We start from the raw sequence: 57671 nt of genomic DNA, 5'->3' as shown, positions 1-57671 counted from the left end.
TTGAACGAAGGAGATTCTATGAAGTCGTCTTACAGAGATCATTTAAAAGCTAAATTCAAGCCCACTTTTTTCGGTATATTTGAAAAGCAGGACGCAGCGTTATTAAGTAACGTGTATGCTTATGTATATAATAAAGAAGTGAAGCATTCCGCTTTCATGAGCACCTGCCATGGACCTGTATCCGGATATAAATCTCACGTCACTTTAGATGCTGTAAAAAATGAATTTACACAATATAACCCTGAAGTACAAACTGCCGTGTTATCCAGAGTTAATCAGTATGTGAGTGATTTTGAAGCAGCAACAGTGTTTCACCCTACTCAGGAAGCCTATCAACGCTTATTGGAAGTTCGTGACACTTTTAAAGCACATATGGATAAATCCCCTACCCCGCAATAACCATATTTCTGGGTTTCGGACTTCTCTCGCTCGAACCGGCGAATGTATCCGGCGGCGTCAGGCACTCTTAAGCCCTGGCGCTCAGCTTTCACGCTGAAGGATTCCTTAGGCATAAAATGGACCAAGGTTTACATTGTCGCGCTGGATTTGAAACTCCAAACCTTTAAGGGCTAATTAAATAACAAATTACAATAGTTTGGCTCAATAATTAATCAATGAATAATAATCAAACCAACTCCCGTTTTTAATATTGACAGCAAGAATTTATTTGATTTTAATCGCGATTAGAACGCCCAGAAATTAACTGCTAAGGAAACTAATTTGACGATATTTATTGGTATTGCAGGATATTCTGCATCGGGAAAAACCAAAGCAAGTAAGTTAATTCAGGAATATTACGGAGATAACTGTGTCGTTATTTCTTTCGACAATTATTATTTCGGTGTAGACACTCTTCCTGCCGGAATAAGCTTTGATGATCCTCGAGCGATTGATTTTAAATTATTTGCTGAGCATCTTGAGCAGTTGCGAAAAGCTGAGCCCATCCAAATGCCTGTATATGATTTTTCAACGTCACTTCGCACTTCTCAAACCATTAAAGTTGAGCCTAAAAAAATTATTGTAATTGAAGGTATCTTAGCTTTACATGACCCTGCCCTGCGAGCTTTTTACAGCTATAGTTTTTTTATCGATTGTGATGAAAAAGAATGTTTTGACAGACGTTTGAAACGTGATCAAATAAAAAGGGGGCGTACAGAAGAAAGTATCAGAGATCAATGGCCAAGTGTTGCCTTATCTCATTCTCAGTTTGTTAAACCAACAAAAGAATTTGCTAACAAAGTTATCTCAAATACAAGCGATAAAATTAACTTTGAGCGTGCAGTACGCTGTGAGCTGGGTACTCTTTCAGAATGCCGCAAGTTAATGCCCGATAGTTTTTTTTATCGACGTTTTCCAGTTAAAGACCAGGAATCACCGTCCAATTCAGGAAGCTACAATCGATATTTGTAGACGCAATACTTCATAGGGATGCTATTCGTCTTAAGGATTGTTTTTTACACAAAATGTCTCATTTATGATAAAATGCCTTTTTTCCTCACGGTTAATTTTATGAGACAAGACCAAATTGATATGGCGGCCAGTGTTGGTATTCATTTTCCCAGTATAAAGCCCTTATTCTCCTGTCCACCAAATCCGGAAGTGTTGAAAGCATGGCAAGCCTATCAATGCCAATTTGAGCTGCCGGAGAGCGCATCAATTTCTCAAAAAATTATTGATAATGTCAATTATGTTTCCTTTGAAACGTTTATGACTCAATTACAAGCTACTATTGCTGCTTTTAATCAGGCCGGTGATGAGCCTTACATTTTGCTCATTACGCAGGATACCCTGGGTAAACTTGATGAGGGAGCCAGTGAGCAATGGGTTTCGGGCCTGGCTTTGGAAGAGTGTGGTTTACGATGGCCCACAGCAATCACCACAAGCTTGAGTCTGGACGTCTGCCTTGCCCGGCATCCTCAGGTGAGAAAGATATTAATTCTGGATGATGCAGCATATAGCGGTACGCATATGGCACGAGAGTTATCCAATTTAAGAAACCTGAGAAATGTGGATTCGAGCTCACAGTATACCTTTTATTTTGGTATACCCTTTATGAGTAAACAAAGCCGAAGGATTGTCGAAGCAGGTCCAGGCTCCTGCAAGTCAAACTTTGCAAGTGTGTGTTTACCCCATCAGACGATTCCTTTGATTGAAGATCTGCTCACGGAAGAAGAAAAAAAAGTGGCTGCAAGACTGGATAATCTTCAGTTAACGGTAGGTTTGACTTATTTTGATCATAAAATGCCTGATTATAAATCCGCTTCAACCCTTCTGGAACAAGGAATTTTCTTAAAGCCAACAATGGATTGTCTGATGGAAATTGAACACATAATTCCCGGAAACAGAGCTCCGAGACCCGGTAAAACTCGAATTGAGACTCCTGAGGAATGGAACAATCGTTATAATCAATTTGCAGCCAATCGATATATTCCCTGGATGCCGAAAGTGATTTGTCCTTATAAACTAAAAAATGACGAGGAACAGCAAGCCTTAAGAAAAGCAGTTGACTCGAAACGAGTTGGTAACCGAACCTCATACTCACTACCCGAACGATTCAAAGTTGCCAGGGAAATTTTAGGTGAAGAAACGATTCAGGAACAAGTCAGCGCGCCTTCTAGGGAATTTTCGCTACCCGAACAAGGGGCCGCTCCCTCCAGGGAATTTTCCCTAAATGACATTCGCCAAAGCTATTCAAAACATGCCTCCTGGTACAGTTTAAGAAAATACAGTTTATTTTTCTTTAATACCACTAAAGACGCAGTGATTGAAAACATGAAAACTCAGGCCAAATTAAAACCTCATGGTGCATCTGAAAAGACGCTAATTGAGTTTGGTCTTATTTAATGCAGGCGATTGTGCATTTAATTATTCTTATTTTTATGCCCTGAAAAGCATGTATAATTCATCTTTTCAGGAGAGGTTATGTTTTTAAGAAAAGCAATTCAATTATTTACAGGGCCCCAAAGACCCTCAACCATACATGCGGATGCTGAACCTATAAGCGTGGAAACAATACCATCCGATAGCGACTTTATTCGCGAAGGTAGCGGCACAACGACTGTTACAGGAAAAATTGAATACGTACATGTGACTGTTCGCGGCAGTTCCAGCCTGAGAATAGAAGGAGAAGTAGGTCGAGGCTGTACATTTTATAAAGATGGCAATGGAACACTCAGCTTTGCAGGCACTGTGGCCAATGATTTGAAATTAACCGTCTTCGGACAAGGAAACATCGTCTTTACCCAAGAACCACCTCAAGCTGTTATTAATTCAATTGAAAATCCAATAGGTAACGCCCAGATCACTTGTGCAGGAAGGATTTTACCTCAGTTGCAGCCCGGGTATCGTCGACACAATCTGGGGCATCCTGCCAGGCAAACGGTAACTGAGCCATTCAGGCAAACCAGTGTAACTTTGAGCCGCCTGTCTGCTGAAAGACCTCAACAAGCCTCTACCTCAGAAGATGGATTTAATTCAGGAACTAAAAAATATATAGAAGACTATAAAGATCGTGAACTAATAGCAGACCGGATCGAAAAACTTAATCTGACTCCGGAAGAAGAGCCTTTATTCAAACGCTTCGAGGATGCAATTTCTCATTGTTATTTTGATAGTATTCCCGTGAAATATCGAAGCAGTTACTATGGTATACCTAACCTATTAGCATGGTATGAAATAAATAAAACCGATCCTGTCACCAGAGACGCAGTTAAACTGGATGCCTATGAGTCTGCATTTCATTTGTATGGCGAGTTAGACGATGTGATTATCGAGCTCAATAAACTACGGACAGCAAAAAAAGAGGCAATCTCTGCAAAACAGTCTTCTCCCACGCCGCAAGATGCGAATGAGGAGCAATCTAGCGTGGGCCTTTCAATGTAACTTCAAGAGGCCTGACAATATCCGCGCCAGGGATTTTTTCGCTGACGCGGTGCAGTGCCTGCTGCATTGTAACAGAGTATTTACACAGTGCTTTGACTGCTACTTCCCGGTCTTTCTGCTCAGCGGTCGAGGTGATCACATTTCTGTTTTGAACCACTACCCGTAATAGTTTCTGCATTCCAGTATGTCGAACAGGTTCCACTTGGGGCTTTAATCCCTCCAAAGCGTGCAGAATATGCTGGCAACGCCATGCCGCCAAATCAAGTGAACCAGCCTGCTCAACTTGCTGTCTTAATATCGAGCGTATCTCATTCGAAGCGCTGCTCAAATGACTCAACCATTGCACAATGGCTTGCGACTCATTCAGGCGATTGCCTGATTCTCTGTCGTTAATCCAGGTCATGTCATCCAAAAGAAGATTCATGAATGCATTCATGGTCACATTGACCCATTCACGCAGAGGGCTCCCCAGCCTGTATTGGCTCTGCATTTTCATGGACATTTCATAAAACGCATCGAATGCACTGGAGCATCCTGGATTTCGCAGGGCCTCTTTATAAAGAACAAAAAGATCATCAACCATTGAATGATTTGCTGAGCCAATCTGCCTCTTTATTTCATCAATCACTGATTGCAACTGCTCGCTTCCCAGCAGTTTGTGCTGCCATTCACGTTGAACAAACTCTGTTAATTTTAAGTGCTCGCGTGTTTTTGTACTTAAGGATGAATCATTCTTATTATCAATACGCGTTTGCTCTAAAACAGCCGCTCGTTTATCTGGAGAAATAATCGATTTATAGCAGTTAGAGCATCGCAAAAGGAAAGCTTTTTCTATTTCATTCAGTCGATAGCGTTTTAATATTCTTCCCTCATTTTCTGATCTCGAAAAAACTTCTTTGAGGATTTCTTTCATGCTATCGGGTAACTCGGCAACAATGCCTGCCAGCGTGGATTGATTCAGTAGAAGGGTATACTGTTCCAGAGAATAATTGAGTGAAGCTTCCAGGGCCCATTGTCTATCGAGTGCATTATTCAACCAGATTTGTAGTTTGCGTAAAACTCGCTCTCTTGTCCGAAGTCTGGCCAATGCAGATCCTTGAAAACGATATTGAGCCAAGTCTGCCCTTCTGGCTTCGGGATAGCTGTTATAGTAGAAAACCAGAGCAAGCAATGCCTTATCCTGGGGATCTTTTAATTTATGATTTTTAATCACCGATCGAGTCACTTGCTCTGTGATTTGTGCAGTTTGGGGAGCTGTTAAACATTCATAGAGGGCATAAATTAAAACATTATCAATCTGCAAGGCATATTGATTAACTATTTGTCGCAAAGAAGGATTTGCCGCATTAATCGCTGGGTCAAATAATTGCTTCCATTCACCGGCGGTCAGGGGAAATGCGTCAGACAATATTTTTTTATATGATTCCTCCCGGAATACTCGACCGGATAATAAATCAGGGTGAATTTTTTTCACGTAAATTAATAAGAGATTAATCAATTCATCCTGAGATAATTCATGCCCATTTGCGGTAGCTATGAGCCGCAGCAGGTGGTCGCGGATAGCCATCATCGCTTGAACCCGCAGACCGGGCTCATTACCTGGTGCAGAGGAAATGGCAAGAGGATGATTGGATTTGGGTTGCCTTGTTACTGGAGCAAGCAAACTATTATAAATGGCCTTTGGTATTGAACTTAAGCTATCAACCACTCCTAAACCGATACCATAAATAAAGCCACCTGCACCGGACAAAATGGCATGGATTATTTTGTATTGCTCTTCAGTGCTATAAGCCTGATAGCCTGCAATATAAGCTTGAGCAAAAGGCTGGGTCAGCACGCTAAAAACGGTTTTATCACGATGAATTAAAGGCAATAAGGCGCCCACTGTTTTAATGCTCAAATCCAAACCGATCTCACGACCAGAAGGTGTAGCAATTTGATTACCATCCAGATCACGAAATCCTGAATGAAAATTGTCCTGGTGTCGTCGACGATAAAAATCGTCAGCGATTGCTGGAGAAGGAGCCTGATAGGCAAGCGCATTATGCATTAATCCCGGCGAAACTTTTCTTGAAATATTAGCCGCAGAATTGTGTTGAGTTAAATCGGCAAAATAATCTTTTATTTCCTGCAAAGCCAATAAAGGCTTAACATGTAATCGGGCTTGCTCTGCTATGGATTTTGCCGTTTCATCCGTGGGAGAAGGATAGTAAAATTGAGTTAATTCTTTAAGGGATCCTAATACAGCTTCACAGTATTTAGAAGCTCTGGTATTTTGAAAAGGTTTCAGCGTTGTCAGCTCACGAATCAAACGCTCACAAGTGGATCGGCTTTGAGGTTCAAATGCGTCTGCAGAGGTGGTTAGCTCCATAAAATAATAATGCAGGTCCACATCGTCTTTGGTGCAGGAATAAAGGCTGTAAATGAGCTCTTTGAACAATGAAAGAAAGGCTTTATGGCAATTATCGGCTGTTCGTTGCGGATGATGTAATGCCTCATCAAATGACTGCCATTTACGTTGGATTTCATCGTTATAGCAATGAGTTAATAGCGGCGTATTATTACTGGCTGGCGGTAAAAATCGGGTGGCGATAGCATTATAGTAAGCATGAAATGCAGGGCAATAAATCATTAAGCGTGAAGATTGCAGCATTCGCACAACAAACGATGCGCAAAGCTCTTCCTGCTGAAAATGTTTATCAAAATTTTTAGGTACTACACCGATAAAAGGGATAAAAATTTCATCGCTTTCTCGAATTACCTGCCCATAAAACGCATCGGGGATAAATTCATCAGGCCCAACAGGATTGTACACCAGATGCCCACGCGTACCAGTAGAGTTGCACTGGGCATACTGCAGTTGAAGCGGCCATAAGGGATTGGCAACGAAAAAAGATTGCAAGGAATCCCCTGAGCCAGTATCTCGTGGAAACGCTTCCACCAGCAAGGAGCCTGCCTGACGAAACATGGGAGTTTGTTTAAAATCGCCCTTCGCAGTTTTAAAATAGGTACCTTGCGGGTCTGGCTGATAAAAAGAATCGATTTGCTGTAAGCCGGCATCGCTATAAGAACTGACATAATGGCGGCGATATTTGACATAAGCGTTATTTTCAAAATACGGCGGCTCAGGAAAAAGATGAGCAACGAGATTGTCAACCAAGGCATTGTAAACTGTTTCAGAATACTCCGAGGGCTGCAAAGTGGTCATATAGTTAAAGCTTGAAAAAAGCGCGCCGAGTTCGTATTTAATCCCAATTGCTGCATTCATACGGGCTTCAGCAGGTCCCTGGCGATGCACGCTTAGATTCTTAAAATGGCTTGCCCATTCTGGATCATTTAAGCGAAATGTATCCATGCCTGCATCGTTGGAATCACTGACGACACCACCCCAGTTGGCCCCGATACCTAATGCCTGTCCTCGATTGAACTGAAATCGCTGTAAAAAACGAATAAGATATCGACTAATTACAGGCAAATGGGCAGAATCGATGCGAATATTGGCCTGCAAAAGCTGCTCTTGCAAAATGCCCACCAGCATTTCTTCATTTAAAGAATTTAATATGGTCTTGCCATCTAAAAAAGGGCTTACATAAGAATCATAAGAATCTTTTTTTAACTGGATAAACTGAATGCCAAGGCGCTGTAATACGGTTTGCATCCAGTCAAAAAACTCTTCATTGAGCGGTAAATCAATCAACTGCGATAATTGACGGCGGATCATCGCCTGCCATTGCTGCCAAGGTAAAAAGTCAGGCAATTTTTTGGCTAAGGCATCGGCATGCCCGCCTGGTTTTAGAGCAAAGCCATGTGTTGATAAATAGACACTGGCATCTGCAATACGTCCTGCCTTGCTAATCTGATAATCTGATGTGGCGGTAAAGGGTGAGATATCCGGGGTTGACTTATTGGGCGCTATAGCCGGATTAATTGGAATAACCGGATCTCTGGGCAATGGTGTCCCTGACTCCACTTCGGGTTTATTTTGATTGATGGCTGGGGCTAGCAGAGAAGGATAGGTCGACAACAGATTATCAATAGGAATGGCCGACCAGGCACTCATGGCCTTGAGTAATTGCCATAGGTTGTTAATATTGCAACCCATGTGATGTTTTTTTATCGCTCTTAAGACATTCTGATAGGCCTCATTCAAAGCTTGTGTATTCAGGCGTTGATCAAATCCGCTTTGATGATAGCTTTCAATAAGCCGGTTGAATCGATTAATTTTATGGTTGATAGCCCTACTGTGTACCGGATATTCACTCAAAAAATGAGGCAGGCGATATTTGAAAGGAGTTCTGTGATTGCAAGGACTTTCCTGTAGCCTCCCCACAAGGGTCAATGCCTCCTCGATGGGTGTATGAGTAGTTACAGGTTTATAGTGTTCCTGTAATTGCTGATGAAGTTGCCTGACGCAGGCCTCATCACTCAACATGGTTAATAAAAAATAAACCTGTGTCAGTGTTTGTGAATTTAAATGCTCACGCATGCTGTGCGGCAGTTTAGTTCTGAGCGCGTCCAATAAACTGACTGGTTCACTGTGGCGCTCGGGTATGGCCGTATAATGTTCTCGCATATAGTTTAATTCTGCAGTCTGGGGGCTTCTGTTTGATGTTCTTCTTCGGGTTGTGCGTGAACTAAGCCCAGATCGCTCTCAAATTCATCACGGCCAGGAACTATCTTTCTTGAGCTGTGCTCTGCAAGCTTAAGCATTTTCATTTGTTTATAATTTTGATAAAGCTCTTCGAATACATGCGTATATAATATCTGCGCTTTTGTAGTTCTTTGTGCCTGTGGCAGCTGCTCATGTAATGATTTAAACAAATTAAAATCGGTTTTAGCTTTATTTACAAATCGCCGCAATATTCCCTGTGCATCATCCTGATTGGCAAATCGATCCACGAAGCTTAAATCCGCTGCAGGTCGGTCACTGTATGCGCCAAATCTTGTATGGTAACTTGAGAGAGAAATCCCACCAAAATCAAGACGTTGGACTAAACTTTCGCAATTGGCAGCGGAGGCATTTGGTGCTAACAAACCAATAATGATCTTATAAAACTCTTTTAATCCTTTCCTTTCTCCCCGTTCTTCATCATCTTTTAAGACTGCAATATCTGCAATTTCACTATCTATAATTTTTTGCAATTTACGTTGTGCGTTTAAAGTCGATTGAGTTCCTGAACTTTGATCCAGTGTTTGAAAGGCGCCAAGAAGATTAATCAGAATTGCACAGGTTCCCGCGCTAGAGCCAGCACTGGGTTCATCTACGGTATTGATCAATAGACCATTGGGATTGGAAGAATCAGTGGATTCTAATTTCAGCGCAATATGAGAATCACGATGCAGACTAACAATTTCTAATAGCTTTATGAGCCTTAGCATAGTATCCAAACCAATTAAACCGCCTTGTGCCAGCACTTTCATGACATTAGTGATTGTTCCCGCCACCAGGTCGGTACTAAAACCAGTTGCCTGAGACGATTGGCAATCCCCTCTACTGCAATTCTCGCTTTCGTGGGTCTGTGCAGGATGCAAATGTCCATCAGTAGTATGAACTTTTTGATGTGTCCAATTGACGGATCCATGCATGCTCATAGGTGCTGCAGAGGCTGCACCGCTTGCAAGCAATGATCCCTCGGCAAGACTGGCTGTAGTATAAGCAAGAGAATGTAATACACTTTGTTGAAGAGTATGCATTGCCAGATTATGTTGAACAGTATCCAGGTTATCTTTCAATGCCTTGTTTAAATCGGTTGCAATTCGTATCAGAGCTAAACCTGTATGTGATAAGGTGAGGCGTAGAGCAGTTATTGCATGTGTAGCGCTGTACTCCTGTTCCGAGTGGCTATCCCAACTGATTTGCTGAGATGCCTGATTAGAGTGCTTTCTACTTTGCACTTCACTCGCTTTTTCTGAAGCCGCATGGAGACGGTTTTGATCGATTAATGTCAGAGAGCGACAGGCAGTAAGCATCTCATCGATTAGTAAAACCATGGCAGAGGCAGCCCAATACGCCGCAGCAGTACTACTTCCCACTGTATCATGTGTTGATAACAGAGAACCGTTTCTGGATTTGGAAGGAGCGATATCTTTTTCAATTTCGGCCATGAAATTGCGGGTAAATGCCTGGATGTTATTCAGCGTTACCGTAATACTCGGAAGCGTTGACAGTAAGGCTTCATTTTGTTGTGCCTCATTGGTCTTAACTGCTTTTCTGGAGGCATTTGCCGAGACTGTCACTGAATTGAATAGGCTATGCGTGGTCACAAGTGAGGCGACAGTACCATGAGCACTCACATCCAACTGGCTGGCCATATCCTGATTAAGGTTAGGAATAATATGCTGCCCATTAGCCTCTTCAATCCCATCAAGTACACCCTTGATTGCTTTTTCAAATTGCGCCAGGACTTCAGGATTGGCTAAATCAACCGAACTATCAATTGTTCCTGAATCATAGCCTCCTGCAGAGTTTTGCTGAGGCTTAGCCAGTCCTCGTAAGGCTTGGGCCAATTCACTAATATGGCTGAGCAGCACACTCATCGAACGACCAGCGATAGTTTCACTGAGTTGTGCCGCTGTTTTGACAGCCGATGAGCCTCCCAGGTTTTCTGCGCAAAGACGCATGATGTTAGACAATGAGAAAAGATTGGAATGCAAACTGTTAATACGATCGACACCCCCAGAAGGGCCTTGTTCGGTCGCTTGCGCGAGCGCTTTTTGTACCCGTCCCTCTGTCGCAGCAATGGCAGTCTTGTTAACGAGGCGTGACGCCACGCTAAACAGGGATAATGCTGCCACGCGGAAAAGAGCGGTCGCCAAGGGAGTACTAACACTTTGATTGGATGATAAATCAGCCGCGGCCTGCATGTGGGATAAGGCTTTCTCAAGAATTTTTAATTGCCGTTGCGATGCCTGGCTATCAGAATCCTGAGTAGCTTTCTTTACGCCACTACTTGCATGGTAGACATTTTTATCATCCGCTTCGCTCGCTGATTCCTGTCCCAGAAAATGACTGACGGCACTTCCCTCTCTGAAAAGCTGACCAACCATATTGGTAAGCAAAGCAGCAGCGGAAGGTATGAATGCGGTTGCAGTGACGCTGCCGCCAGCCCCTGTCGAGGCAGCTGTTCTGGCGTGAGTTCCGGCATGGGAGTTCTCAGCAATATTGATTGCGTTATAGACATTATCCATCACCTGACCACCCTGGTCCTTGACCAGGCCAGCCACGCTATCAATACTGGCTGAAGGCTTTTGATCCTGCGGATTAAAAATAAATGCTTTCGTGCTCGCATTTTTCATTTCATCGCTGGGAATGTCTAACCTGGATAAACCTTCAGCAGTTTTCTGTGTAACAGTGACCCCATCACTGGGAATTTGTGCCAGGTGACTCACTCCGCTAACCATCGCGAGAGAAATGTATCGGGTAATAAATGCGAGGGAGTCATTGGTTGCAATTAATCCTCCGCGAAGTTCTTTCATATAGCTGTCTAAAACACTATGATCGATGTCGGCCGGATCTTCAAATAAAACATTCAAGGCGTGGAGTAATGAATCACGTCGGCCACTCTTGTCGGACAAAACCGTAGCAGCATTCTGTGAAGCCGTTACAGCCTGAGAGAGTCCAAATCCTGGTCCGGAGGCGCTGGCAGTAGGTATCCCAGCAGCTGCAGCAGTCGTTACAGTAAAACTATCAAAAAACTTCACCATTCTAACATCCCTGATTTTATTATTCGGAATGGCTGTTAATGTATAGAATCCTTTCTCATTGTCAATATTATTATTTCTATTGGTAGATAGTTAGCATCACCTATTGTCACAGCCAGGCTCACTGTCGTTAACCAAGCATTGAGCATAAAAATCCTTGAAAAAAACTGTCCTCCCCGCGAAGGCGGGGAACCATCCCTGAGCTAGCTATAATGCCAATTGAGGAATGGATTCCCGCTTTCGCGGGAAGGACTCCTTAAGTTAATGGTAGTAACTACCCGCAGCAATCTTCGAGATGAAACGTCCTCAGAGGATACTACTCTATTTACTTAACCATTCTACTTACTTGACCAGTCTACGCATCATGTCGCCTGGATTAACAGGTGGAGTAATGGCCATAGCGATTGGTTGACCTTGAGGGTTTTGATATTCACAGGCCCAGAGATAGCCATCAGGCGTGGGGCCGCCACTGCTTTTAATCGATTTAACCAGGCGGTTTGCCTTCTTGATTGCAACTTCTTTGCCTTTCACTTGACCAACATAAATACCGAAAGTCCATTTGTCCTGGGTATCGTAATAATTACTCCAGTTAAGTCCTACCCATCCCAGATCAATATCTATTGCATCACTGATACCAATTGCCTGCAGTGACTCAACACTTGGACATTTTTCCGGGCTATCACTGAAGGCAAATGCTGAAGATGAAACCAGTAACGCCAGAGAAAAAGATTGCAGCACACGTTTCATAACCCACTCCTTGTTAAAAAAACAGAAAATCCTGGTCATGATACCTATCATTTTCTCAGGGTTCAACAAAAAAACAATGATCATTTAGTTCAAATGATGTACAATAAAGCCCTTTAGAGAATTTCGCCATATAAAACGTGAACTTTAGGCAGGGGCGTGTAAAATAATTCCTTTATTTTCATAACACTCTGTATAAATATTTCCATTATTTGAATTTATATGAGAAAATGTGGCGGTGAGTTGATAGAATGGATGTTGATCGATTTGCAATTATTTGTAACAAATGGAACCTTTATTGACTTGATTTATGGTAAATACACGTGCAAGCAATTGAAGATAATCTGAAAATTTTTACCCGCTTTATTGCTGCCGATTGCGATCTGGAAGACGTAGAAACGCATTTTAAAAAATATGACAATAATTTTCTGTCATTCGAGCGTGATTTCTATGTCACTCCCATTGATTCAACTGATGAATGTGTGGATGCCGCCATTGAGTTATTACAAAGCCTGCATATTGATTTCAAATTGTGGCCAAGCTATTTCGCCCAGAATCTCTCTACCTATGAATTTTTAAAGAAAATAGTTCGTGACCATGAGTTATCCATCCAGCTCAATAATCTGATCGATGCTATCGAAAAGCGCAAACGTTACAATAATATTCTGTTTGCACTCAAAATTTTAGTGCCGATCTGTCTTGTTCTTATTATTATGGCGGGTATTTTTCATTCCCAGCTTGAAGAGATCATTCGTTTTTTACTTTTTTCCGCCGGCCTGCTTCCCGTTTTTGGTATTATCGTCTCTATCTTTTCCATTATTTTTCAAGTGATCTTCAGTCATTTAAATGACCGCCGCCCTATTGAAAAGATTTATCGAGATGATGCCTTTATTGTTTTAAATAATACTTTAAATATTGTTGCTAAAACCATATTGATGGCTGCCAAGTATACTTTTGTTCCATTAGCTGCTTTTTTCTTTATTGCAGCCGCCGTGATTGAAGTATTAAAGGAATTGTTTTATTTACTTGAACTTCATCACACTCAAACGCTGGAGCTTTCACCCGAAGAAAAACATAATTTCGCTTCATTGACACTGTACCATCAGCAAGGTGCTCGCTTAAATTATGATTTTATCAAACAGCGAAATGCCTTCATCATTAATATAGTTGCCGCCCTTACCCTGGCAATTTCAGTCACTGCCTGTGCTTTTTTACCTGCCGGATTTGTTCTCACCTTGGCTACCTGTTCGGTGGTTTCAATTGTTTTTTGTATTAAGAAACTAGCTTTATACATCAATGACATCATGGTATCGAATACCTTGCAGCAGGAATTGAAATCAATTGCCGATACCTATGCAACCGACGAGAAATCAGAGGCCAAGATTGATGAGCTTAAAGAAAGTATTTACGAGATCACCAACCCGGATGTTTTGGAAAAGATTCAGCATCTCGACGATGGAAGCCATGCGGTACGCGTCAAGCCTCAACCTACTCATCCCAGCGTTTTTGGTCTTTTCAGAAGAGAATCACGGCAGCAATTAAATCCGGGTGGATATAAACCTGTAGCAGCAACAGAGGAGCCGGGCGCAGCACAAGCTCCCAAACGACGACATCTTTTTTTCAAATCTGAACAGAAACTCAGTCTGGATAAATTAAGTACAAAAAAACCCAACTCAGAGCAATCCGATGTGTTGCCTGGAAGTTTAGATGAAGTCAAACCCGGTTCGTATTGACAAGACTCGCCATCGCTTTCAAAATGCCCACTTTGACTTAAAAAAGGCACTCGATGTTTACATCGGAAATGCAGGGTTTGTATAAGCAAGATAATCCAGAGCTGGTTAAACTGATAGTTGCTCAGAAAAAAGATCTTGATAAAGAGGAATGGAACCCTTTAAGCCGTCCTCAGTCCATTCCCTCCGGCACTCTGTTATATATTGCCTGCATGGAAAACCGGGTCGCTATTGTGGAAGCGCTTCTAAAAGCGGGAGCAAATCCTGACCAGCCAATTAGCCTGGATCAAATGTCGCCTTTATTAATTGCCTGCAAAATGGGACATGAACAAGTTGTCAGTTTATTACTAAAATATGGAGCCAGTGTTCAACAGACCAATCAACTGGGCGAAACACCGCTTTACCTTGCCTGTGCATCTAATCATCAAAGGATAATAGAACATCTGCTCATTGCGAAAGCCAGTCCCCAGCAAACCAATAATAAGGGAGAAACAGCGCTGTTTATCGCTTGTGCTGAAGGTCTTCCCCTGGCAGTTAAGAATTTGATTGGAGCTGGAGCAGATATTGAACACAGCTCTGAAGAGGGAAAAACAATTTTTCATGCATTATTCAACCGGATTGAAAAAGAAAGAGTCAATCAGCCCCGCTATACGAAGTATTTAAAGGTACTGAAGCTTCTTCTTGATATCGGGGTAAATATTGACAAGACTTTGGAGGGTCTGGAGACTCCCTTTATACAAACCCTGGGACGAAAAGCCAGAGATCAGAACAAGATGATTCTCGATCAGATTGTTTCCTCCAGGATTTATCCCTTTCCAACAGACAAGCGCAGCCAATTCAATGATACTTACATGGAGCAACTTTCAATATGCCGTGAAATTACTGATGGTCTTGCTGCTGCGCTTGAGTTTAGCCTTCAATTTACCCCCCAACGAGCCAGGCTGCTTTTGAAACGGGGAGCTTCATTGGTAAATGATACCCAGTGGAATCAACTCTTGCTCGCCTGTATCGAAGAAAATATAGCCAAAGCAAGCGAAATTCTTTCAGAAACGATAAAACTCAATGAAAAAGATATTCAATGCATGCCAATGGATTTAGCCTGTTTCACCGGAAATACCGAACTGGTTCGCTTGCTGGAAACCAATGAGTTAACGAGAACATGCTCAGAAGGATACACACCGCTGATGCGGGCTTGCCAGTATGGGCACTCGGATTTGGTTAAGGAACGACTGGAACAGGACAAAATCAATCATGAGGCTGGGAAGGTCAATGCGTTATCACTGGCCTGCAGTTATGGCCATAGACAGGTTATTGAAATTTTAATGAGCCATCCTGAAATTGAAGTCAGGATTAATAGTATATATGCAGCAGCTTATGCCAATAATGTCACATTAGTTAACGAGCTGTATGCATCACCCGCTTGCAAAGCCTTGCCAGATCCAGAGCGAATGCTTTGGGTTAGCTGCCACGGCAATCATAAGGAGATCATTCTCAATCATTTGGATAAATATCCGGCTCTCCTCAATCAAATCGACAAGAAGGGTAAAACAGCACTTTACCATGCCTGCGCTAATAATAATTTAGCTCTGGTAATGGCTTTATTGAAAAGAGGAGCCCAGTTACCCCTGTCAAATGATTTAAATTCGGAAGTAGAAAGCCCTAACCCTTTATTTATTGCCAGCATCAAAGGCCATCTTGCTATCCTTAAGGCAATGGTTGAACATTATAAACCGGACAACAGGCTGCTGCAGAAGTGTCTGCTGAAAGCCTGTGCTTACGGGCATCTTCGTATTGTTCAATTTTTGCTTTCTAAAGGGGCAAGCCCCATTCATCAGGGAGATTCCTGGATTACCCCTCTGCATGAGGCAACAAGGAATGGACATGTAGATGTTGTCAGGGAATTATTAGTCCTCGGAGCCTCACCCTTCACTAAGAATTCAATGGGACGTTCGCCGAATGATATAGCGCATAGTCATAATGATGAGAATTTAGTGACTATGTTTTCTCTTGTTGCCAGCTTCGGTTCATCGATTTACACTGGATCAAAATTAAACACTACTTATGGGTCTAATACTAATCTGGTCTTCTGGCAATCGGCATTATATCCACCTATTGCAGAGGGCATGGATGTAAATAAGATCAGCGCTGCTACCTCTTTCAATCAGGCTTAAACTCCCATTCCCCAGGTAAATCCTTAAGCATGTAAGTTGGGCCCTTGGCCCATAGCCGTCAGGTTAAGAAATAATGTTATCCCCTCTCCACCGCGCGAAGCGGGGGAGAGGGTTAGGGTCACTGCCATTAAGTTAAGCTCAGTTGTATATAAACTGTCCTCCCCGAGAAGGCGGGGATCCATCTCTGAGCTCGCTATAATGCCAATTGAGGAATGGATTCCCGCCTTCGCGGGAAAGACAAAATTACCTTAACTTAATGGCAGTGCCCCACCTGCGAAGACAATTATTCCATTGCACTTCGCCATAGCGTCGGGATGAATTTGGCAAGCCGCTTTAGTCTTGATTCCGCAATTTTGTTAAAGCTTGCATTAAATAAAGCTTCCACGTCTACATAGTCAAGCCAAGCCGCTTGCAGACCAGTTAGCATTCGATAGCCGAACTCTTTATTTTCAGCGAGAATTTTATCGATGATCTTTGTAAAATTGGCGTTTTGCGCTGCTTGTTCTGCTTCAAAACCCAAATAATCCAGCAAAAGATTGTCAGCCGCATTTTTGAAATCGGAATATTTGCTCAAACGCTTACCATATAACTCGACATCTTCGCCAAACACTCTTCGCATTTCTTTAAATACAGCGTGCTTATTCTTATTGAGTAGATGAACAGTAATTTTATCCCGGCCCAACAGGCTTTCCTGAGCAGCCAGATCGTTGGCTATTTTATCAATTCTTGACTTATATAATTTCGCTTCTTTAGATTCTCTGTCAATCAGCGGGCTGGTCATTTTTTCCTGCATGGTTTGCAATGCACGCCCAAAGCATTCCTGTAACAGTTTCGGAATCGGCATTAGCCCATCGAAAATTCGATTATCAATACTGATTGAAACAGGTAAAATCTCTCTTGATTCGAAGGATTTACTGACCTCATTCCATACTGGTTTTCGCTCCACAGCGAGCAACACTACATGAAAACCTGTTTGCTTAAACAAGGGGGAAACCGCCTGGGTATAACCGTAAGCCCCAAGATTACATACGTAGGCACCGTAACTCCCTGGCGAGGGGCAAGGATAAAGATCGTGGGCATAGTTGTACAGCTCAGCATCCAGTTGCTTTTTAAATTCGGGATTGTCTTTTTCAACCTGCTCGCGCCTGTCATAGCAGTAAGTCATCAACTGCTGGGAACGGCTGTTTCTGGTTAACAATTCATCGACTGTCATTTCATGACAGTCTTTAAAAAACACCGTAACGATATGATCTTTACGCTGAGCCAGTTTTTCTACCACTGCGACATAAGCGCTTCGGCTTTGGTGAAGTTTTTTAAAACTGATAAAATTGCGCAGCGATTCCTCGGATGTCAACATAAGACTGACAGCCTGCATCATCAATACAGTCAGTCTCTCCTGCGGGCAGTTTTGCTCAAAAAAACCAAATTCACTGATATCAATATTAAATTGAAGGGTCAGATTCGGATCGCCCGGATTGTTTAACTGTGTCATTAATACTTTCTGCACAGTCGTCATTTCAACTTCTTTGATCTCCGCATGCATTTCACTATGCAGTTCATCTCGATACGGTTGAACTTGTGCATAGGCATCAGGACCCACTTCAAACAGCATTTCCAGCCTTTCGCTGGGAACCATATTAATCTTTTTAAGTTGCCGCTTATGCTTTTCATGCAGAGCCAGCATAAAAGAGGCAGTTCCTTCCGGGCCAAGCAGAGTCGTTAAGGAGGTGTTGTATTTGGGAAGTCGGGTAAATACCGAAATAAGCAGATCTTCCATTGTTTTCAAGGTTTCAGTCAGAACCTCACGGTCGGGTAATCCAATTTCAGCATATAAATCGGCTTCGCAGACATGACGATGTTCATCGGCTAAAATAATCTCGAATACTTCCGGGGCAATTTTTTGCTGATAAAAAGTAGAAAAAACTTCTTCTACCATTCCCTCACAAATCAGATTCATTACGACCATTCCGACTTTGAGGCAATCCAGCGAGCGAATAAACTCACAGACCTTCTCGAGCTCTTCGTTATAGGCAGGCGGTGAACCATAAGGGGCGGCAAGCATAAACACGATGCGCGTAAACACAATGGTATGAAAAATTTCGTCAACCAGCTGGGCCCGCATGCGTTTTTTGAATTCCGGATTATACATTTTATCTTCAAAACGCATTGGCAACTGAATTCCCAGCACTTCGAGCTGCGCCATTAAAGAAAAAATGTAAAGATACAGAATCTTGTCGTGTTTTAACTCAAATGGCAGGCCATTTCTAAAAAGAGACTCTACTCTGGCCTCAATACTTTCTCTTTCCTCCTCAGTGATCTTGTTCCAACCTTCGAGGATCCATTTTTCCGAGCCCCAATAAGGGGTTAAGAGTTGATCAAGCGCTTTCATTAGTTAGCCTTAATAATTGCGGTGTATCACATATTGCGCCAAATCCATTAGCCCGTTTTTGTAAACTGAGTCGGGCAGAATCTGCAATGCGGTTATCGCCTGATCCATTTCTTTTGCAGCAAGACTTCGAGTATATTCAATGGACTGGGTTTCTTTTAAGGTTTCGAGAATTTCTGGTAGATAATGGCGTGAGCCTTCCTCGAGGCTGCTTCTGATGATTAGCTGCTGTTTTGAATCGCAATATTTCAAGGCATGAAGTAAAGGCAAGGTCGCCTTGCCGCTTGCCAAATCATCGCCAATGTTTTTACCCAGCGTTTTGGCGTCAGAACAGTAATCGAGTGCATCATCGATCAACTGAAAGGCATTACCCAAATGCAATCCATAGGCATACATAGCTTTTTTTATTCCCTCGCCGGCTTTGCTGATCATAGCCCCCATGGTCGAGGATGCAGCAAACAGCAGCGATGTTTTTGCCCGAATATGGTCAAAATAATCACCGACTGACATCTCGGTATTTCCCAGATTGTCAAACTGCTGAATTTCACCACAACCCATTTGAGGAGCAATGCCAATCAGCAATTGTATTATCTCAATATCTCCTACTTCTACCATCAGCTGCAGGTATTTGGTGAATAAATAATCACCTACAAGTACACTGGCTTTATTGCCCCAGATTTGATTCGCAGTTTCACGGCCACGGCGTAAAGTGGACTCATCAACCACATCATCGTGCAGCAAGGTGGCTGTGTGAAAAAATTCGACCATAGTGGCAAGCATCACATGATCCTTACCCTGATAGAGGCAGGCACGGCTGGCCAGCAATACCAGCAAAGGACGCAAACGCTTGCCGCCACTGTGGATTACATGATCGGCTATCTCGTTGATCAGCCGCGAGGGTGATTTCATCGTTTCGAGGATTAAAGCATTAACAGCCTCTAAATCGTCCTTTACCAATTCGCGTAAATGCTCAATTTCCATCGTGTTTCCAGACTAAAATTCTTGCATGCTAAGTTGATGAATAAAGAATGTCAAGACTGACCGAGGTCCTCGAGATGAAAGCCTCGCTTTCTACTTATGGCTTCAAACATTGCCGGGATGCCTCGGATAAGTGACACACAAAGGGAAACGCCTCTGTCATTTCCGCGCAGGCTGAAATCCATCGATGAGTTGGCACAGTGCTCGTGATGGAATAGATTCCCGCCTGCGCGGGAAGGACACGGTGCATGGATTGGGTAGTTCCAGGACTCTTCCCTATTATAAAGACGCTGATGATTGTTCAGGCAATGAAAATGATTCTTTTTGCAGCCCATGCTCCGGCTTTGTCAACAGAGGTGAATCAGAGCAAGCTTCTTCCTGAAAAGCGCGAAAGAAATGACTGGTCGCGGCGCTGATCTGCGTTTTAGTATTGTAAGCTGCCAATCGAATCTGTCGGGCAAAACCTTGTATTATGCTATCTTTCAAGCGATCTGGAATCGCTTTGGGAATATCAGCCAATCCGGCACTATCGTCCTTTAAACGCTTAAGCAGGCCGCCCACATAATTCTTTGTAAATTCCTCGGGAACAATGCCCTGCTCACTGTTGATAGTAATTTGCATTATGCTGCTCGAGATTTCTGCCAGCAACTTCCCCAGATCATCCGCTTCTACAACCGAGAGCTGGCTTTTACTCAACTCCTCCAGATTGCTTTGATTGGTCACAAATCGAATGATGCTTTCTCCACTGGCCACCACTTGATCTTTGGGATATTGTGAAGCCTGATAAAACAGTTTGAAATCGATTTGCCCCCAGTCGACCGAGATGGAAGGCTCAATAAGCTCTACTGTCGGAAGTTGGAATGTAATAGACAATTCCTGTAAGTTGATGCTTTTATGATTAACCAGCTCTTCGTATTTTCGCTTCGCCGCACCGAGATTGTTAAAATAAAAAGTAATTTTTTTGAAGGTTCTTTGCTGATTACCCGAAGTAATACTACCAGTATCTTTTAAATGAACTGCAATATGTATTACATCCGGCATTATTAACCTCTGCATTACTGAGTGTCTGAATCCAGTTTATAAATGACAGAATCTACCCGGAAACGAATATCCTTGCTGAGACTATTCGCCAGAGTGAGAAAGCTCTCATTATTCCACTTGAAAAAATGAGCTGCAACAGCGCCAAATCCCGGCAATTTCTCAACTAAATGCAATTTCCCTTTCTCCCATTCATAGAGCAGGGAATCCAGATTACTAACCGGCTTTTCTTTACTTCCGGTAATAAATCTTGTCAGAAAAAGGAAATGTTGGCCATTAAGGCTAAACCAGCTAAAATTTCTTCCTCCTGACTCCGAAAGATTTTGATACTCCTCAAACTGTTTTGTATTCCAGTGAAGCAGTTTTGAAGTCTTGTGGATATTGGCATAGGCCAGATAATGCTCATTCTCAATTTTGAAATGCTTAAGCGCTCGCGCACCCCGCTCGGAAATATGCTGTATAGGTTTAAACCGTTTGCCATTCCAGTTAAAAATTGTCACACCATCCAGATGATCAGCAAGCCCCAGATAGGTATCATCTCCGATTTTAAATGCAGTAAAGGAATAGGCCCATCGACTGGGCAGGCTCTGGAATAAGACAAATTCTTTACCATTCCATTCATAAATTCTGGAATCATTGGGCACTGGCTTTTGCCCGGGAACTTCCACACCGGTGGCTAAAGCCAGGAATTTACGGTTTGCGATAGAAAAAAAGCGCCATTGCTTGGCAGCTCGCCCATAAAATTGCTGAAAGGGAATAAAGTACTTGCCATCCCAGCGATAAACCATCGAGTAGGTATTCAGATTGTAAGGCGCGCCTGGGCCTGAACGAACGCTGGGAACAGCAATGAATGCCTGGTCATTTATTTTAAAGAAAGTAAGGCCTTCATTTCCATGGCCCGGGATTTTCTGGTAAAGATGAAACTGTTTTTTTCCCATCTGATAAATCAATACATCCACATCTGAATCACCGCCATTCATATTGGCAGGCGCATGCGGAATATCTTTGGCCAATTGAGCCACCCCAATATATTGTTTGCCATTTAGCTTAAAGGGGGTGAGTTCGCGTGCACCCGAGGTATCAAGGGTCTGATACATTTTCAACATGGTAGAATGGGCGTTTATGCAAAGCAAAAAGAGCAGCATCCCTGTTAGCGGCCTGAGTAAGCCTTTCATGATGTACTGCCTATTTCCGGATTCTTCTCAGGATAAGCGGTTATTCCCTCAGGGAAGCCAGTCGTCAATCCCGGGATCTGAATTGCCTTAAGATCCCAGGCTTTGGATTGCAGCTCCCCCGCCATCCAGTAGCCGACGGTATTGGAAAGCATTTCTCTCGAATCCTGCAGGGAATGCTTTAATCGAACCATAAAATCGATAATATCGTTTGCCGAGGAATAGTGAAAATCGCCCGGAATAGCGGGTCTTTCCGGCAGATAAATTGTTTCCAAATCAGTAAATACTGCCTTGGCGACATGCGTGCGATTATAGACACTTCCCCAGACATTTTTAACATAATAGTTGTAGGCGGACTCGGGCAGTAAAGACTGGCCTACTTCAGGAATCACTTTGGCATAGGGGGCAATAAAAAGACGATCGCGCGGCAGTGTATTTTCTGAAACTGCGTTTATAAAAGCGACCATCCAGTTGCTTCCTTCGGTTAAGCCCGAGGTGACATTATTGCCTGCCACATTCCGAACGATAACCATTGCATGAGGCCAGTCTAGCTTGAGTTTGGCAATCTCATCATGCACCACGGACATACTTTCCAATGCCGTTAACATGAACGTTCCAACCATCACCGTATTATAGGAAATGGGGTATTCTTTATTGCCATTTAGAAAATTGGCCTGTACAGCTCTTAAATCAAAAGGCGCCCCTTTTTGAACTGAGACAATATAATTCCCAGCCATTGATAAGGCATAATCGGTCATTGCCCTGATTTGCGGAATATGATGCTGCCAGGGTTTAATATTTGCCCGCTCAAGCCAGTTATTCTTGGTGCTGGCATTGAGAGCACGTACACGCTTTATATTAGTCAGCAGCGAATTCATCGCCGGCTGCCAGAAAGGATCGCCGTTTTCCTTGATTTTTGCCAGATAGGCAAGTGCCGGACCAATATGCGAAATAGCGGTTAATTCATAAAACCCACTGGCGCGATTGGTGCGAAGCAATTTCTTAAAGAGTAATTTGCGGTTTTTATCATAGATATAAATGGACGAGTCCAGAACCAACACAAGCGGCCCGGCAAATGGGTTGGTTTTATTTTTAGCTGTTTCAGATTGCAGCAGACATTGTGAGATTGTTTTATGCTTTTTAGGAAAATCCGGTTCATTCGTTCCAGTGAAATCAAAATACAGATCCATGAACGCTTTGGGAACCGTGTAAGCATTGGCTAATCCGGTATAGAGAAACAATAACAGCAACATTGATGCAATGTTTTTAACAGAGAAAATATTCATCACTCGTCTATTCCATCCAATACCGTTCAGAGCCAATTTTTTACTTTACTGCCAATTTCAGGACTCGGCAATGCATTATAACAGCAGCGCCTGTTTAACCGAAACTTTTATGAGGCAGGTGCAAGGGGCGCTGGAGATACTGATTGATCACAGGTCAGTTCCGGCTTGAATAATCCGAATTTAATAAGAATCCTGCGTCTGAATTGTTCATCAGGTTTAATTATTTGCTCATCAAAGCGAACAGGATGGTCAAGCTCAGCTTTTTCAGAGCATCGCGGCTGTTTGGCAATTGTTTCCTGAGATTCCGGTGTATCATCACGTTTGCGTTTCTCGCCTATGATCATTGGCTGAACGGAGGCATTACTATCTGTGTTGTCTGAATTGGAAGCTGGTTCAGGGATAGGTAATAGGTCTAATAACTGCGCCGGCATAACTGGTGTATATTGAGCACTCACCAGATAGGTGCCCTCCGTTCCATATCGGGCTTTAGAGAAGCCAGTGTATTCTATCAATGTCATTCTGGTATTAGAAAACACTGAGGGATGTTGCTCGAAACATTTAGATAAGACTCTCGGATAGTCATATTTGAACTCTTTATTGTTGGTCTTGGAACCATTACCTTTAATTTCGTAAGCCACTACCCCAGAGGCTTTTAACACCACTTGTGCACAGTGAACAAGACTAACCAGGAACTTGTCCATGTAGTCCTGTGGAGTCTTATAAACCTCACAAGCCTGCCCTTCGGTACTTCCATAAATTTCCTGAGTGGTAGGGGGGCTGCTGATAAGCGCGTCAAAACGCATAGGACCCTCTCCTTTTTGCCAGGGTAAATCTTCAGGCTGTATATCCTCCAGAGGCTTACGCAGATAAGCAATCTTTTTCTGCGGTTTGAAAAATTGACGCATGCGTTCATAGATCGGCTGCAGGTCGGCAATATCATTAGCCAGTATCCACTCAATCTGGGGACAGGCCATAAAAGCGGTGAAACGATCCCCCCAACCGGCACTGTTGTCTATTACATTCCGAATTACCAGCGGGGAATAAACACATTGGAGATATTGAAGTATATCAATAGTCAATTGCGGGCTAAATTGCCCACAGCCTCTTCGTCCGACGATATCTATGACCAGTGTTTTACCGCCTAATCTGCGTTGGCTGCCTTCGCGACAGGTTTTCTCATGTTCTCGAAGATGACGTTTGAAAAAACTTTCAAAAATATACAGTTTGGTCTGATTGTCCTTCCAGGCATCAGCAGGTGATAATTTTTTATCGGTATAACGGGCCTGTAATCGCCTGGAATCCATAAAATGGCCTGAAGCCATTTTGCCATTAGTACACTTACCACGAGACTCGTTGTATATCAGCCGGGGTATTTCAGATGGGTTTGTGCTTCCCAACTTTTCAGCCGCACGCTTTTCAAGTGCATTGAACGAGCGTCTGACATCTTTTGAAGAGGCTTCCTGGGATGCGGTTAAAGGCAGCGGCAGGTTCTGAGCTTCCAACATGGCCTTTATCGCAATCATGCGGCAGAAAAGACGAAAAGCTTCGTTGAAATTACACTGGCGTTCTTTCGCCTTGCTGTTTAAACGCAATGCATTTGAAAATTGACTTAAGAAAATATCCAGTAATGGATTGACATGAATTTTAATTTCCTCTTCTTTTTGATGCTGGGTAACGAACACATCTTTTGGCAAACGCATCACTCTGTGGAAGCATTCGATTATTCTTTTTTTAACTGCATCTTCCAAAGAAGATTTATCATTTTCCCGGCCATTAGCCTTGATGAAATCTCCAATAATCTCTGCCGCTTTCTGGTATTGAAATCGTTCTATAGGAATTTCAATTAACTGCAGAAATAACGGATTCAGACTGTACTGGTCAAGCTCCGCTTGCGGAATATAATTTTTTAAAGAATTATTATCCTGGATAACCTGGCTAGACTGAGAAGACTGAGAAGACTGAGAAGTCTGCTTTTTTGGAGTATATGGATTAAATCGGAAAGTTCTGAACATGGTCATTTCATACAGCAATAAAGAACACAACAATACCATTATGACTACAAAATGTCCATTTATTCATTATTCATCCTGACCTCTCTTTAGGAGAGGTCAGGCTCTAATTTCCTTCTTACTGACAAGTATTTCCAATACAGGATTGCCCTGGTGCACAACTGCCACAGTTGTTAACACCACCACAACCATCAGCTATTGGTCCACAGCTCGCCCCCAGTTGTTGACAAGTCTGCGGCGTGCAAACATTGTTACCACATAGAGAGTAGCCACCACCACCGCAAGTCTGCGGAAACGGGCAGGAACCACAATCTATTGTTCCTCCACAGCCATCACTGTTAAATCCACAGTTTGCGGGAATCTGGTTGCAGCTTTGTGGTGTACACATTTGGGTACAAACTCCAGCCATACAGTTTTCGCCATTGGCGCAGTCAGCAGCCGATAGACAAATCAGCACAGGTGCCGCGCAGGCGCCGTTAACACATTGATTGCTCTGGCAGGATGAGTTCGCACTACAGGGAGCACCAGTATTGGGTTGGGCACAAGTCTGCGTTGCCAAAGAACAATAACCCGTTTGACATTGCGAAGATGATGTACAAGGAGCGCCATTATTGGGTGTAGCACAGACTCCAGCCGAGCAGAAATTGCTTTGGCAATTTGAATTGAACATGCAGGAGCTGCCATTAGTTAATCCCTGGCAACGTCCAAGAATACAGGAGCCGCTTTGACAAGTTGCATTGGTTAGACACACTGCGCCATTGGGGGAAGCACATTGACCAGAAAGACACAGACTTCCGGCAATGCAGTTTTGATTACCCGAACAGGCTGCGCCATTGCCTGAAACGCAGATACCAGCACTACTGCAGCTTCCAGCCACACATTCGGCACTGGTCGTACAATTACTGCAAAGATGAGTCACAGGACTACAGAAATTACTCTGACAGTCGGTATTGACACTGCAGGGAATCCCCGGGGGAGCCGTGCAAGTTCCCGAGCTGTTACAAATACTGCCAGGGGCGCAGTCGTTATTGGATCTGCAGGAACTGCAGGTGTGAGTCAGGGGATCGCAAAAATTGGTCTGGCATTGAGCATCGACAGTGCAAGGGGTATTTTTTGGTTCAATACGGGTTACATCGAGGCTATCCAGTATACTGGGTTGCGAGCATAAAAATTCATCAGGTGAATTATCACCAGGCGCTTTCGTTTTACAGACAATAGGCCCGCCTTTGACCACAGGATCAATAAGGCTGCCATTAATTTGCAGGTACAGAAGGCAAAATTCCCCTCTTTGCAGAAGAAACGGAGAAGAACACACTCCGCTCCCACCAGCAAGCTGTACAATGCCTTTAATTGGCTTGGTCGTTAAAATTCTGGGAATTGCTGTGTTATTGGTTACCCTGTATACAGCAACAGCGACACCATTGTTTGTGATTTCCAACGGCGCCCGTTGTATCACATCCACAGAAAACTTCGGGATTGGCAGGGCATTACTGGTAATGCTTATCAAAGTAAAGAAAAGAGTGATTATCAATCTAGCGAAGAGGGTTTTCATATTCAAATCCAATGAGTTAATACGCCTGATTTCTGACTCCATCAGAAACAGGCGATAAGATAACTCATAAGCTATTGAAAATAAATTGCTTGTATATAAGATACGCCTGCTTTTTATTAAGCATTTACAAGTGCATTTCATTGATATAGTGTAATGTCTCTTTTTATCATCACCCCGAGTACAGGAATGAAAGAATTTTTAAAACTGAGCAATTCCGTCAATGCTAGAAAATCGCACAATGAGCCTTATCAGCCCATCAGTCGCGCGGATAAGAAAAATGATCTTCGACAAACGGCTAAAGATCAGCTTGACAAGAGTGTTTTAAAGGCGCTCCGGGCAGAGGCAAAAGCTGATATTGAAGAAGAACTTGATGAGGAAGCAGCCTCCTATTTCAAGCCTTAGTCAGGAAGTTGTTTTATCCTCCAGCCCATAGGGTCAATAAAAGAGAAAGCCCCCTCTCTAACTCTCACTGCCATTAAGTTTAAGTAAATTTTGTCATTCCCCCGAAGGTGGGAATCCATTCCTCAATTGGCATTATAACGAGCTCAGAGATGGATTCCCGCCTTCGCGGGGAGGACAAGTAATATACAACTAAGCTTAACTTAATGGCAGTGTCTCTAACTCTCTCCCCTGAGGGAGAGAGGATTTTACAAATCAATTTTAATCGCTTCTTTTCTGGACGGTTTAAGTGCTGAGGTTAGCCAGATAATCAGAAGACCGCATACGGCTCCTGTTATTGTTCCAATGCCCCCGGATTTCAGGCTGCCAATAATAGCTCCCAAATCCATACCAATAATAATTTCCGCATTAATCCAGAGAGAAGCTGATATCACCTGTGCGATGTTGTCTTGCGATAATACCGGGTAGTTCTTGGTTTTTTTATAAATTTTAAATGAAGTAATAGCGATAGCCACTGCCCCACCCAATAAAGTGCCGGCAATTAATCCTATAAGCGCTCCAATGATAATTGCTGGATTTACATTTAAAAAACAGCCGCTGGTGCTGGTACAAAGCGTGAATGATTGTGCGATAAATCCACCGGAAAAGAGACCAATGATCCCCCCGCTAGCGCCGCCCAGTAATGCGCTGACAACTCCCGAAACATAGAGACTGGGATTACGTACAAGCCGTTCGACCCAATTCGTCAACGAAATAATTTTTTTTCCCTTGCTCATCAGCATTTCCTTCACGACTCATTCTGCCCTCACTGCCATCCTAAAATCCTCTCTCCCTTAGGGAGAGAGTTAGAGACATTGCCATTAAGTAGGTTGGGCCCTTGGCCCAACATTGAGTTCTGGAGTGGTTCAACCCTTTTGTTGGGCCAAGGGCCCAACCTACAATAATTCCTTAACTCAATAGCAGTTCAAGGCTTAAAAAAAAGTATTTTATAATGCTTTCCCAACAGAAGCTACGCTATTATAGTCAACCAGTCTTTTTTAATGTCCATAGGATATGTCGGTAAATACCACTGTGCACTCTAATCAAGTGATGTATAAACTCATCAAATCATTATTGCTCGGCACGCCTTTATTTTTTTTAATAGACAGTCCCTGGGCAGCCCAATACATTAGTAACGGGCAGGATATCTGCAATTTTATCGCGGTGATTACGTACAGCCTCTTCCTATTTTATGCGCGCGGCAAATTGTATTGGCTGATTTTACTGATGACCATTTCCAGTCTGTTTGCTGAAATTCTAGGCTCGCTGATCCTGGGGCTTTATGACTACCGCCTGAAAAATATTCCCATCTATATCCCCTTGGGACATGCCCTCATCTACGCTACCGTTTACTATACCAGCAAACATCCATGGGTACTTTTGAATCATGTGAAAATAAAGGAATGCCTCGCCCAGTTCGCTTTCCTGGCAGCATTTCTATCCTTATTTATGATTCACGATGTCGCAGGTTTCATTGGCTATCTGGTATTTTTGACGGTCTTAAGGTTTCGTCAGAACAAATTGTTTTATTTATGCATGTTTGTAATGGTTTATTATGTTGAATTGACTGGTACCACTTTCTATACCTGGTCATGGTATGGCGTCACCGGCGCTCATCCCCATTTTCCCACAATTGGATTTACCCCCTCTGGCGCCGCCGGCTTTTATGTACTTCTCGACTTAACCAGCAACTCGCTTTATTACTATCATTTGAGGATATTGCGATTTACTTATCGCCTGGTGCCAGAGCTTAGGGTAAAAGAAATAAACCTGCAAAAAGCTTAGACAAGGCTGCAGGCCACTTCCGTTTCTGCGGAAGTGGCGGAGAATAGTTCAACCAATTTAGAACTGAGGTTTATAGCCACAATCCTCTACTAATTGCTTAGCCTGGTCTAGCCTGGCTTGGACAGCTTGGGCTGACAGGAAAAACGCAGGAGAACTCTCAGCAGCCAGATCTTTTAAGAATTTAATACCAGACTGTCGTTTTGCAAACTCTTCCTGCTTTTTTTCGTCAAAAGGCGGCTCTTTGAGATCTTTTTCCTGATAAGATTCAAGCAGACTGGCCAAACCTGTTAGGTAGGTTTTCATATGAATCGACATTACGCCTGCAGCCTCAGTTGCATTACTCACTAAGTAACCAGTTTGAATCATGCCGATAATAAAAGTATTGGTCAGTAGAAAAATTTCCTGCGCCCGCTTAAGCTGTTCTTCTCTCTTTTTCTCTTCCTTAGATGCGAGTTCATTCCGCTTATTATACAGAATATGTATTAGTATATTGCACGCTTTTGCCTTATCTGTATCATCGACACTAATCGGCTTAAATAGATGGGAAGCGGCTTTACCACTGATTGATGACTTGGCAATAATATCGACAATATTGGAATAATCCTTTTGTGCAGCACTTAGTAATGCAAATGTCAGGGCGGCTTTTACCGCTTTGACTTGCTCATCCAATCGATTAACGGCCTTAATGACACCTCCTCCGACAAGCAATTGGTTGCTAACTTCTAAAGGAAGTCCATCAGCCATCAGATTTGTCAACGCTTGGCCGTCATTTGTGTCTACCGTCTCAAAAAGAGATGAAATAAATTGTTTGGTGGTACGAGATACAAAGGTGTAATCATAATCAAATTCAGCAAGCAACATAGTGCATTCCTTGTATAAAAGAGCCAAATTTTACGCAATCAGTAGCAAAAAGTAAAGAACCAGGTGGTTGCCCTCAGGAATTCAGTGTCTATAATTCCTATAAACTGCGCACAAATTATTAGCATGATGAAATCAAGTAAAAATAATCTGGAGCAAGAATCTTTTCTTTTACGTGCAGCCAATGAAGTCCAGGGAATTAAAACGGGTCCAATGGCAATGCAGGCCGCCGGCATTCAGACTGAATTTGCCACGGTGAATGTGCTCGCCGCTCAAAGTTTTAATAGCATGGTGGTTTTACGCTCAGGTTCTCCGCCCGTTTATAATAAGCAGCGCAGCCCAAAAAGCGGCCTTAATACATCAAAAACCAGTAACCAGGGATTTTTTAAAGGTGCTCTGGCAGCTGATGTCCTGTTTACCCGTCTGGAAAATGACGTTCTGCGCGGCATTGATCCCAAAGACACCAAACGCCTGAACTGTCCTATCAAAACTATTGACTATCAGCATCTGCTCCAACTTCCTGTTAACATGCTTGATATTATCAGGGAAACGGGAGCAGGCGGCGATTTAGAGGTATTAGCTTACGATGACGAATCAGGGCAATTACGGCTTGGGTATAAAGCAGGCAAAGGAGCCGCCGAATTTAAGGGACAATTTGCGGTTCATTTAAAAAATGGTGTGCAGGAGCAGTTATTTTATTCACGCCCCTGGGATAACCCTGCCAATCAGCCTGACTGGGATAAAAATAAAAATATACTGAATAAGCCCCAAACGTTAAGCGCCATACCCGATGAGATTTATGAACGCTTCTTTCATTGCAGCTTTCCACTATTTTACAGTTTAAGCGAATCGACAACAGCGGAAGATCTTAAGCCCGCCATGGTATTTGCAAATACTCCACGTACAGGTGCTGATTTTTTAACAGTAATGGGCGAAAGCCATCCCGAGTACCATCGAGTCAAAGAGTTTAATCAGAATACTGCGGAATCGCTTGCAAAAATTCTTGCCATCCTTGATGAAGAAACCATCGCATCCATCTATGATCAATCTGCCTTAATTGTTGCTGGTGACTGGGATGGTCTGTTACTAAGCCATCCCCTCAATATGGCAATCGAGTACCAGCAAGCCTGCAACACCAGCGCAGCACTCCCCTCAGTAATGTTTGCCAATATGAATCAATTGAGAGAGCAAACCGAAAAATATCTGGAAGAGTTAAAGCAGCAAATAGAGAATAAAACTCCAGAGCAATTGTCGCCTTTCGACAGGCTGATATTATCCGTAAATGCTAATCAATTAATTACGCCCTATACCATTTCACGCGCAGGTTGCATTACCCCGCATGAGTTTTTATTCCAGCAACTCATTAATTACGCCTATCGCGACCAGGAAAATGTCTTGGGTGAACCTTACAATCTGCAGGCCTTACAAACCATAATGGATAGCGTACTTGAACACTTCAGACAAAATGGTTCACGTCCGCCCAGTGCTGAATTTGATTTATTTTTAAGAAATGAATTACAGAAAACGCTGCCCGCAGATTCAGAAACAAGTCCCTGGCGGATTGATATTTATTTCTCACATTTAAAGCATCATGCGCAAATCGCTTGCAACAATGGAGCGACTCACTATAAGATACCGCACCCGCAACATGATCAGAATATCCATGATCTTTATCAACATGGCTTCGATATGCGCAATCCCTACGGCTGCAATATCGAGGGAGCCTGGTTAATGATCACCCCAAAAGGCGAATTTATTTACGGCGATAGCGAGGAGCAATTGATTCAGGTTTTGCTGGTCGAAAAAGATTTTTACCGAGAACACCAGATTGATGTAAACCCTAAAGCTGATTTGGAAAAAGGCTGGAACAAGATTTTAAAATTGCAAGAGCCGCCAGAACCGCCGCTAAGACTCTCCTTATCTTCATCATCACTGTTTAAGGAAGAAGCAGCGCCTGTTCCGCCGCCAAGAAAAGCGTATGAAACACCAGCTCTGGATCAAAACCGGGTGACGACTCAGGAATATCGACAGCAGATGGAACAATTACAGCAGCAAGAGCAGGCTTCCAAGCCAACGAATGAATTTAACCCGCAAACTGGCCTATAAGGGCAGGAGATTGTATGTCCCAACTGCGCGAACTTGAACAGTGTATGTCCAGCCTGGATAAGATGGTGCTCAAATCCAGAATTGATTGCAGTAATATGCAGCAATTAAAATTGTTTTTGGCGGAACTCGGTTTCCTGAAAAAAGCTTATGAAGCCGAAGACTTTATCGAAGATCATATAAAAAATATCAGAGATCAGATACCCGAGGTCATTGCTGAGTTCGAGAAAGCAGACCCTAAGGAATTGGAAGCTATCTTTAAAAAATTCCTATTCTGTATAGAGGAAATTGAAAAGGAGCGCTCCCCTTCTCCTCGCCCCGGTTAGCCCAGGCTTCGCGATTATTTTTTAGCCAGTAACACCGAGCAGGGGAATTTGCTGATTGACTCCTGTTTTTGCGGCAGAACCGTAAAATTAATCCGTTCCAGCAAGGTGATATACTCCCTGGTGTACTTCATCACATTAACGCCAAAATCATCCTGAAAAATATAACGGTATTCACAAGCAAGACAAAAATCTTTATTGTGATCTTTGAAAACCTCACATATGGCGACATGCCCTTCACGGGGTAAGGACTGATAGGCCATTCTCAAAAGCTTACGGGCTACTGTTTCATCCCAGTCGAACAGCACACGCGCGAAAATAATTAAGTCAGAACCCACAGGAAAGGCATCATCCTCCAGAAAATTGCCCTCAATAACCTTTATCCGCTCGCTTAATCCGCGTGATTCAATATTCTGTCTTGCGATTTCAGCCGAGGCGGGCAAGTTATACACTGTCGCTTTAAGATGCGGATAAGCTGACACAAAAGCGCAAGCCATTGTGCCATCCCCCCCGCCTACATCCAGAAAATGCTTCACTTTTTTAAAGTTAACCTGCTCCAGAATACAACGGATTGTGATATCCGATGTACCAGCCATCCACTGCTCAAGCCAGGCGGCATGCTGTGCTGTTTTCGGCGGCCAGGGAGCATCGGTTTTCACCTTTCCGAATTGCAAGGCATCTTTTAGATTTTCACTTGCAGATTCGGTCCATATATCGAAAAAAAACTGCATTCCCCACCAGCCATTTTCACCGCTTTCCTGAAGTGTCCTGAAATTATCCGGCAATTGATAACTAGCCTGTTCTTTGTGGACTTTTTTTATTAAGAAATGTTCACTGGATAGTAAATGCAGCCATTTTTTCCCTCTGACAGGATGCAATCCAAGCCGCTTGATGATTTCATTTTCCTCTACTGTATGCTGACTTTCAAATAAGGCAAACAGGTTAAGCTTAAACATCGCTTCCACCAGTTTTAGTCTGGCGCCAGCTGCTGTCAGTGAAAAATAATTTTCATAGAATGCATTATTGCGTTTTCTGCTTCCCGCCCGCAGTATTCGCCCTGGAATGGCATCTGTTTTTTTCTTAAACCACTTTAAAAGTTTCATATCGTTACTATTTCAAAAGATTGTTAAATTCATCCAGTAAACACTCATGCATGCCAGTTTTCATTTGCGTATCCAAAGTGAATACAAAATGATCTCCCATATCATAGATGCGCATAAAAATGATGCGGATTTTTTCACAGTTCATCCAGTTGATCGAGTTATCCCAATCGATATAATTGTTTTGAGTGTAGCTGTCTTGCACCAGCTTGTTGATATAAGTGTAAACCAGCATATAAGGCTGCTTTGTAGCGTCCACTATCGATTCAGGAATGAGATCATGCTCAAGTATGCGGCTATAGCTGGTATAACTCGCCATTCTGAAATAAACAGCAAGGGTATTTTTTAACTCAAGGGCACGCTCTTTGAGTGGTAAATGGCTGCTGCCCAGAAATACAGGCAAGCCGATAGCCAGATTAGTCAGTAAATCCCGGACCTGTGGTATAGGAAGATTACGATTAGAAAAGCTGATATAAAAGAAAAGCTTATCGGTTTTTGCCAGTTTTGAGATTGCCTGCTGTAGAAGCAAGGCGAAAATTACACTATAAGGCGAGTCCTGAAGTTTATGTTTGTCAGAAAATCCATCGATCGTATTTTTCTCAATCATAAAACAGGTATTTCGTTTTTCAGATGCACCCTTAAAAATAGCCCCTAAATGATTATAATCTCCAAAACTGACTGGCGCCAAACAGGCTCTAAGCTCTTCAATATTGCCATTTATGTCCACCGAAATCTCATTGATTTGGTTCAATTGTAAAATGTCATCTCTTCTCTTTTGCTTACGATTGAAGTTTCCTTCGTAACGGCGAAAGATTTCTTCACGCATCAATAATGCGGACCAACCGTCAATTGCGATATGGTGATACGCCATGACCAGAAAATTTCGATTCTTCTTTTTATAGACATAAACTCTCACCAGTTGGTCTCTTAAAACATAGGTTTTCAATTGTAAAAGCAACTTTTTATCGCCAAAGAAAACCGGGGCCCTCAACTGAAAACTCGCTTGTAAGGGTGATTGAACAAAATAGAAATCATCATCCAACCATTTCAGTTGACTGGATAACATAAAATGATTTGCAAGCGTATCTGCTATTGCAATTTGCAACTTTTTGACATCGATATTTTGCTTAAGACACCAGAAAGCAATTTGATACACGCCCTCTTTATCCAAACCATATAGTTCCCGACTGTAAACGGCTTTCTGAATTGGATTTAACCGGACTCGACTCCGGGATTCGGAGGGCATTTCGTCTACATTTTTTAAACAAGACTCTATCTCCGAAAGCGGGAGTGTGTCCTTAATTTTTGAGATATCCAGCCATTTACCGGTTATTTTCTGGATAGTTTCCGCCATTTCCAGATAATCTACAGACTCAAGTCCTAAATCCCCTATCCTGGTCTTAAGATCAAATTCCCGATCACCAAAAAAAGGCCTGAAGTAATCGGATAAATGATTAACTTCTGCAGAAACCAATTGCTGTTTAAGCCTTAAATAATCGATTTTTCCACTAGTTGTCAGAGGGAATTCCTGAGAGAAGATAAACTCATTCGGGTGCATATAGTCTGGAAGATGCGCCTGCAAATGATGTTTCACCTGCTTTAGCAATCGATTATTCTCAACACTCTCGATGAATAACAATACACGGTTTTCTTCCTGGACTGCAACAAAACCAGTTTCAGGAAATGCTTTCTTCAGCACAAACTCAATTTGATTCAGACTGATTAACTGACCATATCGTTTGACTAATCGCTGCGAACGCCCGCTAAAATACAATTGCGCCGCTTGCATTGTCACAAAGTCGTTACTTTTAACGAAACGGCGATCGCTGATTTCGAAATAACTGGCCTGACTAAGATCAGGGTCCAGGTAGGCGGTTGATATATTTCCTGTTAAATATAACTCATAACCCTTCGTCGAATCTGATATCAATTTAAAATCACATCCACCTCTTAAGTTACCCAAATGCAGGGCTTCATTTTCCGTTAAAGGCGCGTTTATTTCTTTGTAAAAAGGAATTAAGCATTCCGTGGTACCGTATAAATTGTAAAAAACAGTCTGCGGATTAATATCCTCATACCAGTCATTAATCGTTTCAGCGTGAATTGGCTCCCCGCTTAATAATACCAGTCGAACTGTCTTTAAACACTCAAGCAAATGCTGCTCCCTTAAATGCCTGGCCAGTTGTTTGAATAAACTGGGGGTCAGGTTAAGAACCGTGATGCGCTTTGTTAACAATCCGTTGATAATCGCCTGCAATTTATTGCTAGAATGTCTATCAATAAAACAGAGAGAAGCGCCTGAGAGCAATGGCACAAACAAAGCGCGGATTGACGCAGCAAATGAAAACTCACTGGTACACAAAAAACAGTCATCCTGCTTCAACTTAAATTCATCTACACACCAGTTGACATAATCAGACAGGGTATTGAATTGATAATGAACCGCCTTGGGAAATCCGGTCGTTCCGGATGTAAACAGGATCTCCCCAGGCACTAGGCAGGCATTTCTGGATATCTCGGACTGATGATATAAAAATCCTTTACTTTCATTGAACGTTTGAGAGAACTCCCCGCCCAATTCAGTCTGCACCAGCAATAAATCGATGGGATAGCGCTGCAGATAATTGTGGATTAATTCTGCAGAGGTTGAAGGATGCAAGGGAATAAAGCATCGATTACTGATAATCAGTGCATAGCAGAGGCAAAGATAATCGATCGACGGCGCTCCCAGAACCATTACCGAATGAATATTAAATGAGTTAATCCATTCCAGATATTCATCAACTTTGGCTAAACATTGAGCTTTATCCAGAATCGTTGATTCATCAATCAGGCTCACTGATTGTTCTGGATCAGAAAAAACCGTCAGAATGCTTCTCGAAAGCTCATTTTTAATACTCAGTGAAGAAAACTTCATCAACTAACCTTTAGTGTAACAAGAGACAAATAAATGCAGGCCAAACATGACCTCAACCCGCTTAGTCTGGCGCTATCTGCTATAAGTGTAAAATAGTTACTATAAAAATCAGCTTTAACTTGTGCCATTTTTATAATCAGTCTTAATAGCGCTAAAGAAGAACTCTGATTTAATAGTATTTATCACCAGTTTTTCCTATTATGAATACTGTAACTTCCCAGCCACGTCATCCTGAACGGAGTGAAGGATCTCCTGAATCTGGCTCAGCTCTAATCAGTTTGAGATCCTTCACTCCGTTCAGGATGACGTACCTGGGGAATTACTGAATACTTTGTTTATCGCATCTCTTTGCGATTATAGCGGTTGATCAGCGTTTCGGAGCATGAATCAGTGGTAAAAATGGATAAAAGTGTGGAATCAGACTCTAATTTAAGTGAACCGCTTGCTATTATCGGGATGAATTGCCTGTTCCCAGGCATGAATGCTGATATTGAAGATTGTGAGGCGTTTCATGCCATGTTGATGGAAGCCCAAACGCCAATAAAAGAGGTTCCACCAAATCGCTGGAATATTGACGCCTATTATGATGCCGATCGAAATAAAACTAATAAAATCGTCAGCCGTAAAGGCGGGTTTTTAGAAGATCCTTATCTTTTCGATGCCGATTTTTTTAAAATATCGCCAGTTGAGGCGAAACAAATAGACCCTCAGCACCGCCTTTTTTTAGAAGTGGCCATTCGCGCCTTAAATCATGCCAATATCAGCACTGATACACTCACGGGTTCAGACACCGGGGTGTATTGCGGGCTATCTACCCATGAATACAATCAGCTAAACATTAAAGACCAAATCGAGTTCAATGAATATACCCCTGTGGGCGTGGCCGCAAGTGCCAGCGTGGGAAGACTCTGCCATTATCTGAACCTGAAAGGTCCGGCGATGGCCGTGGATACCGCCTGCTCCTCTTCATTGTCCGCCTTGTATCTCGCGGCGAATGCACTGCGAACAGGACAATGTCAGCTGGCGATTGTCGGAGGAGTCCATCTGAATCTCTGTCCGGAAAATTTTATTGGCGTATCACGAGCCAATATGCTCTCTGCCCGCGGTCAGTGCAGCAGTTTTGATAGTCAGGCAGACGGTTATGTACGCAGCGAAGGTGCTGCAGTGGTGATTGTAAAACGACTTAGTGATGCGATAAAAGACGGGGATACCATCCATGCCGTGATAAAAAGTCTGGTGATGAACCAGGATGGAGGAGGCATCAGCATGGTTTCTCCCAATGTGGAAGCGCAAATCGCCATGCACAAGGCTGTTCTCGCTGACGCGGCAATAACTCCAGGAGACATTGATTACATTGAAACGCATGGAACCGGGACTACCGCGGGTGATACTGTAGAATTCAAAGCAATCGAAACAGTCCACCAAGGCCATCATTCAGAAACCAAGCCATTAATCGTAGGCGCATTAAAAAGCAATCTCGGCCATACCATTTCCTGTTCAGGACTTGCCTCGCTGATTAAGGTGATCTATGCCTTAAAACATGAACACATTCCACCAAACCTGCATTTTTCAAATCCGAATCAAGCAATCCATCGAGAAATAATTCCAGCGCTGTTTCCAATAACCGCCGTTTCATATAAGAAGCAAACTCATAAAAAACGAATCGCTCAGGTTACCAATTTTGGCTTCAGCGGCACTAATGTAAGTCTTTTAATAGAAGAAGCACCAGAACGGCCAAAGCAGATAACAGATGAGCAAGGACAGGAATGCTTTGTTATTTCCGCTAACAGCGAAAATTCATTACAACAGATGCTCAGACAATACCCTGACTTTCTGAAAAACAGCAGCGACAATTTACACGATATTTGCCTTAGTTTAATAAACTGCCGCAATCATTATAAATTTCGCTGTGCTATTTTGGCCAGCGATAAACAGGAACTCGTGCGTGCGATTGAATCAGCCCATTATGCGATAGAAAAAGTTGCTGTCAAAAAAGACCGGCTGATTCTTGATACACCGAAAGCCATTTACCAGCAATTTATGGCCGGCCACAATGTCAAAACCCCGGAAAATATTGCTTATAACAAGGTTAATTTACCGCTGTATTGCTTCGACAAAAAACATTTTTACCATGAACCGCATGCGATTGAAGCGATTGCACCGCAATTATCAAAAGATGAACCCATTGCCATTATTGGTATGAGTTGCCGTTTCCCCAAAGCGCCCAATCTTAATGAATTTCTTGCCCTTCTCGAACAGGGTAAAAGCGGGATGGATTTCATTCCCCTGGATCGTTGGGATAATAACAAATTTTACGACCCAAATACTGAAACCCCCGGAAAACTCTACGTTAAGCAGCTTGGCTTACTCGATAATATTAAACAGTTTGATGCCAATTTTTTTAATATCAGCCCTCGCGAAGCCAAGTTCATGTCGCCGCAATTGCGTATTTTTATGGAGTGCAGCTATCATGCGCTGGAACATGCCAACCTCTCTCCTGACCTCATCAAAAACAGCAAAACGGGAGTATTCGTAGGGATTGGTACCAACGAATACCCGCGAATTATGGAAAACGCAGGCCTTGGGCTCGAAGATTTGAACATCTATTTCGCTACAGGCAATGTATTGAATGCCTTAGCCGGACGAGTCGCTTATGCCTTTGATTTACATGGCCCGGTTCAGGTGGTGGATACCGCCTGCTCGTCTTCAATGACTGCTATTCATAATGCCTGTCTTAGCTTGCAGGCGGGCGACTGCAGCATGGCGATAGCAGGAGGTGTTAACGTCATATTAACCCCTAACTCCAATATTACCTTATCCAAAGCCAAAATGCTCTCACCCGATAGCCGCTGTAAAACCTTTAGCGAGGATGCCGACGGCTATGCGCGAAGTGAGGGCTGTGGAGTGATTATTTTAAAACCCTTACAGGCAGCCCTGAAAGACAATGATACTATTCTGGCGGTGATTAAAGGCACCGCAACTAACAGCAGCGGTAAAAGTGGTGGGTTTACTGTTCCAAATGGCATCGCTCAGGAAGAGGTTATCCGTCGCGCGCTGGCCAAGGCAAAACTCAATCCTCAGTCAATCGATTACATTGAAGCCCATGGAACCGGTACCCCCTTGGCCGATCCCATTGAAATGAATACACTGACCAGAGTCTTTTCCTCTTCACACAGTCAGGCGCATCCGCTGTATGTCAGCTCGGTTAAAACCAATATTGGTCACAGCGAAAGCGCATCCGGTGTCGCGGGTGTCATTAAAACAGTCTTAAGTTTACAGAATGCACGTCTGTTTAAGCATTTAAACTTCAAAAGGCTAAACCCTGAGATTGAACTTAAAAATACTGCTATACCCTTAGAAACTATGCCTTGGCCTGATACTTCGGATTTAAAACGGGCAGGCGTCAGCTCCTTTGGATTTAGCGGCGCCAATGCGCATGCCGTAATTGAACAAGCTCCGGAACGCGCTGTTGAAAAAAGAGCGTTTTCCCAGGAATTTCTCCTGATTTTATCCGCTAAAAGCCAGGAATCACTCGAATTACTTATCGCTCGCTATGAACAATATTTATCGGATACCAGGGATGAGTTTGCCGATATCTGTTATACGGCGGCCACTTGCCGCGGTCACTATCTATTCAGAACCATTCTTCGCGCCAGTACCGCTGCTGAGGCGGCAACCCTGATCAGAAAACGTCTTTACATGATTTATCCGATTAAAAAAGAAGAAGTAACTCGCTCTCAACCGCAGAGCCTTGATCAACTGCAAACGGCCTGGCAGGAAGGTTTGACCTTCGACTGGCAAGCGTATTACCACTCGCTGAACATTCAATTTGAAAAGGTCAATTTACCGCTTTATGAATTTGATCGGCAGGAATACTGGTTTGAGAATAAGAACACTTCAGCAGACACAGCAATCCCTGATGACTGGTGTTTTCAACTGCAATGGCAGCCCCAGGCCCTCAATAAACAGAATGGCGGTCAGAACCGCAAACGCTGGCTTTTAATAGGAGCCTCTGAATTAGCATCCGGTTTTGAAAACCAGGGCTTAAATATCATTCAAGCGGAAGAAAATTATTCTCTGGAAGATTTGGATGGGGTTATTTTCGCTGCAAGCCTGCAGTCGATACCAATGGATGACATTCATTCGCTATTAGAATTTCAGAAAAACAACATTAAACAGCTCCTGAATCTAGTCAAAGAGCTTGACGCAAAGCATGCTGACTTAAAGTTGATTGTGCTCAGTCATAATGGCATTGCAGAATTTGCAGGCGCTCCCAATCTGGCTAACAGCCCTCTTGCTGGTTTTTGCAAAACCCTCACACTGGAATTACCGCAATTTGAGAGCATTCTTATCGATTTCGATGAACTGGATATCCCCCGGATAGTGGATGAAATTTATTATAATCATGACGGCTCCTATGAGCATGTGGTTGCCTATCGGCAGGGAAAGCGTTTGATAAGCCGGCTAAAGAAAATACCCTTCCCTGATGAAAAAACCAATCTGAATCCTAAGGCTCGCTATCTGATTAGCGGCGGACTGGGAGGCTTGGGTCTCATAAGTGCTAAGGCCTTACTGGCAAGCGGAGCCAGGGAATTAATTCTTCTGGGTAGAAATCCTGAAAAACCAGGTATTGAAGAAAGGCTTAAGACCATTCAGCTGAATTATCCCGATGCCAGTATTAAAACAATCAGTCTGGATATCACCGACAGGGAAAAACTGAGACAATTGCTTGTTGAGCTCAATAAAGATGGTATGTTAAAAGGAATTATTCATGCCGCCGGGGCAGCTGTAAAGGCCTCACTACTTGAACACCAGAATGCCGATGTCGATTATTTATTTTCCGCTAAAGTGGAAGGCAGCTGGTATCTGCATGAGCTAAGTCAGAACGTTGATCTGGATTTCTTTATTGGATATTCCTCTATCTCCTCCGTTTTTGGCAGTAATAAAGAATCGGTTTACAGCGCCACCAACAGTTTTCTGGATGCTTTAATGAGCTATCGGCGGCAGTTGGGATTACCTGGTATCGCCATTCAATGGGGCCCCTGGGGGGAAGCCGGGATGTCAATCAAACGGGCCCGCGATCAGGGATTAAAAGAATCTTTAATCAGCAATGCCCAGGGACAGGAATTTATCAGAACCCTGCTCCATAGCGGATTAAAACAGCTGACAGTTATATCGCCTCAATACCTGCAATTCATGCTGGATTTTGTGCATAAGCCCCGCCCATTATTCTATCAGGCTTTGGCGGAATCACTTGAACAGGCAGCGGATGAAAAAGAACCTCCATCAGGCGAACCCCGCCACTCATCATGGCTTCAACATTATGCTCAATGCAGCGAGGATAAACGCCTGCAAAGCTGTAAAGCCCTGGTCACAGACGTCTGCAGGGAAATTCTGGAAATTTCTGCACAGGAACCTCTTGATGAGGATGAAGGTTTTTTTGAAATCGGCTTTGACTCCTTAATGATGACCGAACTGGCAAGCTTATTAAGGAAAAAGCTGGAACCTTTGCTGAAACTTGCGGCGACCATCGGCTTTGATTATCCATCAATCACCAAACTGGCTCAGTACATCCATAGCGAGCTTGGGGCTCAGACAATTGATCATTTGATTCAAACTGAGATGAAACCGCAAGAGGATGATATCGCCATTATTGGCATGAGCTGCTCTTTTCCCAAAGCGGCTGATCTTGACGCATTTGAAGCCCTGCTCGAGCAGGGTTTAAGCGGCATCCAGGATATTCCTGTTGAGCGCTGGGATAATCGAAAATATTATGATCCGAATCGAAATGCCCCCGGTAAATCCTATGTCAGTAAAATGGGATTAATCGAGAATATAAAAGGCTTTGACGCCAGTTTTTTTGGAATAAGCCCGCGTGAAGCCAAATTGATGGATCCCCAGCAGCGTCTTTTTCTGGAATGCAGTTATAAAGCACTGGAACATGCCAATTATCCCCCTGAATCCTTACGCGGCAGTCTAACCGGGGTCTTTGCGGGTGTAGGACCTAATGAATACTATGCAAGCCTTGAAAAATCCGGTTTTTCGAATGAAGAACTAAGCACTTTTTCGATTACCGGAAATGTATTAAACCTGATTCCAGGACGAGTTGCCTATATTTTTGACTTTAAAGGCCCATCCTTAAGTATCGATACCTCCTGTTCCTCGGCGCTGGTGGCTATTCATTATGCCTGTACCAGCCTGAAAAGCCATGAAATTGACTATGCCCTGGCAGGCGGCGTAAATGTATTATTGATGCCTGAATCCAATGTCACCCTATGCAGAGCCAATGCATTATCGCCAGACGGCCAATGCAAGACTTTTGATGCCGAAGCCGATGGCTATGCCCGCGGTGAGGGTTGCGGCGTTCTATTACTCAAACGTATGGCAGATGCGATTCGCGATAAAGACACTATCTTGGCGGTGATTAAAGCGTCGGCAGTCAATAACGATGGGAAGGCAGCAGGTTTAACCGTACCTAATGGCAAAAGCCAGGAAGCTGTAATGTTAAAAGCCCTGCAACAATCAGGTCTGGCCAGTGAGGACATCAGTTATATTGAAGCGCATGGTACAGGAACCCCTCTGGGTGATCCCATTGAGGTGCATGCCATTCATAGCGTGTATGGCCAGGAGCGCCGTGATTCTTCCCTGTATCTTGGCAGTGTCAAGACGAACATCGGCCATCTTGAAGCGGCATCAGGCGTTGCCGGCATGATTAAAACCGTGATTGGCCTGCAACACAAAAAAATTTACAAGCATCTGAATTTTAAGCATTTAAACCCGAATATCAAAGTCAGGAATCCTGATATCGCTTTGCAGACATTGGACTGGAAAAGCTCTGGCCATTTAAGATATGCAGGGGTTAATTCATTTGGCTTTAGCGGCACCAATGCCCATGTCATTCTTCAGGAATTCCCGGAGAAAGTTTTTGTAGGCGCTTCAGAAAGTTTACAGTCATATGCTTTGATTTTGTCGGCAAAATCTCCCACAGCACTTGAGAAGTTGACTGAGCGCTATCAGCAGTTTCTGAAAACCACCTCAGCTCAATTCAGAGATATCTGCTTCACAGCGGCGACTTGCCGTGAGCATTATGCCTATCGACTGGTTCTGGTTGCCAAAGATCCTGTTGAAGCCGCTCAAAAGATTAGCGATGGCCAGCTTCTGTATTCCTGGAAAAATCAGACTGGGCATTTGGAGGAAACAACTCCGTTGTTGAAAAATCTGTTGCTCAGTTATCTTCAGGGTAAAACCATCGATTGGGCTTCTTTTTATCATGGTGAGAACGCTGAGTTCATAAAGGTTAAATTACCTCACTATGTCTTTGAACGTAATGAATATTGGGCAGACAAAAAAAATGACCGCGCCTTGAATGTGGAACAAATTCATCCACTTTTGGGGCAAATGCTGACACTTCCGGATAATGAATTTCTCTTTAATCAGAAAACCAGTCTGGAGTTTTCAGGGTTTCTGGATCAATTTCAATTATTTGGCAAAACGATATTTCCTGCCGCGGCCAGCATCGAATGCGGCCTGTCAGCGGCTAAATTGATTTTCAAAGAGTCCGCCCTTTGTATCGAGCAGTTTAATATGCTGTCTCATCTGGCCCTTGGCCAGACCCTTGATTTGCAGTTTCAGGTAAAACCAGCTGACAATAATTCTTTTGATATCAGGCATTTCGTCAAAAAAGATGAGCAGTGGCAGTTATTTGCCACAATGAGCTTGCATGCAAGCGAGTCGGAAACTCCTGAACAAATTGATCTTGAGCATCTGAAATCGCAATATACTCAGCATTACCAGCCCGAGCAAATCTACGACAAATTTAAGCAGCAATCACAAAATTACGGTAAGTCCTTCCAGGTGCTGCAAGAATTGCGCTTCAACGCGGACAGTCTGCTTGCAGAGATTCGCTTTGATAAAAGCAATGATGGCTATTATTATCATCCTGCATTGCTGGATGGCATCATGCAATCGGCCAGGCTTCTCTTAATTAGCGAGGGAAATTATCTTCCCTGCTCATTTTCGCGCATGACCAGTTTTCAGGAAGCGCCAAAAAGTGTTTGGGCACATCTTGTCAGACAAAAAGACTTTGCCGGGAAAGACCCCGTTATTGAAATCAAATTGTATGATCATTCCGGTTTGCTGATTGCCCGCCTGGAGGGGCTTGTGTTAAAGCCCATTTCACGAAATGATCTGAATTTACAAGAAGTAATGCTGCAAAATCTTTATGAAACCCAGTGGCATCAATTGCCTCCGATAAACTCTGTTCCAGAATTGCCAGAATATTTAGTGATTGCCAGTGATCCACAAAAAGCAGTCCAACTGCTGGGCGATATTAAATACCGATTGTTTTCCAATGTCAGTCAGCTGATGAACCTGACTGATAAAAATATCATTTTCCTATATGAGCAAGGTCAGTTTTATGAACTCGTCCATTGCTGCCAGCAGCTATTTAAATCCCGCCCGCAAAGCTTCCTCTTGCTGACTGAAAACGCACATAGCATTCACGATGGAGAAAAAGTAAATCCTTATCACAGTATGGCGAACGCATTCTGGCGAAGCTTTAGAAATGAATGGGATTTGAACCGCAACTTTACTATTGATTTGGATGACAAGAGCGATTTATTGTCGGCTTTACCTTATCTGCTGAATCCAGGCGAGGAAAATCAGTTTGCGCTGCGGGAAGGCGTATATGTGCCTCGAATCAAAAGAAAAGAATTAAGCAGCCACATTGAGCATGAAGAACAGATATTCGACAACCAAAGCAGTTACCTGATTACTGGCGGCACCGGGGCTATTGCGGCCGATCTGATTGACTATCTCATTGAAAGAGGCGCCAGACATATAATTATTACCAGCAGAAGCCCCTGCTCGCCCGCGACAGAGAATATAATTGAAGCTGCCCGATTCAAGCAGGTTACAATCAGGCACTATCAGGCAGATGCCAGCAATTACCAGCAAATGTACGCATTATTTAATGAAATTCAGCAAAAATACCCGCCATTAACTGCGGTATTTCATCTTGCCGGGATAGTACGAGATGGTTTAATTATTAATTTGAGCGATGAAGATCTACAGACGGTATTGAGTTCTAAAATGGACAGTGCTTTGATCCTGCATCAACTCACCCAATCGCTGCCCTTGAAATGGTTTGTGTTGTTTTCCTCGACTGCTTCCTTATTGGGCGCCCGTGGGCAGGCAAACTATGTCGCTGCCAATGGTTTTTTAGATGGCCTGGCTCATTTTCGAAAACAGCAGGGACTGCCGGGATTATCGATCAATTGGGGTCCCTTTAACGCGAAGGGTATGACGGCGAAACTGACCCCGGGCCTGCAGCAATTCGGCTTCATCCCTCTGGAAAAAGAAAATCTGAATGTCCTTGATTGCTTGCTAAATACCGATTTAGCTCAAATCGCCGTTTGTCGTGTGCATTGGGACATTTATTTAAAACACTCGGCAAGACAAGTTGAACTCTCGGATTTTGCTAAAAACAAACCACCTGTTCAATATTTTTTTAATGCCTTACGTCAGAGAAGTCATGCTGAGCGCACTGGTCTTCTGAGTCGGGTATTATGTGAAATCACTGCTGATGTATTAGCACTTGATAACGCAAGACAAATTCGACCTCAGAGTGCTCTGTTTTCACTTGGGGTAGACTCGCTGATGTCCATTGAAATTCGCAATCGTATTCATGATAAATTGCAATGCCCAAACCTGAGTATACCGATTGAATATTTCATCAATGATCCAAGTATTGAAAAAATTGCCGAAAATATCGCCCGGGAATTGCAGCTAATTTATGAGCAGACTGATTCACCTGCTGAGGATACGCAATGGCTCAGAGAAGAAGTCCCTTTATGCGATTTCCAGTTTAGTTTCTGGGCAATCAATAAACTGAATTATGGCTATAACACGTCCATGCAGTTGCAACTTCACGGCAGGTTGAATAAGGATTATGTCAACCGTGCGCTGGATTTTGTTGTTAATCAGCATGCTGCATTCTGGCTTCAGTTCAATCAATCAGTTCCCACTCAGACTCTGGAAAAACGGGGGGAGTTCAGATTGATTTATAAAGATATTTCTTTAAACAATGAATCCAATCTGCTCAGCCAGGAATTTTACAACAACACCATGCGGCTTATTGAGCTGGATCATCCGCCCTTGGTTCGAGCCTATCTTTATAAGCTGAATAATGACTTACATGAACTACATCTGGTATTACCACATATCATTGTTGATGATGCATCCTGCGATATTGTATTCGCTGAATTCAGAGCTTGTTATGAGGCGCTTTCCCAAGGGAAGTCGCTGGTTCCAATGCCTGAGAAAAAATCCTTTTTAGATTATGTTAAAAATAATAATTTCCAATATCAGAAGGATTTAGATAATAAAATTTCGTTTTGGCAGGAATACAATCAGGATTGCAATTACCTGTATTTCGGCGCTCATCATCATTTGCCAGACGCCGCAGTCTATCGGCCTCAACACATGAATCATTACACAATCAATCCAGGGATAAGTTCAATCGTTGAATGGCATGCAGCGAATAATCTGAATATCAGTTCAGGGCTTATTGCAATTTGCCAGATGGTATTTCATCAAATGAGCCAGCAGCAAAAAATTCCCATTATCCTCATTCATACCGGTCGTGAAGGCAGTCAATATAAATCCACTGTGGGTCTGTTTTCACAGTATAAACGTATCAACTTAAGTTATGAGGATAATCTTTCTTTTATTGATCGCATCAAAGCGGTGGAAACCGAACTTTTAAAAACTGCCCCTTTCCAGAGGTGTTCGTATTTTATTAAAAATACAGGGATAAATGGATCTAACTTCTCAATAAGCAAGCAGCTTATTTTTTGGTGGAATAAATGGCTTCTTGGCAAGTCATTTAATGAAGTAATCAATGAAAAACTTGTACCCTACTATCTGGATTATTTAAGCCAGAGCATCTTATTAAAGAAAAGCAGCCGGCTTAAAATAAAACTTAATAAATTATTTGGATGGAAGCTGCCTTTGCAGAAACCTGATGGTCTGAAAGTACTTATCAACATGACAGCCAGCGTCTTTGGCAAAGAAGTGGCAGACACAAAATTTGCCGATTTGCATTACAGCTATCCCAGTTATTTTGGAGGGCTCAACCGCCCCATCGGCAATCAGAATTTATGGATTTACTTTTCGAGAAATGCCAAGGGAGACTATCAATTGTCAATCAATGGCCCTTTAACAGCCGAATGCATGGCAGAGATCGCCTGCCGTTTTAATGAAGTAGTTGATGAGCTGGTTAAACAGCAAAGACGCTTGAAATAGACAACTCTTCTAAATTATGATGATTGATATAAATTGTAACCCCTCTGGTACGTCATCCTGAACGCAGTGAAGGATCTCCTGAATCTGGCTCAGCTCTAAGCAGATTGAGATCCTTCACTCCGTTCAGGATGACGTACCTGGGGAGTTACTATAAATTTCATTAAGGGAACTATCATTCATCCGAATACGGAGCGTTTTTTTTTAAGCGCAAAGGCTCTGGGCCTGCCTGTAATATTGAGAGAAGAAATTGATGGCTTTGAAGTGGTGCTGGGAAAACACCACTACCATTTTTCTTACAATGAATCCCCTTTTAACAATAGCTGCAGCGCAAGAATCGCAATCAATAAATTTTACACAAACACTTTGCTGGAAAGTGCCGGCATTCCAGTTCCTAAAGCCGCTTATTTGAATCTTGAGGATTTTGAAAATAATCTGCTCAATGAGCGAATCGCTGATTTAAATTTTCCACTGGTTATAAAACCGCTTACTGGTTCGCTGGGAATGGATGTTCTCTGTAATATTCAGTCTCTTGAGGAATTAAACCGTCATCTGGTCCGCATATTTTCTCTACACCATCATCTCTTGGTTGAAGAATTTCACGGGAATTTAAAATCCTATCGGGTGCTGGTTTTCAATAAAGAAGTCATTGGCGTCGTTTTGTGCCACCCGGCAAATGTTATTGGCAATGGCAGTCATACTATCAAAGAATTAATTGATGCTGCAAACATCGAACGAGAGGCTTTAGAAAATCCTGATCTGGGTCCAATCATTGCAGACGATGAATGCATGATTCGACTTAAGGAGCTAGATATCAGTCTGGATTATATTCCTCCAAAGGATGAGCGGATAGTTTTAGCTTACACGTCTAACGGCACCAGAGGAGGAAGCTATGAATCCCTGGGCAAAGAAATAGGCCGCGAAAATCGGCAACTGATGATTCAGGTTGCCGAACAGCTCAATCTGCAGCTGACAGGAATCGATGTTGAATGCGAGGATATCAACCAGCCCATTGTGGAAACCGGTGGAGTCATTATAGAAGTTAATCATCGTCCGGATGTGCGTATTCACGAACTGCCCAACGCGGGTCATCCACAGCCCGTCTCAAAAACAATTATGCGCTCTTTTATGTATCGCCACCCTTTGTCCTATCTTCGCAATTTGTTGTTTTGATTAGTTCATCTTGTTCCGACATGGTTTCAAATTTAAACACCTTAAACAAGTTGAGTGACACCACATATGAACGACCTGGCCTGCAAGCGCAAGGGACAATGTAATTGATCACGAGAGAACAAAGATAGACCAACCATGACAATGACAGGCCAAATAGATTTTTATTTGCTCACAATTTATGTTATTATTGCATCTTAAAATTAAATTGACCTTTATCGGATGCAATTCTATGAAGTGATGTTTCATATATCAACCAGCAATCTGATGAGGATCGAAATATTAAGCGAGAAAGCAATGCCTATGTTACTTGATGAGCTTCCTGAATCTTTACTATTACATATTTTTTCATATTTGCCAGCAGGCGACTTGCCCTCAGTTCACCATGTTTCCACTTTATTTCATCGAGTAACAACGGATAATTGGCTATGGAAGAACAATTTAAAAAAATATTTTCCCCATCATTTACCCCCGCTTATCAACGAAGAAAACGTGGATTACAGAAAAATCTTTTATAAGGCTATGCAGTCAGATTATAGCTGCACTCGGGAAGTTGCTTCGTGGGAATACAGGGATTATCCCTTTTGCAAAGAGGAGGCTGAATTATTTAATGCAGCTAAATTAGGTGCACTGGACCTATTCGTAAAGGCATTCGAAACATATTGATAGATTAATCCGGCATATCAAAAATACCGAATCCAACGTTAACCTCGAAATTGTAAAAGCCCTAATTGATGCTGGAGCAGCTATCAATCTTAGAGGAAAGGAGGAAAAAGAGACCCCATTTATTGCAGCCCTTATGAGCCAACGATTTGATTTGGCTGAATTATTTTTGAAACAATATAATGCCAATCCCTTTGCCTATACATCTGGTTATTCACATAATAGAATTCCTGCAAAACGGCTAGTTTCAAAAGGGACAAGTCTGCATAGCCTTATCAAAGAGAAGCAGAAAAACTATCCTAAACGCGTTGATAGAAGCCACTATACCTATGAATATAAACTACATCGCGCAGCTTCAAAACCAAATGTTCCCCTTTTTAAAATCATGGCTATTTTAGAAAATGGCGTTGATATTAATTTTCAGGATGAAATAACTGGCTCAACCGCTTTAATTTATGCCGCAGTGTCTAATAACGAACAGCTGGTTAATTATTTACTTAACAAGGGAGCGGATCCGCTGCTGCAAAATGTTAACTCTGAGATTGCAAGTGATTTCGCAGTACCCGAATCGACAATTCACTCCTTACTAAAGAAGAAAGAGAATGAATACCGACTGGAAGTGCTGCCACCAGAAGAAAGATCTAGCTTACGGCTACTCGAAGAGGTACTCATTTTGATTCAGCGCCATTGAAGATTGATGAGCTATTGGAATCTGGGGCTGCGATTGATTATCAATCAGCTTATTCTGGAAACACTGCGCTCATTATTGCAGTCAACAGGCAAAACGAGCGTATTGTGGAATATTTATTAAGGATGGGTGCAAACCCGTTTGTTAAAAACAAACGTGGGAAGACAGCGAAGGATATCGCCCCTCGACCATCTGAGATGCTACAAATAATTAAAGGATATGAACTTCTGTACGCCACAGAACATGACGATATCGAAAAAGTGATTTCCCTCATCAAAGCCGACCACTCTATTTTAAATTTTAAAGGGAAAAATGGTTACAGCGCATTGTTCATTGCTGCGGCTTTTGGAAATATTGATACGTTTGAAGCACTTTTGCGGCTAGGGGCTGATCCGGATTTATTTAGTGAAGCAGGCGAAACCCTTCTTGAAATAACCCACATGGATATTCAAGAGGAAGTTCGTTTTATGTTACAGGCTATCGAAGAGAATGAAGAGGATGCTGAAATGTTGCCAGTAGGGAAAGCTACCCCTCCGAGGGGGAGATCTCAGTCCAGTAATTCAGTGCGCTTTTTTGATAGTGGTGTATCGGTCATCCCCGATGCAAACAACAAAATCTCTTTGCTATCATCCTCCTCCGGAGCCGCCATATAGCGGCAAGGAGCTTACTCTTTCAAAGCCTCATAAGCCAAGATCAAGAGAATCCCAATCACTGTTTCGATCCATAATCCATTCAAGTGTTTTTCGTCTCTCGAAAATAATAGGATATTCAATAACGCTCGGCTGATTTTTGACAATATTCTGATTTGCCCACCAATGCAAACGGTAATAAAGATCCCGCATACTATACAGTTCCTCAGCATTTCTAAGCTTCATGGAAGCTTTATACTTTCTTCCATCTTTTTCTACCTGAAGATTAGGGCTTAAGGAGGCAAGTTCATCACCCACCGATTGATTGAAAGGTAGCTCTTGAACTAACTGTGTTGCCCATGCAATTGTCCATAAAGACTCTAAAAGCCAGTACAGATAAGTTTGTTCTTCTTCAGTCAAAGATTTCGATGAATCAAGGATAGAATGTTCATAAGAGGTTAATGAGGAGAGCAGCTTATTTTGAGAAAGCCATTGCAAAATATAATCCTTTGGTGCCCCAAGAAATACTTGATAGATAGCGTTCACTACTAAGGCTCTATCTACAATTTCTGATTCTATACGAGGTTCAGTCCAATCTATTATTGGCAACCAGGGCAAGATTTCTCCACCTGCCTTTAAAATAGTATCTTCTGAGGTTTTCTTTACTTCTTGAAAATTAATGGACATTGCGCCTACCTACTGTAATTTTATTTATTATGATGCATTCACTTGTTTCAATAAAGTGAAACCTAATTCTTTGAGACAACCCAATAAGGCCTAACGCTCCGGAAAACTTGCGCCTTAACGAAATATCTATACCTCATATCGGAAAATCGCCGATTACATAATTATACTTAGACTCTGTACGCCTCCGTACTCATTATGTCATTCTCATCAGAACCTGTTGCTAATAAACCCGCAGAAACAACCGGCTTACCCTCATTCAACGAAGAATGAAAAAAAGCAGGCTCTTCATTTGGTTTAGAAGGGAACCAACGACGTGTGCCAACATAAAAACTACCGTCCTCAAGCATTACGTACATGGCAAACCCCTCAGCTCCAGCGATATCTTTATAAGCACGGCTTGAGAAGCTTTGAATAACCAATTGTTGCTGATTATTTAACTTTACTTCTACGAATCCTTTGTGGCGCGAACACGGAATTATACGGCAACGCTCTCTCTCCAAAAGAGAAGGATAATAAGTACCGCATTGATAATCATTTTTCTGCGGCTCTAATCTAAGTACCTTAACCTCCCCGCGCTTAACAGCAGCTTCCTGTGCTCTTTTTGAAAAAAGCATAAAGGGTAATTTGGAAGATGCAATCTTTCCTCTGATTGCTTTCGCTTGGGGCATATCAGGATGAAGGGGAACAATACGACTGGCCCCGGCTTGATAGTCTTGTTTAAATAGCTTGATTGCCGATGGAAGTGTTCCATCCTCGTGTGCATTAAGCAAATAGGATAGAAAAAGCTCAACCTGAGCCTTTGTTTTTTTTATTAGTTCGATTTGATGCTCCGACACTAATTGCTCGTTCAATTCGATTAAGCAAGCTGTCCGGGCATGCAGTAGCTGTTCAGAATATACCTGGGACAAAAGTCTCGTTATCTGAGGATAATTATTTTGACTCTCATAATTAAACTCGGTAGGCGATATAATAGTTGCTAAGATCACAGTTGGATTCCAGTTGATCTACAAAAATGCGGATTATACACGTAAATATTTCTTGCCATGAAGCCCCACCCGCTTTGGTATATGGGCGAATCCAGAATGTGGGAGATTCAAGCATATCTTAACGTTTATGCCTATTTAAATTAATTCATTTCATATTCCGACTTGGTTTTCAGCTAATCAATCGAAAAACAAGAAATCATCTGCTCAACATCCATTTTTTTTATCTCTTCGATAGCATCAGATACAGTGAGTTTCTGGAGTTCTATCAAATCTTGAAGAGCATTAACTATCTGTTCATAAAAATCAGCTTCTGGATATAATGTGCGAAAATGATTTTTCAACTCCCGTATGTTTTCCCCTCTTAAGCCACTTGAATACAAGAGGCGCACACCCCATGCTTCATAGGTATTCAAGGAATTTATTTCAACAATGGATTGTTGAGTGGATACTCCCTGCTCACAGCCACGCTAGCCGAGGGTTCTTTTTAGTGGACCATGAGTACGCTGCCAGTTATAAAAAAATTGCCATCGAGCTAGCACTTATCTGAGATTTTCAAAGTCAGGTAAATCTGTAATTGCACACTTAATGAACATCTTAATATGCTCCAGTCAAGGGTTCTTGTTATAATATAAAGATGACTTTTCAGTATATGCAGCTTTTATGGGTGCAGGTGCGGTATCAAGTAATTTTCCATGTCTGTCTAGCCAAGCTAAATTAATACAGGCTTCTCTGCTACGGTTATTGGCTTCAAGTGCATGCTCAATAATCTTGCTCAAAGACCAATTATTACCGACATTACTCTGTCTATAGCGACTAAAAAATCCCGCTTTGTTACCTTTGAAAATAAAATTATACTCTTGAAAAAAAACAACTTTACATTCCTCTTCCCCCACCAAATTCTGATTCCTATAGTTATTCATTAGTCTGATTAATCGGCTTTCAGATTGAAAGCGTCCTAGCACCCTTAAACCACCCTGAGTTCGATGATCTTCTTTAACCGAGTTATAAATGGCATTTATTTTCTCGGTTAAATTTATTTTAATATTCCTTAAATTTTCCCCACTAGCTAATCTGTTATAGCATACATCAATCGCAGAATTTAACTCTCTAATGCTTGCTAACCGTTTCGGTGATTTCCCTTTATAACTCGCTTGTATGAGACTAATTTGCTTTGCAAGACTATCAATTTGTTTAAGGTTTTCCAAATCGTCATGGATCAGGTTTTTTGTATTGGCCAATGAATCAGGTTTCTCATAGTCTATCGAGCTAATGTTTTGTTTTAAATTAGCCACTATGGATAACCTATCCTGGTTACTTTTTTCTGTATCAAGACGTAATATCTCTTCACTTAGTTTATCAAAGCCTTGTAAATAACATAGGTAAGTTTGAATTTGGTTACGGACGATTAAATCAGTTTGATCATATACCTGGTTAACTCGACGCTTTAAATCAGCAGTGACTCGGTTTCTGGTAACGTTTTGATGTTCCTCAGGAAGTTCATTCACTTGTTGAACTAAATCATCTGCCTCCTTTAACCTCTGATAGGAGGCAAAAAGAAGATTATATTTTTCCTGGTAGTTCCCTTGCGCATAATAAATGTCCCTGGCTTGTTGATGAAGCTTATCCACGATATCTTTTCGTTCAGCACTTCCAACGCTAATTACACTATTCTCAATCTCATCAGTTAAGGCATTTAGTTTTTCATCAGGTCGTTTAGGACGTGGTAAATATTCAATATTGTCTGTTATTTCCTTAATATTGGCCTCTGTGAGTAAAATCCCAAAATGTTCTTTGAGTTTTGTAGCAATTATTGCTTCCATAGATTGCTTAAATTTTAGGCTTTCATAATTGCCGCATACCCAGTTTGATAGTATATCTGCTCGTTCCGCCTCAGTTTTTTTCATTAATTCGACACCAACCAATGAAATCGCCATGTCGTTTGCGGCAGAACCAATAGCTTGTTGCCCGGTTACAATGACTACATCAATATGAGCTTTATTTAATGATTCAAGCAATTTATGGATTGACCCACCTGCACAAATATCTAAATTTCTACCTTCTTGCTTATAAACCACAGCGGCTTCTATAAGCTTTTCAACGAGCGAGGCTTTCTTTGTTGTAATAAGATAGTCCGGGGCCGTAGTTGCATCGGGCTCAAAAGTAACCCGAATATCTTCTGGAAAAACTTCGCAATCATTATCAATAACCCCTTGCCAAACTAGAGCTACAATGGTGTCAATTGTAAGTCCTGTATAAGAATGTACGGTAGTAAGCTTGACTTTAAGTAGATTTAAAAACTCTTGCGCAAACTCTTTTTTCTGTTTAGAAGTATAGCGTTGATCAATAATTAGGGTATTGTAGTCAAAATTCAGGAGCAATTGCTCAATAAGGATGAGAGCTTGTTTGCCAGAGGCTTTTAATTTATCAGCATATCGCGTATGTAGCGCAATTAGACTCCCTTTAGCGGTATGGGTTACAGAAGGATCATGAGTATTTTGTGCGTTGGCATTAAATTGGTTAACTTGATCTTCAGCAACAACAGGTTGAATGAGGACATTAGGTACGGCATCAGTTTGTTGTATTCCTGGTATTTCCTGTATTCTATGTATTGAATTATCCAGGGAAGCTATAGCTTTTCGTGTATTTACCTGAAAGTGCTCGTGTTGTTCTCTTAACTGATCCAGTCTTCGACATAATGCGAGCCCTTGTGCAAGCTTTCTTTGCCCTATCTTAATTTGCCGTTGCTCAGGTGTCATGTCAAGCGTGCTAATTCCACCGAGCTCGCGGATTGCCGTTATCATCGGTTGACTAACCCGGTAATAAGTTCCATCTTCCAGTGCTGTATCAAGTACTGTTTTCTCATCGCTAATTTCGTTAATATCCAGAGCAAAGGTACCGTCTGTTTTGCGCACATCCTGTAAAATTCGGAAACAATCAATATCTTCCAATTCTTGTGCTTGCTTTAAAAGTGGAGTCTCGCAATCGTCTTGTGATACATCAGCAAGTAACTCTCCATTGGCGTCTCTCACATCTAAAAGCGATTGTAGTAATTGTCGTCTCAAAGCTGGTGCAATGTTTCTTTGTAATACGAATGAAAAAACAGTACCACGTCTATCTGGGGCTAGGGGGGCTAAGTGATTGATTGCAATAATAGGGTTATTACTGTTATCACGCACATCGAGAATTGCTTGAACAATTTGTAAGTTAATGGGGCGTTGTAATAGAGCCCAGATTAGGGCTGTATCTCCACGACCATAATCAGAATTAATATTAATAACAGGAACACCATTATTATCTCGCAACGCTAAATATTCTTGAACTTGTGCAAGATTTCCTGCACTAATTGCATCTCGTAAATCTCTAGTGGTAGGCATATTTAAAATGATCGCAATTAATTCAGTATGCCTCATTGTAAATCATTTAATTGCCGTAATAAAGATCATACAAAACAGGACAGAAAATATCTGCTGCGAGATTATATGAAATTAAAAAATAATGAAGAAAGAAGCGGAATAGCAATTATTTATTGTTGTTAGTAGAAATCCTTGGTTTTCAAACTTGTGTATGATTTAATCGTCCGCAGGCATTATTTTTAGGGATAAAGATGACAGGCTATTTGTTCAAACAGAAATTAAAAATTAAACAAGGCTATGAAATTTATTGCCAGGTTACAGGCAATAAAGCAGATGACAGGCCCTATGTTCTACTTATTCCTGGCGGACCAGGATTTACTCATGTTGCTATGGAAGAACTGGCTGAAAGCCTGACCAAGGCAAGTAAAAAAGCAGGCCGACAACCTCCGCATTTTATATTATTTGACCCTCTGCATTGTGGCCGAAGTGATAAGGCTAAGGATTTTGAGGCTGAGTTTAATGTTGAAAATTATGCTGAAATTGCTGCTCAGGTCGTAGAGGCAGTACAAGAAAAATTAAATCTTTCAAAAATGGATTTACGTTTAATGGGACGTTCTTTCGGGAGTATGACGGCAATGTCGATGCCTCCCTGTCGGCCTCAGTGGATAAATGATCCAGACTCAACCATTAGATTAAATCAACTTGTCTCTATTGTAGGTCCTATAAGTCATCAGGCAATTGAACAAAGTACCACTTATGTTGAGCAGAATTATACCTATCGCACCGATTTCGAGGAATTAAAATTCTCAGTTAATAAGCTCATGACAGGCACTATTCAAAACGCATTGGATTATCAACAGCATATTGCTTGCGGCTTGGCTCCTTTATATGCAGATAAATATGAAAAATTGAAAGAAGAGTGGGTTGGCCAAATGATGATGAATCACCCTGATTTTACCCGCAATCTCTTATGGTGTTTCAGTTGGGCTTCCCCCTCTTGTGCAGGAATGTATGACTCACTAACCGGTTGCTCGCTGGATGTGCTTAATTACTTTTTCAGTCATCACTTCAACCAATTTAATTTACTGGAGAAAATTTCTGCGCATAAAGGACTATACCAGGCTTTTCCTATTTGCTGTGTTTCTGGATCGAGAGACTATGTCGCAGAACCGCGCATAAATGCCAGTTTATTGTACGAACAATTACCTGAGTCATTAACTGAGATCAATTTTGATAGTAAACACAGTATTAGCGCTGACCATCCAGACGTTTATCCCGAATTGCTTGAGTTATTAGTGCGAGGCACATTATCAGAGGATTATTTAGAACGTCATAGCCAAGGTAATAAAAAAGCCATTGATAGCTATAACCTTGCCCACTCATTCAAGCAGCAAGCTGAGGCTATTCGACAGCTTCAACCAGAAGTAAAGGTATCTAAACCTCAAATCACGAAGAAATCTCGCTTTCATTTTTTTGGTTTTCAAGAGCCTTTAGTCGATGTCAGCGACATCCTTACTCATGGGCAGGAACATGAAGCTAAGGAAGAAAATACTTTTACTAATTAAACTCCGTCATAGGTTTATGAGTAACTTCGTTTAAAATTGGGAGATTCTCCTGGTGAATTTTCAACATATAAAGGATCTGAAATAATGGCAGTATTATTTCCATTTAACAAAAAATTCCTGGCCTCTAAGAGCTCTTTAAATTGTTGTTCAGCACCTGGGCTTGGATTTTTATCTGGATGGCAGGTTCTCGCCAAATGCCGAAAAGCTTTTTCAATCTCTTTAGGCGTTGATTCTTGAGAAAGGTTTAATCGCTGAAAAAAAACAAATCGCTGTTGTTTAGCAAAAGAGAAAGAATTTTCTTCTTTATTTAAAACTAAGGTTTTTACAGCGTCTTGGGATATTGTTATGAGTTATGCTCGAATCTGGTGTATGGAAAAATAAATTAGGTGGCGTATCCTGTTGAAGAAAGTTCCGCAAGAACAAAATCAACAAAAGGAAATACGCCATGAAGGATTG

The 57671-nt window shown here is 42.3% G+C and carries 35 protein-coding genes; 16 read left to right on the top strand and 19 right to left on the bottom strand.

The genetic code is table 11. The features are described 5' to 3' along the window. Window positions 1-18 precede the first annotated feature (18 nt). The 4 genes from LXA66_RS04295 to LXA66_RS04280 all read left to right on the top strand — a co-directional run bounded on the left by LXA66_RS04295 (window position 19) and on the right by LXA66_RS04280 (window position 3882). Complete coding sequence (locus tag LXA66_RS04295; RefSeq protein WP_233012094.1) at window positions 19-399, top strand: hypothetical protein; 381 nt, start codon at window positions 19-21, stop codon at window positions 397-399. Window positions 400-720: 321 nt separating this feature from the next. Further along, a complete protein-coding gene (locus LXA66_RS04290; RefSeq protein ID WP_233012093.1) occupies window positions 721-1410 on the top strand; it encodes a uridine kinase in 690 nt (229 codons plus the stop codon). A 99-nt stretch (window positions 1411-1509) separates the two neighbouring features. Next, complete coding sequence (locus LXA66_RS04285; RefSeq protein ID WP_233012092.1) at window positions 1510-2844, top strand: hypothetical protein; 1335 nt, start codon at window positions 1510-1512, stop codon at window positions 2842-2844. Window positions 2845-2922: 78 nt separating this feature from the next. Further along, a complete protein-coding gene (locus LXA66_RS04280) occupies window positions 2923-3882 on the top strand; it encodes a hypothetical protein (RefSeq protein WP_233012091.1) in 960 nt (319 codons plus the stop codon). On the opposite strand, the gene LXA66_RS04275 is transcribed toward LXA66_RS04280, so the two are convergent. The 3 genes from LXA66_RS04275 to LXA66_RS04265 form a co-directional block, all read right to left on the bottom strand. Then, window positions 3860-8455 (bottom strand): hypothetical protein, encoded by a 4596-nt coding sequence (locus LXA66_RS04275; protein WP_233012090.1) that lies wholly within the window; start codon window positions 8453-8455, stop codon window positions 3860-3862. The two genes, LXA66_RS04280 and LXA66_RS04275, sit on opposite strands and share 23 nt — an antisense overlap. A 5-nt stretch (window positions 8456-8460) precedes the next feature. Beyond that, window positions 8461-11586 (bottom strand): hypothetical protein, encoded by a 3126-nt coding sequence (locus tag LXA66_RS04270; RefSeq protein WP_233012089.1) that lies wholly within the window; start codon window positions 11584-11586, stop codon window positions 8461-8463. A gap of 339 nt (window positions 11587-11925) precedes the next feature. Beyond that, window positions 11926-12330 (bottom strand): DUF4949 domain-containing protein, encoded by a 405-nt coding sequence (locus LXA66_RS04265; protein ID WP_233012088.1) that lies wholly within the window; start codon window positions 12328-12330, stop codon window positions 11926-11928. Between the two features lie 320 nt (window positions 12331-12650). Here LXA66_RS04265 and LXA66_RS04260 point away from each other — a divergent pair, with 320 nt between their 5' ends. Together LXA66_RS04260 and LXA66_RS04255 are read left to right on the top strand one after the other, a co-directional pair. Next, window positions 12651-14060, top strand: coding sequence for a hypothetical protein (locus LXA66_RS04260; RefSeq protein WP_233012087.1), 1410 nt, complete (start codon window positions 12651-12653; stop codon window positions 14058-14060). Window positions 14061-14113: 53 nt separating this feature from the next. Further along, the gene (locus LXA66_RS04255; protein WP_233012086.1) at window positions 14114-16228 is read left to right on the top strand and encodes an ankyrin repeat domain-containing protein; all 2115 of its coding nucleotides are present in this window, start codon (window positions 14114-14116) and stop codon (window positions 16226-16228) included. Between the two features lie 283 nt (window positions 16229-16511). Here LXA66_RS04255 and LXA66_RS04250 read toward each other — a convergent pair whose 3' ends face one another. The 7 genes from LXA66_RS04250 to LXA66_RS04220 all read right to left on the bottom strand — a co-directional run bounded on the left by LXA66_RS04250 (window position 16512) and on the right by LXA66_RS04220 (window position 26649). Then, window positions 16512-18617 carry a hypothetical protein gene (locus LXA66_RS04250; protein WP_233012085.1) on the bottom strand — a complete coding sequence of 702 codons (2106 nt, stop codon included), beginning with the start codon at window positions 18615-18617 and terminating at the stop codon, window positions 16512-16514. A gap of 9 nt (window positions 18618-18626) precedes the next feature. Continuing rightward, window positions 18627-19595 carry a polyprenyl synthetase family protein gene (locus tag LXA66_RS04245; protein WP_233012084.1) on the bottom strand — a complete coding sequence of 323 codons (969 nt, stop codon included), beginning with the start codon at window positions 19593-19595 and terminating at the stop codon, window positions 18627-18629. A 276-nt stretch (window positions 19596-19871) separates the two neighbouring features. After that, the gene (locus LXA66_RS04240; protein ID WP_233012083.1) at window positions 19872-20633 is read right to left on the bottom strand and encodes a hypothetical protein; all 762 of its coding nucleotides are present in this window, start codon (window positions 20631-20633) and stop codon (window positions 19872-19874) included. Window positions 20634-20647: 14 nt separating this feature from the next. After that, window positions 20648-21805: a hypothetical protein gene (locus tag LXA66_RS04235; RefSeq protein WP_233012082.1), complete on the bottom strand. Its 1158-nt coding sequence runs from the start codon at window positions 21803-21805 to the stop codon at window positions 20648-20650. Beyond that, the gene (locus tag LXA66_RS04230) at window positions 21802-23088 is read right to left on the bottom strand and encodes a DUF5624 domain-containing protein (protein ID WP_233013014.1); all 1287 of its coding nucleotides are present in this window, start codon (window positions 23086-23088) and stop codon (window positions 21802-21804) included. The genes LXA66_RS04235 and LXA66_RS04230 overlap by 4 nt, the downstream gene beginning before the upstream one ends. A gap of 107 nt (window positions 23089-23195) precedes the next feature. After that, on the bottom strand, window positions 23196-25100 hold the full coding sequence (locus LXA66_RS04225) for a hypothetical protein (RefSeq protein ID WP_233012081.1): 1905 nt from the start codon (window positions 25098-25100) through the stop codon (window positions 23196-23198). Window positions 25101-25215: 115 nt separating this feature from the next. Next, window positions 25216-26649 (bottom strand): hypothetical protein, encoded by a 1434-nt coding sequence (locus LXA66_RS04220; protein ID WP_233012080.1) that lies wholly within the window; start codon window positions 26647-26649, stop codon window positions 25216-25218. A 153-nt stretch (window positions 26650-26802) separates the two neighbouring features. On the opposite strand from LXA66_RS04220, the gene LXA66_RS04215 reads away from it, so the two are divergent. Next, the gene (locus tag LXA66_RS04215; protein ID WP_233012079.1) at window positions 26803-27051 is read left to right on the top strand and encodes a hypothetical protein; all 249 of its coding nucleotides are present in this window, start codon (window positions 26803-26805) and stop codon (window positions 27049-27051) included. A gap of 245 nt (window positions 27052-27296) precedes the next feature. On the opposite strand, the gene LXA66_RS04210 is transcribed toward LXA66_RS04215, so the two are convergent. Then, a complete protein-coding gene (locus LXA66_RS04210) occupies window positions 27297-27824 on the bottom strand; it encodes a hypothetical protein (protein ID WP_233012078.1) in 528 nt (175 codons plus the stop codon). A gap of 277 nt (window positions 27825-28101) precedes the next feature. Between LXA66_RS04210 and LXA66_RS04205 the strand changes: the two genes are divergently transcribed. Further along, a complete protein-coding gene (locus LXA66_RS04205; RefSeq protein WP_233012077.1) occupies window positions 28102-28872 on the top strand; it encodes a hypothetical protein in 771 nt (256 codons plus the stop codon). Between the two features lie 57 nt (window positions 28873-28929). On the opposite strand, the gene LXA66_RS04200 is transcribed toward LXA66_RS04205, so the two are convergent. After that, window positions 28930-29733, bottom strand: coding sequence for a hypothetical protein (locus LXA66_RS04200; protein WP_233012076.1), 804 nt, complete (start codon window positions 29731-29733; stop codon window positions 28930-28932). Window positions 29734-29856: 123 nt separating this feature from the next. Between LXA66_RS04200 and LXA66_RS04195 the strand changes: the two genes are divergently transcribed. Beyond that, complete coding sequence (locus LXA66_RS04195) at window positions 29857-31836, top strand: hypothetical protein (RefSeq protein WP_233012075.1); 1980 nt, start codon at window positions 29857-29859, stop codon at window positions 31834-31836. Between the two features lie 14 nt (window positions 31837-31850). Beyond that, the gene (locus LXA66_RS04190) at window positions 31851-32159 is read left to right on the top strand and encodes a hypothetical protein (protein ID WP_233012074.1); all 309 of its coding nucleotides are present in this window, start codon (window positions 31851-31853) and stop codon (window positions 32157-32159) included. A gap of 14 nt (window positions 32160-32173) precedes the next feature. On the opposite strand, the gene LXA66_RS04185 is transcribed toward LXA66_RS04190, so the two are convergent. Beyond that, entirely contained in the window at window positions 32174-33259 is a 1086-nt protein-coding gene (locus tag LXA66_RS04185) for a methyltransferase (protein ID WP_233012073.1), read from the bottom strand. A 7-nt stretch (window positions 33260-33266) separates the two neighbouring features. After that, window positions 33267-36173, bottom strand: coding sequence for an AMP-binding protein (locus tag LXA66_RS04180; RefSeq protein WP_233012072.1), 2907 nt, complete (start codon window positions 36171-36173; stop codon window positions 33267-33269). 399 nt (window positions 36174-36572) lie between these two features. Between LXA66_RS04180 and LXA66_RS04175 the strand changes: the two genes are divergently transcribed. From LXA66_RS04175 to LXA66_RS04155, 5 genes are all read left to right on the top strand, one after another. Next, window positions 36573-47477, top strand: a complete 10905-nt coding sequence (locus tag LXA66_RS04175) for an SDR family NAD(P)-dependent oxidoreductase (protein ID WP_233012071.1) — start codon at window positions 36573-36575, stop codon at window positions 47475-47477. A gap of 234 nt (window positions 47478-47711) precedes the next feature. Beyond that, the gene (locus LXA66_RS04170) at window positions 47712-48647 is read left to right on the top strand and encodes a UDP-N-acetylmuramyl peptide synthase (RefSeq protein ID WP_233012070.1); all 936 of its coding nucleotides are present in this window, start codon (window positions 47712-47714) and stop codon (window positions 48645-48647) included. A 294-nt stretch (window positions 48648-48941) separates the two neighbouring features. After that, window positions 48942-49310 carry an F-box protein gene (locus tag LXA66_RS04165; RefSeq protein WP_233012069.1) on the top strand — a complete coding sequence of 123 codons (369 nt, stop codon included), beginning with the start codon at window positions 48942-48944 and terminating at the stop codon, window positions 49308-49310. Window positions 49311-49443: 133 nt separating this feature from the next. Then, entirely contained in the window at window positions 49444-49998 is a 555-nt protein-coding gene (locus LXA66_RS04160; RefSeq protein ID WP_233012068.1) for an ankyrin repeat domain-containing protein, read from the top strand. Further along, window positions 49995-50648: an ankyrin repeat domain-containing protein gene (locus tag LXA66_RS04155; protein ID WP_233012067.1), complete on the top strand. Its 654-nt coding sequence runs from the start codon at window positions 49995-49997 to the stop codon at window positions 50646-50648. The genes LXA66_RS04160 and LXA66_RS04155 overlap by 4 nt, the downstream gene beginning before the upstream one ends. A gap of 27 nt (window positions 50649-50675) precedes the next feature. Here LXA66_RS04155 and LXA66_RS04150 read toward each other — a convergent pair whose 3' ends face one another. The 4 genes from LXA66_RS04150 to LXA66_RS04135 all read right to left on the bottom strand — a co-directional run bounded on the left by LXA66_RS04150 (window position 50676) and on the right by LXA66_RS04135 (window position 55707). Then, the gene (locus LXA66_RS04150) at window positions 50676-51311 is read right to left on the bottom strand and encodes a DUF4272 domain-containing protein (protein WP_233012066.1); all 636 of its coding nucleotides are present in this window, start codon (window positions 51309-51311) and stop codon (window positions 50676-50678) included. Between the two features lie 167 nt (window positions 51312-51478). Continuing rightward, on the bottom strand, window positions 51479-52147 hold the full coding sequence (locus LXA66_RS04145) for a hypothetical protein (RefSeq protein ID WP_233012065.1): 669 nt from the start codon (window positions 52145-52147) through the stop codon (window positions 51479-51481). Between the two features lie 323 nt (window positions 52148-52470). Beyond that, window positions 52471-52710: a hypothetical protein gene (locus tag LXA66_RS04140; RefSeq protein WP_233012064.1), complete on the bottom strand. Its 240-nt coding sequence runs from the start codon at window positions 52708-52710 to the stop codon at window positions 52471-52473. Between the two features lie 195 nt (window positions 52711-52905). Then, window positions 52906-55707 (bottom strand): hypothetical protein, encoded by a 2802-nt coding sequence (locus tag LXA66_RS04135; protein ID WP_233012063.1) that lies wholly within the window; start codon window positions 55705-55707, stop codon window positions 52906-52908. Window positions 55708-55901: 194 nt separating this feature from the next. Between LXA66_RS04135 and LXA66_RS04130 the strand changes: the two genes are divergently transcribed. Next, the gene (locus LXA66_RS04130; protein ID WP_233012062.1) at window positions 55902-57215 is read left to right on the top strand and encodes an alpha/beta fold hydrolase; all 1314 of its coding nucleotides are present in this window, start codon (window positions 55902-55904) and stop codon (window positions 57213-57215) included. Between the two features lie 14 nt (window positions 57216-57229). Here LXA66_RS04130 and LXA66_RS15895 read toward each other — a convergent pair whose 3' ends face one another. Next, complete coding sequence (locus LXA66_RS15895; protein WP_370637228.1) at window positions 57230-57556, bottom strand: J domain-containing protein; 327 nt, start codon at window positions 57554-57556, stop codon at window positions 57230-57232. Window positions 57557-57671: the final 115 nt, after the last annotated feature.

Source organism: Legionella sp. 16cNR16C, from assembly GCF_021297775.1.
GTDB classification, from domain to species: Bacteria; Pseudomonadota; Gammaproteobacteria; order Legionellales; family Legionellaceae; genus Legionella_C; species Legionella_C quinlivanii_A.
The sequence above is the reverse complement of the archived record's forward strand: the minus strand, read 5'-3'. Positions and strand labels throughout refer to the sequence as shown.

Coding starts and splice junctions, on each gene's coding strand:
- LXA66_RS04165 (WP_233012069.1), top strand. CDS start 48,942: ATGCCTATGTTACTTGATGAGCTTCCTGAATCTTTACTATTACATATT.
- LXA66_RS04190 (WP_233012074.1), top strand. CDS start 31,851: ATGTCCCAACTGCGCGAACTTGAACAGTGTATGTCCAGCCTGGATAAG.
- LXA66_RS04275 (WP_233012090.1), bottom strand. CDS start 8,455: ATGCGAGAACATTATACGGCCATACCCGAGCGCCACAGTGAACCAGTC.
- LXA66_RS04175 (WP_233012071.1), top strand. CDS start 36,573: ATGGATAAAAGTGTGGAATCAGACTCTAATTTAAGTGAACCGCTTGCT.
- LXA66_RS04205 (WP_233012077.1), top strand. CDS start 28,102: ATGTCGGTAAATACCACTGTGCACTCTAATCAAGTGATGTATAAACTC.
- LXA66_RS04215 (WP_233012079.1), top strand. CDS start 26,803: ATGTCTCTTTTTATCATCACCCCGAGTACAGGAATGAAAGAATTTTTA.
- LXA66_RS04185 (WP_233012073.1), bottom strand. CDS start 33,259: ATGAAACTTTTAAAGTGGTTTAAGAAAAAAACAGATGCCATTCCAGGG.
- LXA66_RS04230 (WP_233013014.1), bottom strand. CDS start 23,088: ATGAATATTTTCTCTGTTAAAAACATTGCATCAATGTTGCTGTTATTG.
- LXA66_RS04195 (WP_233012075.1), top strand. CDS start 29,857: ATGATGAAATCAAGTAAAAATAATCTGGAGCAAGAATCTTTTCTTTTA.
- LXA66_RS04150 (WP_233012066.1), bottom strand. CDS start 51,311: ATGTCCATTAATTTTCAAGAAGTAAAGAAAACCTCAGAAGATACTATT.
- LXA66_RS04280 (WP_233012091.1), top strand. CDS start 2,923: ATGTTTTTAAGAAAAGCAATTCAATTATTTACAGGGCCCCAAAGACCC.
- LXA66_RS04245 (WP_233012084.1), bottom strand. CDS start 19,595: ATGGAAATTGAGCATTTACGCGAATTGGTAAAGGACGATTTAGAGGCT.
- LXA66_RS04180 (WP_233012072.1), bottom strand. CDS start 36,173: ATGAAGTTTTCTTCACTGAGTATTAAAAATGAGCTTTCGAGAAGCATT.
- LXA66_RS04270 (WP_233012089.1), bottom strand. CDS start 11,586: ATGGTGAAGTTTTTTGATAGTTTTACTGTAACGACTGCTGCAGCTGCT.
- LXA66_RS04285 (WP_233012092.1), top strand. CDS start 1,510: ATGAGACAAGACCAAATTGATATGGCGGCCAGTGTTGGTATTCATTTT.
- LXA66_RS04235 (WP_233012082.1), bottom strand. CDS start 21,805: ATGAAAGGCTTACTCAGGCCGCTAACAGGGATGCTGCTCTTTTTGCTT.
- LXA66_RS04265 (WP_233012088.1), bottom strand. CDS start 12,330: ATGAAACGTGTGCTGCAATCTTTTTCTCTGGCGTTACTGGTTTCATCT.
- LXA66_RS04200 (WP_233012076.1), bottom strand. CDS start 29,733: ATGTTGCTTGCTGAATTTGATTATGATTACACCTTTGTATCTCGTACC.
- LXA66_RS04225 (WP_233012081.1), bottom strand. CDS start 25,100: ATGTTCAGAACTTTCCGATTTAATCCATATACTCCAAAAAAGCAGACT.
- LXA66_RS04130 (WP_233012062.1), top strand. CDS start 55,902: ATGACAGGCTATTTGTTCAAACAGAAATTAAAAATTAAACAAGGCTAT.
- LXA66_RS04220 (WP_233012080.1), bottom strand. CDS start 26,649: ATGAAAACCCTCTTCGCTAGATTGATAATCACTCTTTTCTTTACTTTG.
- LXA66_RS04295 (WP_233012094.1), top strand. CDS start 19: ATGAAGTCGTCTTACAGAGATCATTTAAAAGCTAAATTCAAGCCCACT.
- LXA66_RS04135 (WP_233012063.1), bottom strand. CDS start 55,707: ATGAGGCATACTGAATTAATTGCGATCATTTTAAATATGCCTACCACT.
- LXA66_RS04255 (WP_233012086.1), top strand. CDS start 14,114: ATGTTTACATCGGAAATGCAGGGTTTGTATAAGCAAGATAATCCAGAG.
- LXA66_RS04160 (WP_233012068.1), top strand. CDS start 49,444: ATGAGCCAACGATTTGATTTGGCTGAATTATTTTTGAAACAATATAAT.
- LXA66_RS04250 (WP_233012085.1), bottom strand. CDS start 18,617: ATGAAAGCGCTTGATCAACTCTTAACCCCTTATTGGGGCTCGGAAAAA.
- LXA66_RS04210 (WP_233012078.1), bottom strand. CDS start 27,824: ATGAGCAAGGGAAAAAAAATTATTTCGTTGACGAATTGGGTCGAACGG.
- LXA66_RS04240 (WP_233012083.1), bottom strand. CDS start 20,633: ATGCCGGATGTAATACATATTGCAGTTCATTTAAAAGATACTGGTAGT.